Genomic DNA, 57,671 nt, shown 5'->3' with positions numbered 1-57,671 from the left:
GGCGTTCTCGTACATCGGGCGCCCCTGCAGGACGTTGACCAGGGCGTCGGCGTTGCGGGCGAGGTGGGTGAGCACGTGCCCCCTGGTCCAGCCCGGCAGCAGCGAGGGTTCCGCCACTGCGGGGCTGCCCTCGCGGACCGCGTCCAGCAGCCGCTCGGTGGCGGCCTGGAGGACCTCTGTGTCGTACGCAGGCGTTGTCATGATCCAACGCTATCCCCGTGTTGTCAGCGCCACACGTTCGGGTGAAGTGTGGCCTTCGGAGGCTAAATCGAATGTACGTGCTATACGCTCGTGCCCAGCACCCCTCCGGAAGCACGTCCACCCCGTCCCGCCCGCGCCGACGCACGGCCGGCCGCCGGGCCAGGGCCGCCACCGGGATCCGCGCGCCGGGCAGGTCCGGCCGGGATGACGCATCCGGAGCGGCGCACCCATACCCTTGGCAGGGGCGGAGCCGTACGGACCAACCGGGACGGCAGCCCCTCCTCCACACGAAAGGTGCCTTCCGGCGTGGCCGACCGTCTGATCGTCCGTGGCGCTCGCGAGCACAATCTTCGGAATGTCTCGATCGATCTCCCGCGTGACTCCCTCATCGTCTTCACCGGGCTCTCGGGATCGGGGAAGTCCTCGCTCGCCTTCGACACGATCTTCGCCGAGGGCCAGCGGCGCTACGTCGAGTCCCTGTCCTCGTACGCGCGGCAGTTCCTCGGGCAGATGGACAAGCCCGACGTCGACTTCATCGAGGGCCTCTCCCCCGCCGTCTCGATCGACCAGAAGTCCACCTCGCGCAACCCGCGCTCCACGGTCGGCACCATCACGGAGGTGTACGACTACCTGCGGCTGCTCTTCGCCCGCATCGGCAGTCCGCACTGCCCCGAGTGCGGCAGGCCGATCTCCCGGCAGTCGCCGCAGGCGATCGTCGACAAGGTGCTCGGGCTGGAGGAGGGCAGCCGCTTCCAGGTGCTGTCGCCGCTGGTGCGCGAGCGCAAGGGGGAGTTCGTCGACCTCTTCGCCGATCTGCAGTCCAAGGGCTACAGCCGCGCCCGGGTCGACGGGGCGACGGTCCAGCTCTCGGACCCGCCGAAGCTGAAGAAGCAGGAGAAGCACACCATCGAGGTGGTGGTCGACCGCCTGACCGTCAAGGACAGCGCCAAGCGCCGTCTGACCGACTCGGTGGAGACCGCGCTCGGCCTCTCCGGCGGCATGGTCATCCTCGACTTCGTCGACCTCGAGGCGGACGACCCGCAGCGCGAGCGGATGTACTCCGAGCACCTGTACTGCCCCTACGACGACCTCTCCTTCGAGGAGTTGGAGCCGCGCTCGTTCTCCTTCAACTCCCCCTTCGGCGCCTGCCCGGACTGCACCGGCATCGGCACCCGGATGGAGGTCGACCCCGAGCTGATCGTCCCCGACGAGGAGAAGTCGCTCGACGAGGGCGCGATCCATCCCTGGTCGCACGGCCACAGCAAGGAGTACTTCGGCCGGCTGATCGGCGCGCTCGCCGACGCGCTCGGCTTCCGCACCGACATCCCCTGGGGCGGCCTGCCGCAGCGCGCCCGCAAGGCGCTGCTGCACGGCCACCGCACCCAGATCCAGGTGAGCTACCGCAACCGCTACGGCCGCGAGCGCGCGTACACCACCGCCTTCGAGGGGGCGGTGCCCTTCGTGCGCCGCCGCCACTCCGAGGCGGAGAGCGATTCGAGCCGGGAGCGCTTCGAGGGCTACATGCGCGAGGTGCCCTGCCCGACCTGCGAGGGGACCCGGCTCAAGCCGATCGTGCTCGCGGTGACGGTCCAGGGGAAGTCGATCGCCGACGTGTCGTCGATGTCGATCAGCGAATGCGCCGACTTCCTGCGGGAGATGGTCCTCGACGCACGGCAGAAGAAGATCGCCGAGCGTGTGCTCAAGGAGGTCAACGAGCGCCTGCGCTTCCTGGTCGACGTCGGGCTCGACTACCTCTCGCTGCACCGCGCGGCCGGCACCCTCTCCGGCGGCGAGGCGCAGCGCATCCGGCTGGCCACCCAGATCGGTTCCGGCCTGGTCGGCGTGCTCTACGTGCTCGACGAGCCCTCCATCGGCCTGCACCAGCGCGACAACCACCGACTGATCGAGACCCTGGTGCGGCTGCGCGACCTGGGGAACACGCTGATCGTCGTCGAGCACGACGAGGACACCATCAAGGCCTCCGACTGGGTCGTGGACATCGGGCCCGGAGCGGGCGAGCACGGCGGACGGGTCGTCCACAGCGGCTCGTTCAAGGAGCTGCTGTCCAACGAGCAGTCCATGACCGGTCAGTACCTCGCGGGCCGCAAGTCGATCCCGATGCCCGCCGAGCGGCGGGAGATCGACCGCGGCCGGCTCCTCACGGTGCACGGCGCCCGCGAGAACAACCTGCGCAACATCACCGTGGAGTTCCCGCTCGGGGTGCTCACCGCCGTCACGGGCGTGTCCGGCTCCGGCAAGTCGACGCTGGTCAACGACATCCTGTACACGCATCTGGCGCGCGAGCTGAACGGCGCCAAGTCGGTGCCGGGGCGGCACACCAGGGTCACCGGGGACGACGCCGTCGACAAGGTCGTGCACGTCGACCAGTCGCCCATCGGTCGCACCCCGCGCTCCAACCCGGCGACGTACACCGGCGTCTTCGACCACGTCCGGCGGTTGTTCGCCGAGACGATGGAGGCCAAGGTCCGCGGTTATCTGCCCGGCCGCTTCTCCTTCAACGTCAAGGGCGGGCGCTGCGAGAACTGCTCGGGCGACGGCACCATCAAGATCGAGATGAACTTCCTGCCGGACGTCTACGTGCCCTGCGAGGTCTGCCACGGCGCCCGGTACAACCGCGAGACGCTGGAAGTCCACTACAAGGGCAAGAACATCGCCGAAGTCCTGGACATGCCGATCGAGCAGGCGCTGGACTTCTTCGAGGCGGTGCCCGCCATCGCGCGCCATCTGCGGACACTGCACGAGGTGGGTCTGGGATACGTGCGCCTCGGCCAGTCGGCCCCCACGCTCTCCGGAGGCGAGGCGCAGCGCGTCAAGCTCGCCTCCGAGCTGCAGCGTCGCTCCAGCGGGAACACCGTGTACGTCCTGGACGAGCCCACCACCGGGCTGCACTTCGAGGACATCCGCAAGCTGCTGGGCGTCCTCGACGGCCTGGTGAGCAAGGGGAACTCGGTCATCGTGATCGAGCACAACCTCGACGTCATCAAGACCGCCGACTGGGTCGTCGACATGGGCCCCGAGGGCGGCTCCGGCGGCGGTCTGGTGATCGCCGAGGGCACCCCGGAGGAGGTCGCCTCGGTGCCGGCGAGCCACACCGGCAAGTTCCTGCGGGAGCTGCTGGGCGAGCGGGTGAGCGACGCCTCGCCCTCGGCCTCGCGCGGGCGGGGCTCCGCCCGTGCGAAGAGCGGCGGGAGCCGGAGCACGGCGGCGAAGAGCGGCGGGAGCAAGGCAGTTGCGGCGAAGAGCGGGGCCGCGAAGAGCACCGCTGCGAAGAGCACTACTGCGAAGAGCGCCTCTTCCAGGAGATCGACCTCGTAGGCGCTCGGCTCGCTCGCGGAGCCGGCGCTCGTGGCTTCGGAGCGGGCTCGGTGTCGCGGGGCCGGGCTCGGTGTCGCGGCTCGTGGGCCTCTGCTGGTGGGCCTCGGCGCACCGTCTGGGGCCGCGCGCGGCCCGGCGGGTCACGGCCCGTTGGGGCGGGAGGAGCTCACCGTTGTCGGAGCCCGTGTACGGGCGGAAGGCGGCGGTGGGGCGTCGGCGGGTGCCCCGTACGCTTGCATGCGTGCACGACGACGAACGCTCCCCCTCCCGCCGTTCCCTGCTCTGCGGCGCGGCCGCCGCCGGCGCCGCCGGGCTCGGCCTGACCGCCTGCTCGGGTGCCGGCGAAGAGTGGCCCAAGAGCCCCGCCGCGGAGTCGGAGGCCGTCGGCCTCGGCTCGGCGGACAGCGTCCCGGTGGGCGGGGCCCGGCTCTATCGCGACGACCGCCTGCTGATCTCCCAGCCCGAGCAGGGCAAGTACCGCGCCTTCAGCGCCGTGTGCACGCACGGCGGCTGTGTGCTGAGCTCGGTGGAGAAGCTGGAGGCCGACTGCGCCTGCCACGGCAGCAGGTTCGACGCGGGCACCGGGAAGGTGCTCCGGTCGCCCGCGACGACCGATCTGCCCGAGTACCCGGTGCGGTTGAAGGACGGCAGCCTCGTGGTGGGCCCGGCGGACTGACCGCGCGCCCACGCGCCCACCGCCCTCGGCCCGTGCCGCAAGGGGCCGTTCCGAGTCCGGACTCCATCGGGCTTCCGGCCAGAGGCGGAGACGGCAGCCGCAGGGAAGCAGTGCTGCGCGGCGCCCGGTGGTGAACCGGAGCGGCCCGGGCCGGTGAGCTTCGCGGCGCGGCCCGGGCTGCGGCGCAGCCGGATCAGGGCCACTCCCAGTCGATGCCCAACTGGCCGCTCTCCACCTGCTGTTCGGCCAGGTGGACCGTCGGGTAGCGGCCGCTGAGCAGCAGTTCGGTTCGCCCGATGTCCGGGCCGCCGACGGTTCTGCGGGCGAAACGGTGGCAGCGTGCGGGCAGTTCGGCCGGGTCGAAGCCGACCTGGAGGACGTACTGGCCGCCGGAGTAGCTGAACCCGCGGATGTACTCGCGGCTCTCGCCGGCGGTGCCGTCCTCGAAGCGGTAGCTGATCAGACGGGTCTCTCCCGCCCGCAACCGGACGTCGAACAGCAGCTCCGCCACCACGATGCCGGTGCCGACGTCGCTGCGCACGTATCCGGCCCGACAGTTCTCGGTCTCCCGGACGCGTACGCGATCCACCTCGCAGCCCGGATCGCCCACGTAGATCGCCAGATAGCGGTCGACGCCGTCGCGGTGCGCCCGCAGCAGATGCTGCGACTGTCGGCCGAGCAGTTCGCGCCGGGCGCCGACGGTGATCCGGTCGATCTGGCAGACCGTGTGCACACCGGCCTCCGCGGACGAACCGAGGTCCGCCAGCATTTCGTTGAGCGGTTCCGGCCTCTCCATCAGTGCGCGGTACGGGCGGGCCGCCGGCGTCCCGTCGTTCCGGTCGGCCTGCAACAGCGCCACCAGGGAGCCCGGCGGCACCTCCAGCACCTCCTCGAGAGCCGGCAGTGCGCGCAACGACTCGGCGCGGGCGGGACGCCGAAGACCCTGCTGCCAGTAGCTGAGCGTCGTGACCCCGATCCGTACGCCGCGTTGGCCGAGCCGATGCCGCAGTCGGCTCAGCGCCAGCCCACGGACGGCGATGGCGGTGCGCAGCGCTTCGTGGAACGGTCCGGTGCGCAGCGCCGCGACCAACTCCGGGGGAAGCGTACTCGGGGGCCGTTCCGGTCCGCTGTGAATGTTCACCTTCTCCGCCCTGGATCGCTGCTCCGCCGCTGGACGGGCGGGGACGCCGTTCACTTCGCCGGCCGACTGTTCACTTCGACGTTCCGAGAGGCATTCAAGCCGGTTGACCGGTGCTCAACAACTGCGGATTCTGTACCGCGAGGCGGACGCGCTCCCACCCCAGAGCGCAGCCCCGGCCCCGAACGCCCGTCCCACAGCCGGCCGTTCGCCGGGCGCACGTGCGCGACCCCGTGGCAGCAGGCACCGCGGAGGTCCGCCCGTCCGCACAGGTCCGTACGGCTTCGCGCCGCGACGGGCCGGGCGCCCTCACCGGCGCCTCGACTCCGGCCGCGGGCGCCGCACTCGGCGTCCGGCGCCCGCGGCCGGGACAGACCCGACGCCGGAGTCCTGCCGTCACGGACAACCACCGCGGGCCCGGACCGAACGGCCCGCACGCCCCGCCCCAACCGCCCCAACCGGGCAACCGGGCAACCGGCCCCGAAACGGGCGTGGTGGCCCGCCCGGCTCCCGAAGGAGCGGGCGGGCCACCACGAGCCGCCCAACGACGTACGGCAGACCGCCGACGTCCCACAGACCAGGACCGTCAGCGCCGAGCCGACATGAAGTGCGGGATCACGAGGGGAGGCTCTCGTGCTGGCGGTCCTGCCCACCGTTGTCCCCGTCGTCCCCACTGCTCTTCTTCGCGGCCTCGGCCTCGGCCTGCTTCTTGCTGGCCCACAGGCTCGTCGCGGTGGTGACCACCAGGACGCCGCCGATCACGGCGAGGGAGACCGGAATGCTGATGACCGGCACGTGCACGCCGGTCTCGTGCAGCGCGTGCAGCACGAGCTTGACGCCGATGAAGCCGAGGATGATCGAGAGCCCGTAGGCGAGGTGGACGAGCTTCTTCAGCAGGCCGCCGATGAGGAAGTAGAGCTGGCGCAGACCCATCAGGGCGAAGGCGTTGGCGGTGAAGACGATGTACGGGTCCTGGGTCAGGCCGAAGATCGCCGGAATCGAGTCGAGGGCGAAGAGCACGTCGGTGCTGCCGATGGCCAGCATGACGATCAGCATCGGCGTGATCAGTCGCTTGCCGTTCTCCACGACGACGAGCTTGGTGCCCCGGTAGTCGTCGGTGGAGGGGAAGCGGCGCTCCACCAGCTTCAGGAAGCGGTTCTCCTCGTACTCCTCGTCCTCCTCGCCGGCCCGCGCCTCCTTGATCAGCTTCCATGCGGTCCAGATGAGGAAGGCACCGAAGATGAAGAAGACCCAGGAGAAGGTCGAGACGATCGCGGCGCCCATGGCGATGAAGACCGCACGCAGCACGAGGGCGATCAGGACACCGACCATCAGCACACGCTGCTGGTAGATCGAGGGGACCGCGAACTTCGTCATGATCAGGACGAAGACGAAGAGGTTGTCGACACTCAGCGACTTCTCGGTCACATAACCGGCGAAGAACTCGCCCGAGGCCTGGGCGTTGCCGAACACGAAGAGCCCGACGCCGAAGGCGACTGCGAGCAGGATCCAGACCACCGTCCAGGTGCCGGCTTCCTTGAGGGACACCTCGTGGGGTTTGCGGCCGCCGATGAAGAAATCGACGGCGATAAGGGCGCACAGACCAAAGATCGTCAGCGCCCACACGGCCATGGACACGTCCACAGAAAACACTCCTCCGGCATCATCAGCCGGAGGTCTCTTCCACCCGGCTGCACCAACTGGCTACCGGGCCGACTCCCCGGGGCCGGGTGGCCGACCCGTACTGACGAGGACGCCGCTCGAGGGGAATACTCCCCTCCGCTGCGGCCAAGCATAGGCGAGGAAAGCACCGGCCCGGCAGTGCTCTGCGCCACACTTCGATCCCGTCGGCGGCGCCGGGTCGCGGTGGGGACAGGGGCGCCGACGGGATCGGAAGTTCGTCAGCGGCCGTATCGCCTCCTGGCCTCCGCGACGCTGTTGAGCACCTGCGGCAGGATCTGGCTGTTCGCCGGGACCAAAGGGGGCTCGTACGTCCACTGGTGGCCGACCCACGGATCGATCAGATGATCGTCGGGGACCGGTGTCACCCGCAGCAGCGCCCGCCAGAGCGGGTCGAGCAGCGGTCCGTACGCGCTGGCCTCCTCGCGGTCGGCGACCAGCAGCAGATGGACACCCACCGCCGGCCCCTCGTCCGCGAGATAGCGCAGCTGGGTGATCGCACGGTCGTCGAAACCGTGCGGGAAGTCGTGGACGATCAGCAGCTGTTCGGCGGTGTCGAGGTCGGGCGGCAACGAGTCGAGGGCGCGGCTGCGGACCGCCATCTGTACGAGGTCGACCCGCTTGGTCAGCCCGGCCAGCGTCTCCCCGACCCCTCCGGCGCCGGAGGCGGGCGGCTGCTTCAGCACCCCGCTGGTCGTCAGCGGGGCGAGCGTGGCGGCGTTGCTGCCGGCGGCGTCGATCACCTGGACCGAGAACTCCCCCGCCGGGTAGACGGCGAGCAGTCGGCCCGCCAGAGCGGTGGCCAACTCGCCCGCACGGCGGCGCAGTTCGTCGGAGTCCAGCTCCGCGCTCGCTCGGCCGGTGTGGCCGGAGTCGATCCACAGGCCGCGCTCCAGCGGCAGCCTGGTCAGCATCGGCACCCTCAGATCGGTGCGCTCGGGCAGACTGAGATCACCGAGCCGCAGCGCCATCGGGATCTCCATGGGGACCTGGTAGGCGTGCCACACCGGATTGTCCCAGCGGGCGAACTCCGGTGGCAGCGCGGGCTCGACGACCCGCGACTCCTCGACCAACTGGGCGAGGTCGCGGTCCAGCACTTCGCGGGCGCGGTTGAGCAGATCGGTGTGCTTGGCACGGGCCGCCTCCCGCGCGGCCTCCGCGGCGGGCCCCGAACGGGTGGCGGGATCGCTGAGGACCTTGTCCAACTCCTGCTCCATGCGAGAGTCGGCGAAGTCGACCGCGCTGCGGTGGGCGGCGGTGGTCCTCGCCAAGTCCTCGAACATGCCCCACACCTGGTTGTACAGGCGCTCGTTCATCGACCAGCCGGCGGCGTCGCCGGCCACCGGCTGGGCGGGACGACCGGGTTCGGGTGCGGGGGCGGTGGGCGGCGGAGGCGGTGGGGCTGTCGCCCGGCGGCCGGGGTGCTGGTAGTTGACGCCGCCGTGCGGCGTGGACGCTGCGGGACCTGGGCCCGGCGCGCCGGACTGCGAACCGGCGGTGCCGGGCTGCGGGTGGCCCGTCCCGTCCGGGCCCAGGGCGCCGTTGCTCGCAGGCTCGCCCCCGACCGGCGCGGTCTGCCGCGGCGGCGGAGCAGGAACGGAACGGGCCATCGCGCCGGCGATGGCAGCGTGGATCCCGCTCGCCAACTCCGCGCTCTCCGGCAGCCCCTGGTCGTGCAGCAACGCAGCCAGCCCCTCGGCGTACCCCTGGCCGACCGCGCGCACCTTCCAGCTCTCGCCGCGCCGGTAGAGCTCGACGGCGATCACCGCGGACTCGCTGCCGAGCCCGATGATGGTGTAGCTGGCCAGCTCCGCGCCCTCCAGGCTCGTCACCGCGAGGAACGGCGCGGCCAGCGAGGCGAACGAGAGCGGCCCGCCGACCCCTTGGGGCAGTGCGAGCAACACCCTGACCTGTACGGCGTCCTCCGGCAGCGCTTCGAGATCGACGGCGAGGCGGTGGTTGACGGCGGCCTGCCGCGGCACTTCGAGACCCGGCAGCTGAGGGGCCCCGGGGTGCGCGATCCAGTCGGTGCCGCGGGTGCTGCCGGTGCTGTCGACGAGGACGGCACCGGCGAGCACCGGCTCCCCGGCGGAGACGCGGATCTCCAGCCGGGCGTCCGGCAGCACGTGGTTCTGGCCCCTGACCAGCTCGGCCGTCATCGTGGCGCCCTCTCGTCGTCTCAGTCGCTCGGTGGTGCTCGGGTCGTGGTGCTCGTGGTCTCGGTGGTGCTCGAGCGGTGGTGCTCGGGTCGTGGTGCGGCTCGCGGGCGCCGGGCGCCGGGCCCGCCGACTCTCGGCGAGGAGATCTGCCAGGCGCTGCGCGGCGGCTCGGATCGGCTCGGCTCGACGAGCTGCCGGACGGAGCCGCCCGGCGGACGGTTGCGAAGCCGGGCCCGGGCCGCGCGGGCTCCCGCGCGGCCCGGAGGTGGAACAGCTGTGTGGCCCGGAGCTGTTCCACCGGGCCACACAAGATGCGGTGCGCTCGTCGCAGTGCGCCGAGGCAGTGCGCCGAGGCAGTGCGCCGAACGCGGCGCGCCGAGGCTCAGAGGTGCGGCAGGATCGCCGGCATCAGGTCCTGGAAGGTACGGCCGTTGGCCGGCTCACCGAGTGCCTTCATCGACCAACCGCTGCCCTCGCGCTGGACCTTGGCCATGATCTGCGCGGTGTAGGGACCGCCGCCGGCGAGGGTGTAGCGCGCCAGCTCCTGGCCGTTGGTCTCGTCCACCAGCCGGCAGAAGGCGTTCTCCACCTCGGTGAAGGTCTGCCCGGTGAAGGAGTTCACGGTGAAGACGATCTGGTCGACGTGGACCGGCACCCGCTGGAGGTCGACGAGGATTGCCTCGTCGTCGCCGCCCTGACCGGCGCCGCCGACCAGGTTGTCCCCGGTGTGGGTCACCGAACCGTCGTCGCTCGTCAGGTGACGGAAGAACACCACGTCGACCGGCTGCTTGTCGGCGACGAGCACCGCCGAGGCGTCCAGGTCGATCTCCTTGGTGCGCTTGCCGAACAGACCGCGCCGCGGCGCCGCCTGCCAACCGAGGCCCATACGAACGGCGGTGAGCGTGCCACCGTCGGACTTCTGAAGACTGATCGCCTGCCCCTTGGACAAGTTGACCGTCACGTGAGTACCCCTCTCGACTTCCCACACGGCCGTCCTCTCCGACGGCCGTGACAAAACCCTACGCACTTCGACGTAGCCGCCCCACCGGGTCCCCGGTTTTGTGGCGCTCCTGCAACACAGCGGGAGGTGTGCGCCGCAACTCGACGCACACCGGCCCGACTAGGAGATTCCCGCCTCCCGCATCTGCCGCAACTCCTTCTTCAACTCGCTCACTTCGTCCCGCAGCCGGGCCGCGACCTCGAACTGGAGGTCTGCGGCGGCGGCACGCATGCGCTCGGTCATCTCCTCGATGAGCGCGGCGAGCTCGGCCGCGGGCTCGGAACCGCTGATCCTGCCCTGCGACTTCCCGGCCCCCGAGCCCGATACCGCCTTCTTGCGCCCCGCGCCCCCGAGGTCGGGCACCGGCGCCTTGGGAGTGCGCCCCTCCTTCGGCTTGCGGTAGCCGCTGCCCAGGAGCTGCTCGGTGTCGACCTCCTCGCGCGCGATGCGGTCGACGATGTCGCCGATCTTCTTCCGCAGCGGCTGCGGGTCGACGCCGTTCGCCTCGTTGTAGGCGATCTGCTTGGCACGGCGGCGGTTCGTCTCGTCGATGGCCCGCTCCATGGCGGGCGTGACCTTGTCCGCGTACATGTGCACCTGGCCGGAGACGTTCCGGGCGGCACGGCCGATGGTCTGGATCAGCGAGGTGCCCGAACGCAGGAACCCCTCCTTGTCCGCGTCCAGGATCGCGACCAGCGATACCTCGGGGAGGTCGAGGCCCTCGCGCAGCAGGTTGATGCCGACCAGCACGTCGAACTCGCCGGCCCGCAGCTCCCGCAGCAGCTCCACCCGCCGAAGGGTGTCGACGTCGCTGTGCAGGTACTGCACCCGGATGCCGAGCTCCAGGAAGTAGCCGGTGAGATCCTCCGCCATCTTCTTGGTGAGGGTGGTGACCAGGATGCGCTCGTCCCGCTCCGTACGGGTCCGGATCTCGTGCACCAGATCGTCGATCTGGCCCTCCGTCGACTTCACGACGACCTCGGGGTCGACCAGCCCGGTCGGCCTGATGATCTGCTCCACGTGGCCGTCGGCGCGGGAGAGCTCGTAGTTGCCCGGGGTCGCCGACAGATAGACCGTCTGACCGATGCGCTTCTGGAACTCCTCCCACTTCAGCGGTCTGTTGTCCATCGCGGACGGGAGTCGGAACCCGTGCTCGACCAGGGTGCGCTTGCGGGAGGCGTCGCCCTCGAACATCGCGCCGATCTGCGGCACCGTCACATGCGACTCGTCGATGACCAGGAGGAAGTCCTCGGGGAAGTAGTCCAGGAGGGTGTGCGGCGGGGAGCCCGGCTCGCGGCCGTCGATGTGCAGGGAGTAGTTCTCGATGCCGGAGCAGGTGCCGATCTGCTGCATCATCTCCAGGTCGTAGGTGGTGCGCATGCGCAGCCGCTGCGCTTCCAGGAGCTTGCCCTGCTTCTCCATGCGCGCCAGGGTCTCCTGCAGCTCCGCCTCGATGCCGGCGACGGCCCGGTGCATGCGCTCCTCGCCGGCGACGTAGTGGGTGGCCGGGAAGATGTGGACCGCCTGGTCCTCGTCCAGCACCTCGCCGGTGAGCGGGTGCAGGGTGGACAGGCTCTCGATCTCGTCGCCGAACATCTCGATCCGGACGGCCAGCTCCTCGTAGACCGGGATGACCTCGATGGTGTCGCCGCGCACCCGGAAGGTGCCGCGGGTGAAGGAGGCGTCGTTCCTCGCGTACTGGATCTCCACCAGGCGGCGCAGCAACTGGTCCCGGTCGATCTCCTGGCCGACCTCCAGCGAGACCATCCGGTCGACGTACTCCTGCGGGGTGCCAAGGCCGTAGATGCAGGACACCGAGGCGACCACGACGACGTCCCGGCGGGTCAGCAGCGAGTTCGTCGCGCTGTGCCGCAGCCGCTCGACCTCCTCGTTGATCGAGGAGTCCTTCTCGATGTACGTGTCGGACTGAGGGACGTATGCCTCGGGCTGGTAGTAGTCGTAATACGAGACGAAATACTCCACCGCGTTGTTCGGCAGGAGCTCCCGGAACTCATTGGCCAGCTGGGCCGCCAAGGTCTTGTTCGGCGCCATCACCAGCGTCGGACGCTGAAGTTTCTCGATCATCCACGCGGTCGTCGCCGACTTTCCGGTGCCGGTGGCGCCGAGCAGCACCACGTCCCTCTCACCGGCCTCCACCCGCTGCGCCAACTCGGCGATAGCGGTGGGCTGGTCGCCACTGGGTCGAAAGGGGCTGACGACCTCGAAAGGCGCCACCTTGCGTGTGATCTCGGAAACGGGCCGCATGTTCTCCACCGTACGGCGCACCACTGACAATGTTCAGCCGACGGCCATCGGCCCCCAACCCGGCGCCCACGCTCCCGTCGCCACCGACGGTGAGTCTCGTCTCGTCCAGTGCAGCGCAACGCACCAGCAGACGTGAGGAGTATTCGTGTCCCGTCGCCCCGCAGTCCTGACCGGCTCGCTTCTGGGTGTCCTCGCACTCGGGCTCACCGCGGCCCCGGCTCAGGCCGCGCCTCTCGGTGAGCTCCCCTCCCCCCACCGGCACACCGACGACCGGACCGCTGGAGGAGAGGGGCCGCGGCCCGTCTCCGATCTGCTCGACGACCGGGCGCCCGCCGGCGCTCCCCGCGTCGTGGCACACCGGGGAGCCTCCGCCTACGCCCCGGAGAACACCCTCGCAGGCGCGGACAAGGCCAGGGACCTGGACATCGAGTGGGTGGAGAACGACGTCCAGCGCACCAAGGACGGCGAGCTCGTCGTCATGCACGACGAGACGCTGGAGCGCACCACCAACGTCGAGGAGGTCTTCCCCGACCGCGCGCCCTGGAAGGTCGGCGACTTCACCGCGCAGGAGCTGGGCCAGCTGGACGCGGGCGGCTGGTTCGCCCGCGAGTACTCCGGCGAGCGCATCCCGACCCTGGTGGAGTTCCTCGACCGGATCGTCGAGAACGACCAGAAGCTGCTGCTCGAACTGAAGAAGCCCGAGCTCTACCCGGGCATCGAGGAGGAGGTCGTCGAGGAGCTGCGCACGGAGGGCTGGCTGCGGGCGGGCAAGCGCCAGGACCTGGTGGTGCAGAGCTTCGACGCGGACGCGGTGCGCACCGTCCACGAACTGGCCCCCCGGGTGACCACCGGCTTCCTCGGCAAGCCCGCGGTGTCGCAGCTGGGCTCCTACGCCGAGTTCACCGACCAGATCAACCCCCGGTACACCGAGGTGGACGAGGAGTACGTCCGGGCCGTCAAGCGGCTGCGCGGCGCGCAGGGCAAGCAGCTGGAGGTCTACACCTGGACCGTCGACGACGGTCCGACCGCCGCGAAGCTCGCCGGGATGGGGGTGGACGGCGTGATCTCCAACCGTCCGGACGTCGTCCGCGACGCCATGGCCGCCGCCGGTGACACCGCACCGAGCACGGACGCCGGCGACACGGACCGGGCCGCGGACGACTCCGTCGAGACGGACGACGGCACCGGGCCGGTCGGCGACGGCTCCGGCGACGGGCAGCACGTACGGGGCTGATCGGCGCCGTTCACGAACGACGGTCCGCCGCCGGTGAGGGGTCGCCGGCGGCGGACTGTCAGTGCCCGGCTCTAGGGTCTGACCCATGCCGGAGAATCCGACGGCGAGGTTCTGGTGGGCGGTCAGGGATTCCCCGATCGGCCCGCTGCTCCTCGCCGCGACCACCACGGGCCTCGTCACCGTGGCCTTCCACGCCGACGAGCCGACTGTCTCGCGCACCCTGCGCCGGCTCGCGGAGCGGCTCGGCGCGCAGCCCGTCGCCCTGCCCGAGCTCTCTGCCGAGCCGGGCACCAGAACCGTCGGCGAGCCGGGCGGCGGGGCGGCAGCCACGGGCGGCGGGGCCGCAGTCGAGGTGCTGATACGCACCTCGGAAGAGTTGGACTCCTACTTCGCGGGCACGCTGCGGGAGTTCTCCGTGCCGCTGGACTGGTCGCTGCTGTCCGCCTTCCACAGCCGGGTGCTGAGCACCCTGGCGCGCACCGTCTCGTACGGGCGGGTCACCGGGTACCAGGATCTGGCGCGCGCCGTCGGCGAGCCGGGGGCGGCACGGGCAGTGGGCGTGGCGATGGGAGCCAATCCGCTTCCGGTGGTGGTGCCGTGCCACCGCGTGGTCGAGAGCGACGGAGGCATCGGCGGCTTCAGCGGGGGTCTGGAGACCAAGCGGAGCCTGCTGGCGCTGGAGGGCGTTCTGCCGCCGCCGCTCTTCGGCTGACAGCTCGGCCCTGGGTGCGGCGCCCTCGCGGGACAGTGGTGTGCTTCGTCGACGGTGCTGACACAATGCGCCGGATGACCACGCCTCCGTCCGCCTCGCCCTCTCCGGACTCCCCTGCCCCCAGGCCGGGTCCGCCCTCGGCACCACCGTCGGCGTCGTCCACCAGGGCGTCCGCGAGGACGGCCGCGAATGCGTCGGTGGAGGCGTCCGGGCGGACGACCCGGGGCGCGGCAGCTCCGGGCGACATCGACCTCGCTGCCGTGCGCCGCCGCACCCAGATGGTGCTGGTGATCAGCCAGATCCTCGGCGGGCTGGGTGTCGCGGTCTCCCTCGCGCTGGCCGCGGTGCTCGCCGAGGAGATCAGTGGCTCCCGGGCGCTCGCGGGCCTCGCGACCACTTCCTCGGTGCTCGGTACGGCGGTGCTGTCGCTGCCGCTGGCCTCGCTGATGGCGGCTCGCGGCAGACGCCCCGGCCTGACTCTGGCCTACGCCATCGGTGCGGTGGGAGGTGGGGTGGTGGTGCTCGCTGCCGTGGTGGAGAGCTTCCCGCTGCTCCTGCTGGGCATGGCGGCGTTCGGGGCGGGCTCCTCGGCCAACCTCCAGGCCCGTTTCAGCGCGGCCGACCTGGCTGCCCCCGACCAGCGCGGCCGGGCCATCGCGATGGTGGTGTGGGCAACGACCATCGGCGCGGTCACCGGCCCGAACATCGCCGGTCCGGCCGGGCGCAGCGTGAGCGGGCTGGGTATACCGGAGGCGGCGGGGCCGTTCGCCTGGGGCGCGGCGATATTCGTCGTCGCGGCGCTGGTCGTCTGGTCGCTGCTGCGGCCGGACCCACTGCTCACCGCGCAGCGCCTGGCCGGCCACGGGGCAGACGGGGCGCGACCGAAGGGCGGGCGCTCGCTGCGCGCCGCGGTGGCGGCGGTACGTGCCTCGCCGCGTGCGCGGTTGGCGTTCGTCACCATCACGGGTGCGCACACGGCGATGGTCTCGGTGATGGTGATGACCCCGGTCGACCTCACCCACCACGGGGCCGACATCGAGCTGGTGGGCCTCGTGCTCAGCGGTCACATCGCCGGGATGTACGCCTTCTCCCCCGTGATGGGCCGTCTCGCGGACGCGGTCGGCAGGATCTCGGTGATCGGCCTCGGGGTGGCGCTGCTGGCGTGCGCCACTCTGCTCGCCGGCACGTCCGGCGGCAGCCATGCGCAGAGCGCGGCGGGACTGTTCCTCCTCGGCCTCGGCTGGTCGGCCGGGCTGGTGGCGGGGTCCGCGCTGCTGACGGACAGCGTGCCCGCACAGCTGCGCCCCAGTGTGCAGGGACTGTCCGATCTGTCGATGAACGCCTGCGCCGGGCTGGGCGGGGCGGCGTCCGGGCTGGTGGTGGCGGGCGCGGGGTACGGCCTGCTCAACGCGCTCGCCGCAGCGCTCCTGCTCCCGGTCGCCGCGCTGGCCCTGCTCGGCCGTGGCCCCGGCGGCCCCGTCGACCCCGGCGACCGGGACACGACCACCGGCCCCGACACCACCAGCGGTCCCGACACCACCACCGGCCCGGACGACCGCAGCGGGCCGGACACCACCACCGGTTCGGACGGCGGCAGCGCGGGCGGCACCAACGGCGTCGGCGGTCGTCAGCGCTCGTAGAGGCGGAAGCCCAGTGCCTTGCCGCCGTCACCGAGCGCTGCCGTTCCCGCGAGCACCTCGGCCATGAACTCCCTCGCGTAGACGAGCGGTTCGCGGTCGCTGAGGGCGCTCAGATAGGCGCGGTGTTCGGCGAGCGAGACACCCGCCCGTTCGACGTCGTGGTCGGTGATCTCCTGGAGGTGGGTGGTCGCGGGGTCCCCCGCGGTGGCCACCCAGCGCACACCGTCCCAGGGTCGTACGCCCTCCTGCGTGAGCTGCTCGGTGAAGATCCACCGGTTGCCCGCGTCCATCGCCGCGTCCAGGGTGGCGCGGCCGGTGGCCCGGTGGTCGGCGGAGTTCCAGTGGACGCCGTCCCAGGTGTCGGAGGCGTTGAGGGTGAGCAGCAGCTCGGGCCGGTGGCGCCGGATCGCCCCCGCGATGTCCCGCCGCAGCGCCACGCCCTCCTCGATGACGCCGTCCCGGTGGTCCAGGAACTCGACGGTCTCCACCCCGACCACGGCGGCGCTCGCCCGCTGTTCGTCGACCCGCACACGGGCGGCCTCGGCCGGGTCCATGGTGTCGATGCCCGCTTCGCCCCTGGTGACGAGCAGATAGGCGACGTCCTTGCCCTCGTCGGTCCAGTGCGCCACCGCGGCCGCGGCTCCGTACTCCAGATCGTCCGGGTGGGCCACGACGGCGAGGGCCCGCTGCCAGTCGGTGGGCATGGCCGGGAGTCGTTCCGCCACGGGTGCCTCCTTGGGTTGGGGCCCGGCCGCGCCGGGCGCTGCTACGGATGGTGGCACGGCAGGGTGGTCCCGGTCGCGCACAACCGCCCCTCCGCCGGCAGCGACGGACTGCCCGGACGGCAGCACACCCTCAGGAGGGCCCGCCCGTGTCGAAGCCCGCTCGCACCAACCGCGCCTCACTCGCCCACCGACTGCGCTACGCCTCCCGGAACCCGTCGAGGGTGCCCGCCCACCTGCGGCGGCTGCTGCGGGACGTGCGTCTGGCGCGGCGTTCGGGCCGCGACCACATCGCGTACTACCGCGGCGTGATGCGCGACGACGCGGCGCGCATCGCGGAGGCAGCGGTGGGCAGCGCCACCCACGACAGATGGTTGGCGCTGGGGCAGATGCAGTTCGACTATCTGCGGGAGCACGGCCTGACTCCCGAGGACCGGATGCTGGAGATCGGCTGCGGCAACCTGCGCGCCGGACGGCTCTTCATCGACCATCTGCGGCCGGGCCACTACCACGGTGTCGACATCTCTCCCGAGATCCTGCTCGCCGCCCAGCAGACACTCGTGCGCAACGATCTGCGCGAGAAGCTGCCGTATCTGACGCTGGTCGACGATCTGCGTCTGGCGCATCTGCCGGCCGCGCACTTCACCGTGGTGCACGCGCACAGCGTCTTCTCGCACTCCCCTCTGCACGTGATGGCGGAGTGCTTCTCCCACGTGGGCCGGGTGCTGGCCCCCGGCGGCTTCTTCGACTTCACCTACAACCGCACCGAGGGCAAGGAGCACCAGGTGCTGCGCGAAGACTTCTACTACCGCACCTCCACCTTGCTGGAGCTCGCCGAGGCGCACGGTCTGCGGGCGTGTGCGATGCCGGACTGGGACGAGCGTCCGCACCGGCAGTCGAAGATCCGTCTGCGCCACGGCTAGCGAGTCCGGCCGCCGCCGAGCGGCCCTGCCGCGGGACGGGGAGCCGGTCGCCTGTGCGCTGATCGTGCGACGGCTCCGGCGTGGCTGCCCGAGGCACCCGGCTCCGTGCAGATGAGTGGATTTCTCGACTTGTCAGCACGGAGCCGATCGAGAGGCAGCCCTCCCATGCCGAGACGCCGACGCCAGGGACAGCACCGGACGGCAGCCGTCGGATGCGCGCTGCTGCTGGCGGCCACCGCCTGCGCGGTCCCTGACCGGCCGACCGCCGCCACCGGCAGCGACGCGCCGCAGACACAACGGGACTCGTCGGCACCGGACGACGCCGCCGAGCAGCGCAGGGGCGGGCGCCAGGGATTCACCCTGGTCGCGTCGGGCGACATCCTGCCGCACGACGCCATCATCGAGCAGGCCCGCAAGGACGCCGGCGGCAGGGGCTTCGACTTCCGGCCCATGCTGGCCGCGGCCCGTCCGCTCGCACACGGAGCGGATCTGTCGATCTGCCACATGGAGACCGTGTACGCCGCGCCCCGCGGCCCGTTCACCGGCTATCCGGCCTTCCGCACTCCGCCGCAGATCGCCGGCGCGATCCGGGCCACGGGGTACGACTCGTGCTCCACCGCCTCCAACCACACGCTGGACGCGGGCCCCGCCGGGGTGACCCGCACCCTGAACGCGATGGACGCGGCCGGGCTGCGCCACTCCGGCTCGGCCCGGTCGGCAGCCGAACGTGCCGCTCCCCCGCTGTTGCGGGCCGGCGGCGCCACGGTGGCACATCTCGCCTACACCTACGGCACCAACGTCGGCGCGGATTCGCGCGGCATCCCGCTCGACGCGGCCCGCCCGTGGCTGGTCAACCGCACCGACCCCGTCCGCATCCTCCGGGACGCCCGGGCGGCCCGGCGGGCGGGCGCCGACGTGGTGGTGCTGAGCATGCACTGGGGAACCGAGTGGCAGGAGCAACCGGACGACGAGCAGCTGGAGTTGGCGCAGCAGCTCACCGCCGCCCGGGACGGCGGGCGGCGCGTCGTCGACCTGATCCTCGGCACGCACGCCCATGTGCCGCAGGCGTACGAGAAGGTCAACGGCACCTGGGTGGTCTACGGCATGGGCGACCAGCTCGCCGGGGAGATGAGCGACCCGCGCGGCAGCATGGGGTCGACGGCGCGGTTCGCCTTCGCTCCGCCGAGCCGCCGGGGCGGCGAGTGGCGGGTCCGCGCAGCCGAGTTCACACCCCATCTGGTGGTCGCGGAACCGGACTTCAGGCTGGTGGACCTCACCGAGGTGCCGAAGGTGTCGCCGGACGAACGGGCCCGGTACATCCGCGCGCGCAATCTGATCACCAGGGCGGTGCTGGCCAGGGGCGCCGCCGAGGACGGGCTGCGCGCAGCGCGTTGACCCGCCGCGCTCGCCCCGACCCGCCGCCGCGGTCCGCCCGCAAGGGCCGCCGCACGGGCCGCGGCACAGGCCGCCCACCGGGAGTCCGAGCCGGAAGCAGCAGCGAACTCCGGCCCCGACGGCGGATCGACGGTCGACGGCGGCGGGCGGCGCGCGGCGGGCGGCTGACGGCTGACCGCCGGGCGCGCGGCGCGCGGCGGGGCCGCGGGACGGCTCAGCGCCAGCCGTAGCGCTCCCGCAGCCGCTGCACGACGCGGTCGAAGCGGTCCCGTTCCAGCGCGCACGCCTCGCGACGCATTCCGTCGTCGTGTATGCGCAGGACGCGGTCCAGGTCCACCCAGCTCTCCCGGCCCTCGCGGTCCCACGGGCCGCTGCCGATCCCGACCCACTCGTGGTCGTCGTCGCGGCGACGGCTGGTGAGCTGGACGCCGAGCACCGTCCCGCCCTCCTCCGCGGCGACCACGAGGACCGGACGGTCCTTGCCGCGGCCGTCGTTCTCCTCATACGGCACCCAGGTCCAGACGATCTCGCCGGGGTCGGGGTCGCCGTCGGGGTCGGGCGCGTAGCTGGTGCGTACGGAGACGATGTCCCGGCCGCGCACTTCGACGGTGGCGTGCGCGCCCGAACTGCCCGGGCTCGGGGCGGAGTTGGCGTGGCGGTCGGCGCTGTGGACGTTCTTCGGCAGGGTCACGGTGCCCACCGTACTGCGGTGTCGACATTCTCTCGACGGCCAGGTGGCGGCCGGTCCGCCGCCGCGGGGTGTGGGCCCGGCTCCGCCGCCGCGGCCGGGCGGGCGACCGTCGCGGGGACGGTCGCCCGCCGACTGCCGGTGCGCCTCAACCGGCGGTGCGGGAACGGGAGAAGCTGCCGTGGTTCAGTCCGCCGTGGGTGAAGGTCGGCACGACCGGCCACTGGCGCTTCCAGCGCACCAGTTCCGAGGACGGCAGCACCTGACGCCACCGGGGGTCCCGCTTGCTCGGGTCGGCGAGGGTCTTCTCCAGCACCATGGAGTCGTACTGGTCGAGCGAGTCCTCCAGGGTGTTGGCGTTGGGCACGATCTCGCGGCCGAAGAAACGGGCGTGCCGTTTCACCCCCGGGATGCGGGAGAGCTCGGGCTGCCAGTTGTCCGCGGCCACGCCGTTCTCCGAGGAGACCCAGATGCCGTCGGGGGTGTTCAGCACCAGGGAGTGGTTGCCGTCGGTGTGACCGGGTGTCCACACCAGGCTGACGCCGACGCCGAGTTCGATGTCGCCCTCGAAGGGGACGACCCGCTCCTCGGGCACGCCGTCCATCCCGCCGTCGACGTACCAGGCCCACTGCATCGGGTGGGGCGACTCGAAGGTGCCCAGTTCCTTGCGGTGGACCAGCATCGAGGCGTTGGGGAACAGCGCGGTGGGCGGGGTGCGTTCGCCGGGGAACGCCTTGGAGCTGCCCATGATCATCCGTACGTCCTGGACGTGCAGATGGTCGAAGCTGACGTAGTCGACCTCCTCCGGGCGCACCCCGCACAGCGGCAGCACGTCCTCGGGCTCGTGGTAGTAGCGGGTGAAGACTCGATTGCTGAGGAAGTCGCCGAAGATCGACTGGAGTTGGGAGTAGTAGGGCGCCTCGCGGGAGCCCGCCGCGACGGTCGGCTCCCAGACCAGAGTGCAGGGGTTGCCCTCGAAGTCCTGGTAGCGCACCACCAGCACCCGGTTGGCGATGTTGACGAACGGATTCACCGCGAGCGCCGAGCCGTTGAAGGCGAACTTGGTCGGGTACGGCGCGGCGGCGATGTCGAAAGTCCGCACCGCGGTGATCTCGCCCTGGCCGCGGAACCTCTCGCGGTAGGACTCGGCCGCGGCGCGGACGGCGGCGAGCCGGTCCCCGCGCGGCCAGACCTCGCGCACCCCGGCGAACTCCGGGATCGTGCGGATGCCGCCCGGCAGCCCCCCGTCGGCGGAGTTGGCGGAGTCGGCGCTCTGCACGGCGTCGGTGCTGTCCGTGTGGTCGATGCTCATCGCTGGGGCCCTTCCGCGGCGCCGGATCGGCTGCCGCTGGTTCTGCTCTCGTAGTCGGCGCGCACGGCGGGGTCGCCGTCGGCGAGCTGGTTGGGGACGACGGCGCGCAGCAGGCCGGCGCGCACCCGCGCGGGCAGCACTGCCGCCACGGTGGGCACCAGCGCGAGATGCCGGGGCACGAACGTCTCGGGGCGCGGCCGGCGCACGACCCGCAGTACGGCGGCGGCGACATCGTCGGTGCTGAGCCTGCGCGTTGCGCCCTGGCTGGTACCGATGGCCAGCTCGGTGTCGACGACACCTGGCATGACCAGCGATATCTCCACGCCGCTGCCGCGCAGTTCGGCACGGGCCGCGACGCTGAATCCGTAGACGGCGTGCTTGGTGGCGGCGTACGTCGCCTCGCCTCGCGGGGAGAGCCTGCTGGCGGCGGAGGCGACGGTGACGATGTGGCCACCGCCCCTGGGTCTCATCCGGCGCGCGGCGAGCCTGGTGCCGGAGAGGACACCGTGGACGTTGACGTCGAACTGCCTGCGGGCGGCGGTGTCCGGCTCGTCCGCGAAGTGGCCGACCCACATGATCCCGGCGTTGTTGACGAAGACGTCGATCGGGCCGAACCGCTCCTCGGTGCCGTCCCAGAACGCCTCGAGAGAGTCCGCGGCGGTGACGTCCAGCGCGTAGCCCTCGGCGGACCCGCCGGCGTCGCGTATCGCCTGCGCGGCCGCCCGCGCCGAGTCGAAGTCCACATCGCCGAGCGCCACCCGGGCGCCCGCGGCGGCGAGTGTTTCGGCGACCCGGCGGCCGATGCCGCGGCCGGCACCGGTCACGGCTACCACTCTGCCTGCGAGCGGACGGCCGGAAGGTCCGGCCGTCCGCTTCCTGGCTCTGCTCATGTCACGGCTCCCCGGCGATCTTCACAGGTCAAAACGGCGGCAAGGCGCCACGCACAATCTGACAAAGATGAGTGTCAGATGATTGAGGCATGCTGTCAACACATTCGGAGCCCGCAGAAAGGACCCGCAGTGCCGGAGTCAGCCCCCGCCGTCGGCCGTCGCTACGGCGGCCAGGACGCGGCCGAGCGCAGAGCCGAACGACGGGCCCGTTTCATCGAGGCCGGCTTGGAGCTCTTCGGCACCCAGGGCTACGCGGGCACCTCCGTGCGCGCGATCTGCGGCGAGGCACGGCTGACCGAGCGCTACTTCTACGAGGCCGTTCGCGACCGGGAAGAACTGTTGGCGGTCGTCTACGAGGAGCTCGTGCAGGAGGTGCAGACCGCCACCTTCGCCGCCGTGGCGGAGGCGGGCCCCGAGATGGAGGACCAGGTCACCGCGGGCCTGGGCACCTTCGTCCGCGTTCTGTCGGAGGACCCCCGCAAGGCACGGGTCATCCTGGTCGAGGTGGTCGGCGCGAGCACTCGCCTGGAGAACAGACGGCACCGGGTCATCCACGAGTTCGCCGACTTCATCGCCGACCTCGGCAAGACCCACGCCCCGGAGAAGGACCGGCAGTGGCTCGGCATGATCGCGGTGGCGCTGGTCGGCGGAGTCAACGAGCTGCTGGTCTCGCGCACACCGGCGCCCGAGCGCGCCGGCGACAGCCGTGACCGGGACCGGATCGTCGGCGTCTGCACCAGCCTCTTTCTGGGCGCACTGCGCTGACCGCCCCCGCCGACCGGCACGGCACGGCACACCCGTACTCCCGGCACGGCACACCCGTACTCCCGGCACGGCACACCTGCGCTCCCCTGCACACCGCGGCAACCGCGCGCCGGCACACGGGAGTTCGTCGACTCGACGGATGCCGCCCTCCGACGGCAGACTCGGTCGACCGACCGGCTCGTACGAGTGTTCCCCGCAAGCGGCGACCGGGCGGTGGACCGAAGACAGCTGACGACGGAGACAGTTGATGCGTACTCCCCGCCGAGCCGCCCGGGTGGCCGTGCTCGATCCCGAAGGAGCGGTGTTCCTCTTCCGCTACGACGACCAGGTGGAGGTCGGCCGCCACTGGGCGATGCCCGGCGGCGGACTGGAGGAGAGCGAGACCCCGCAGGAGGGCGCCCGTCGCGAACTGCGCGAGGAGACCGGCTGGTACGACCTGGAGCCGGGCACGCTGCTGTGCACCTGGGAGCACGACTTCTGCCGCAACGGAACACCGGTGCGCCAGCACGAGCACATCTACCTCGCCCACGGCCCGCGCCGGGAGCCGACGGACTCGACCACGCACGAGGCGGAGCAGATGCTCGGCTGGCGCTGGTGGACGCACGCCGAACTCACGGCCACCACCGAGGAGTTGTGGCCGCCACAGCTGCCCGCCCTGCTCGGCCGGCAGCGCGCCACCGGCGGTGACCGGCTGCCCCCGGTCGACCTGGGCTACGTACCGCCCCCGCCGCGCCGCTGACCCCGGGCCGCGCCCGAGCGCCGGGAGCCCGCGGCGACCGGAGAGCCGACGACGGCCGACCCGCTGCGGATCGCCGGCCGGTGGCGCCCTGTGGTGGCGGCCGGCGACCCGCTGCGGATCGCCGGCCGCACCGGCTCACTTCGGGGCGCTGAACCGGTCCGGGGCGCTCGTCGGCGCCTCGCCCGGCTCGGGGAGCTTCTGGTCCGAACAGCCCTCCAGCACCGTCGACATGGCCTTGTGCTCGTCCTTGGTCACCCACAGCTCGTACTTGCGCTTCACCGCGATCTGGAGGGCGACGTACTCGCACTGGTACGCCTCGTGCGCCGGGAGCCACTCGGCCGCGTCCTTGTCGCCCTTCTGCCGGTTCGGCGAGGCCCCGACGGCGAGGAGGTTGAGCGGGTCGTTCGCCAGCGCGATGCGCTTGGCCGGCTCCCACTCGCCGGCTCCCTTCTGCCAGGCGTCGGAGAGCGGCACCAGATGGTCGATGTCCACCTTGCTGCGCCCGGCGGTGAACTCCACCCGGTCCCCGGTGTACGGGTCGACCTCGAGGGTTCCGTTCTTCACCTCGCAGTCGTCCCCGTCGAATCCGACGTCCGCGAGGTCACGGCGGAGGATGTCGTTGCGGGTGTTGCAGCTGTTGCCGTCGACATCGGCCCAGGCGGAACCGAACTTCCTCCGGTCGTAGCCGGAGGTGTCCGCCGGCTCCCGGACCTCGAGCTCGGCGAGAGCTTCGACCGCTCCACCGCTCGCGGTGTCGGGTCTGTCGTCGCTCGGGGAGTCCTCGGTCTCCGTGGTGCAGCCGGTCAACAGGAGTGCGGAGAGTGCGAGGGCGGCGGCAGGGCGCAGCGCGGCGCGGCCAGATATCACAGGAGGGCATCCCAACAGGGCGTGTGCGAACGGGACTCGGGTGAGGTACCGGCAAGATCCTAGCGAGCCCCGTCACCGTCCGCAGCCGGGTCCGCACAGCTCACGACCGCGGTGGTCCGGCACGCCGCCGGCCCCGGGCGCAGTGCCCGGGGCCGGTGAGATGCGGGTGGTCAGCGGGGCTCGGGAGGCGGGCTGCCGCCCTCCGCGCCCCGCTCGAAACCTGCCGCCGCCACGAAGTCGGGACGGGGGTCCAGCGCTGCCGCCAACCGGAAGTGGCGCCTGGCCTCGTCCGGCCGCGCCGCCCGCTCCAGCGTGCGCGCCAGCGCGAAGTGCGCGAACGCGTTGTCCGGCTCGCGCTCGAGCACATAGCCGAACTCCATCTCGGCGGCACGCAGTTGGGCGCCGAGGAAGAAGGCCCTGGCGCGCAGCAGCCGGGCGGCGGTGTGCTCGGGATAGGCGGCAATCACGGCGTCCAGCAGCTGGATCGCACCCCGGGGGTCGCGCGCATCCAGCAGATGCTCCGCCGCGCGGTAGTCGATGACGTACGTCTCTGGCGTCGGCATGACAAACCTCCTCACGCGGGTGTCAACGACATCCACGTCGAAGTCATTCCCCGTGGGCCGCGGTCCCAGTCGGGCCCGCGCTGATCCCGCCCCGCCGCAGCAGGACGACGGGATCAGCGGCGGTCGAGCAACTGCTGCCACAGCCGACGCACCGCCGGCTCCAGATCCTCCAACGGGCCGTCGTTGTCGATCACGAAATCGGCCACCGCCAGGCGCTGTTCGCGCTCCGCCTGCGCCGCCATCCTGGCGCGGGCGTCCTCCTCGCTCATACCGCGCACCCGCACCAGCCGGTCCAGCTGCGTCGCGGGCAGTGCGTCCACGACGACCACGGCGTCGTAGAGCGGCATCATGCCGTTCTCCACCAGGAGCGGCACATCGTGCACCAGCACCGCGTCCTCGCCGGCTGCCGCCTTCAGCTCCTCGCTGCGGGCCCCGACCAGGGGGTGGACGATCGCGTTCAGCGCACCGAGGCGGTCCGGGTCGGCGAACACGATCCGGCCCAGCGCCGGCCTGTCCAACCGGCCGTCCGGCAGCAGTACGCCCTCCCCGAACTCGCCGACCACCGCGGCCAGTCCGGGGGTGCCCGGCTCCACGACCTCGCGCGCGATCAGGTCGGCGTCGATCACGACCGCGCCGCAGGAGGCGAGCAGCCGGGACACCTCGCTCTTCCCCGCGCCGATTCCTCCGGTCAAACCCACACTCAGCATGGCGCCACCCTAACCACGGCCCCAACCGGCCGACGGCAGCGGGACGAGGCCCACCGACGCGGAACCGGCAGCCGGGCCGCCGAAAACGTCGGCCGAAAACCGAATCGTCAGCCGGAAGCCGTCAGCCGCCCCATTCGCCGGCGTCGCGCTCGCGCTCGGCGAGGAACTGCTCGAACACCTCGCCGAGCTCCTCGGCCGACGGCAGCTCGGCCGACTCCGCGACGAGACTGCCCCGGGTCCGGGCGCCGGCCACCGCGTCGTACTGCTGCTCCAGACCGCGCACCACGGCGGTCAACTCCTCGTCCCCCTCGGCGAGCTGGCGCTCGATCTCCACCTGGGTGCGGCGCGCCTTGGTGCGCAGCTCCTGCGCGACGGACGGCAGCACCAGCCCGGTCGCGGCCGTCACGGCCTCCAGCGCGACCAGCGCCGCGTCCGGGTACGCGGACCTGGCCAGATAGTGCGGAACATGGGCGGCGACGCCCAGCGCCCCGTGATCGGCCTCGGTCAGGCGGTACTCCAGAAGCGCCGCCGCGCTGCCCGGCACCTGCGCCTCGTCGAACAACTGCGGCTGGGTGGGCACCAGCTCGGCTCTGCTGCCGTGCGGGGTCAGCCCCACGGGGCGGGTGTGCGGAACGCCCATCGGAATTCCGTGGAAGGTGGCGGAGAGCCGGACGCCCAGCCGCTCCACCATCCCGGCCACCGCCGCGGTGAAGCTCTCCCACTCGACGTCCGGCTCGGGTCCGGACAGCACCAGGAACGGGGCGCCCGCGCCGTCCCGGACGAGACGCAGGAGCAGCTCGGGACGCTGGTACTCCGTCCAGCGGTCGCGATGGAAGGTCATCAGGGGGCGCCGGGCTCGGTAGTCGACCAGACGGTCGGTGTCGAACCGCGCCACGACCTGCGACTCCTGGCGCTCCAGCACCTCGCTGACGATCTGCTCGCCCACACCGCCGGCGTCGATGAAGCCCTCGAAGTGGTAGAGCATCGTCAGGCCCGCACCCACACCGCGGTCGATGATGCCCTCCACCGCGCGGAGCCCCGACGGCTCCCACTCGTACAACTCGCGTGGATCACGCACAGCTCTCGCCTCTCCGTGTCGCTTACGGACTCGTCAACGCCCGCGCCGGCCAAGGCTATTCCCCTCAGCTGTGCGAACAGGCGAAGGGCCCGCCCCCCGCGTACGGGGGACGGGCCCTGGGACCGCTCACGGCCGCCCTCCGAGGGGCGGAGCGTGGAGGCAGAGCGTCAGCTCTGGCCGCCGGCCAGCTTCTCGCGGAGCGCGGCGAGCGCCTCGTCCGAGGCCAGCGCGCCGGAGTCGTCACCGGAGTCCGAGGAGTACGAGCCGCCACCCTGGCCGCCGCCACTGCTGGACGGAGCCGGCTGGTTGCCCGCCGCGGCACCCTCGGCCTCGGCCTGGGCGTCCGCCTCGCGCGACTTGATGACCTGCGCCTGGTGCTGCTCGAAGCGGGTCTGCGCCTCGGCGTACTGGCGCTCCCACTCCTCGCGCTGCTTCTCGTAGCCCTCGAGCCAGTCGTTGGCCTCGGGGTCGAAGCCCTCGGGGTAGATGTAGTTGCCCTGGTCGTCGTAGGACGCCGCCATGCCGTACAGGGTCGGGTCGAAGTCGACGGCCATCGGGTCGCCGCCGAAGGACTCGTTGGCCTGCTTCAGCGAGAGGCTGATGCGACGACGCTCGAGGTCGATGTCGATGACCTTGACGAAGATCTCGTCGTTGACCTGGACGACCTGCTCCGGGATCTCCACGTGGCGCTCGGCCAGCTCGGAGATGTGGACCAGACCCTCGATGCCCTCGTCCACGCGGACGAACGCACCGAACGGCACCAGCTTGGTGACCTTGCCGGGGACGACCTGGCCGATCTGGTGGGTGCGGGCGAACTGCTGCCACGGGTCTTCCTGGGTCGCCTTGAGCGACAGGGAGACGCGCTCGCGGTCCATGTCGACGTCCAGGACCTCGACCGTGACCTCCTGGCCGACCTCGACGACCTCGGAGGGGTGGTCGATGTGCTTCCAGGACAGCTCGGAGACGTGCACCAGACCGTCGACGCCGCCCAGGTCCACGAAGGCACCGAAGTTGACGATGGAGGAGACGACGCCGGAGCGCACCTGGCCCTTCTGCAGGGTGGTGAGGAAGGTCTGACGGACCTCGCTCTGGGTCTGCTCCAGCCAGGCACGGCGGGACAGGACCACGTTGTTGCGGTTCTTGTCCAGCTCGATGATCTTGGCCTCGAGCTCCTTGCCCACGTAGGGCTGGAGGTCGCGGACACGACGCATCTCGACCAGGGAGGCCGGGAGGAAGCCGCGCAGGCCGATGTCGAGGATGAGACCACCCTTGACGACCTCGATGACGGTACCGGTGACGATCCCGTCCTCTTCCTTGATCTTCTCGATGGTGCCCCAGGCACGCTCGTACTGGGCGCGCTTCTTCGAGAGGATCAGGCGACCTTCCTTGTCCTCCTTCTGGAGAACAAGGGCCTCGATCTCGTCACCGACGGCGACGACCTCGTTGGGGTCGACGTCGTGCTTGATCGAAAGCTCGCGGGACGGAATGACGCCCTCGGTCTTGTAACCGATGTCGAGCAGGACCTCGTCCCGGTCGACCTTCACGATGACGCCGTCGACGATGTCGCCGTCGTTGAAGTACTTGATCGTCTCGTCGATCGCGGCGAGGAATTCTTCCTCGGAACCGATGTCGTTGACCGCAACCTGCGGGGTGGTGGCGGTGGTCTCGGTGCTGCTCGTCATGTGGTTAAGGGCTCCGGTACGGACAGATACGTCGTAGGTACTGCTACGCCGAGAGCCCGTTTCCACACCGCCGAAGCCGGACAGCCTGAGAAGCGCTCGAATTCTCCACGCCGTTCGACGACGACGTACGAGGGAGCGCCTCAACAACCGAGAGGACATACAACCGATGCAAGCGCGGCCTGCTCCGTCCGAGGCGCACGCAGACCCGCAGCGCAACTTGTAGCATACGGGTGCAGCTGGGCGGGGTCAATGCGCGTTTGCGACAGGCGAGGCCAATCACCCAAAACCGGCACGCCTGGCGCCAGTTGCTCCCGTGAGCTCAAGCGTTGCCCACGGTACGGCACGGCCCGCGACCTGCGTACCCCGGCTCCCCCGGCGCCGCATCCGTGCGCGCCGGCCGCGCCGGCAGGCACACCCCTCGGGCACGCCGCGCCCGCCGCTTCCGCACTCGTGTGCGCCGCTCCCGCAGGGGCGCACACCTCACAGATGGACGACATGACGCAGCACGAGACGACCGGCACGGCCTCCTCCGCCACCGCGGGTGCGCACCTCCCCGCGGCCGGGCAGGACCCCGACGACACCACCGCCGTGCGCCGCGCCGCGGACGCACCGGAGAGCGCCCGGGCCAGCAGGCACTGGTGGGACCGGAACGCCGACGAGTACCAGCAGGAGCACGGCGGCTTCCTCGGGGACGACCGGTTCGTCTGGGGCCCCGAGGGGCTGAGCGAGGACGAGGCAGGGCTGCTCGGCGATCCGGCCGGGCTGCGCGGTGCGCGGGTGCTGGAGCTCGGCGCCGGAGCCGCGCAGTGCGCGCGGTGGCTGGCGGCCAGGGGCGCGCGTCCGGTCGCGCTGGACGTCTCCCACCGGCAGCTCCAGCACGCGCTTCGGATCGGAGTCGACAACGTCGACCTGGTCGAGGCCGACGCCGGGCGGCTGCCCTTCGTGGACGGCGGTTTCGACCTGGTGTGCTCCTCCTACGGCGCGCTCCCGTTCGTCGCGGATCCGCGCACGGTGCTCCGCGAGGTCCACCGGGTGCTGCGGCCCGGCGGCCGGCTGGTCTTCTCCCTCACCCACCCGATCCGCTGGGCGCTGCCCGACGAACCGGGCCCGGAGGGGCTGAGCGTGGCCGCCTCCTACTTCGACCGCACGCCGTACGTGGAGCAGGACGAGCAGGGCCGCGCGGTGTATGTGGAGCACCACCGCACGCTCGGCGACCGGGTGCGCGATCTGACCGCCACCGGCTTCACCCTGCTCGACCTGGTCGAGCCCGAGTGGCCGCGGTGGAACCGGCAGGAGTGGGGCGGCTGGTCGCCGTTGCGCGGGAACCTGATCCCGGGCACCGCGATCTTCGTCTGCGCACGCGCCGACGGGCCCCGGGAGCCGGACCGCACGACCGACGCGCGAAAGTAGGCCGGTGCCCACACCGCCATCGCACTCCTCCCGCCGGCCCCCGCGAGCCGAGGCCCCCGCCCGTACGCAGCCCGGAGCCCGCGAAGAGCGCCTTGCCGAGAACCGTCGCGACGCCCGTACCGAGGCACGCCGTCGCGACGCCCGTACCGACGCCCGCGGGTCCGACGCCGGCGCCGGCGCGTCGCCGGACCCGCGGGCCGGCTCCGCCCCGCGGACGTCGACGGGCCCGCGCGCGGACGCCCTGGAGCGCCTGCCCGTACGCACCGCGCTGCCCGCACTGCGCGAAGCCCTGGAGCAGCGCGGAACCGCGGTGCTCCACGCCCCGCCCGGCACCGGCAAGACGACGCTGGTCCCGCCCGCGCTGGCGGGGCTGCTCGCCGACGGCGCTCCGGCCCGGAACGTCCTGGTGGCGGAGCCGCGGCGGCTGGCCGCCCGGTCCGCGGCCCGTCGGATCGCGTGGCTCCTGGGCGAGCGGGTGGGCGAATCGGTGGGCTACACCGTGCGCGGTGAGCGCCGGGTGGGACCCCGTACGCGGGTGGAGGTGGTGACCACCGGCGTACTGCTGAGGCGGCTGCAGCGCGACCCGGAACTGCCCGGCACCGACGTCGTGTTGCTGGACGAGTGCCACGAGCGGCACCTGGACGCCGACACCGCGCTGGCGTTCCTGCTGGACGTACGAGCCGCCCTGCGGCCCGAGCTGCGGCTGGTGCTCGCCTCGGCGACGGCCGACACCGACGCCTGGGCCGAGCTGCTCGCCCGGCAGGAAGGCGGCGAGCCGGCTCCGGTGGTGGCCGCGGAGGGAATCGCGCACCCCGTGGACATCGCACACGCACCGCCGCCGCGGGGCGCGGCGCCCCCGCACGGCACCCGCGTCGACCCGGCCCTGCTCTCCCACGTGGCGGCTACGGTGGTCCGGGGGCTGGAGTGCGACCCGGACGGCGACGTGCTCTGCTTCCTGCCCGGAGTGGGCGAGATCGCCCGAGTGGCGCGGCAGTTGACTGAGCGGCTCGGCTCGCGGGCGGAGGTGCTCCAACTGCACGGCCGGGCGCCGGCGGACGTCCAGGACGCGGTTCTGCGCGGACGCGGCGGGGAGGGTCCGCGCCGGATCGTACTGACCACCTCCGTGGCCGAGTCCAGCCTGACGGTGCCGGGGGTGCGGGTGGTGGTCGACTCCGGTCTCGCCCGGGAGCCGCGGATGGACCACGCGCGCGGCCTCGGCTCCCTGGTCACGGTCCGGGTCTCCCGGGCGACCGCCGTCCAGCGCGCCGGTCGGGCCGGGCGCGAGGGCCCCGGCGTCGCGCTGCGCTGTTGGGAACAGGCGGAGGAGGCACGCCGGCAGCGGTTCCCCTCGCCCGAGATCGCACTCGCCGACCTCACCGACTTCGCCCTGCAGACCGCCTGTTGGGGCGATCCGGAAGCCCGGACGCTGGCACTGCTCGACCCGCCTCCCGCGGGAGCGATGGCCGCTGCCCGCGACACCCTGCGGGCCATCGGCGCGGTGGACGAGCAGGGGCGGGTGACCGCGCGCGGCAGGGCAATGGCCGGAATGGGGCTGCACCCCCGCCTGGCCCGGGCCCTCCTCGACGGCGCACGGCTGACCCGGCCGCAGCTGGCCGCCGAGGTCGTCGCGCTCATCGGTGAACCCCCGCCCGCGCAGTGGGGCACCGAGGTGTCGGCGGCGCTGCGCGAGGCCCGACGGGTCGGCGAGCGCGACCCCTACGGCGGACGCTGGCGACGCGAGGTGCGACGGCTGCGGGAGGCGCTGCGAACGGTCGGCACGGTCGCCGACGACGGCCGGGAAACAGGGCCCCGCCGGCCCCTGGATCCGCCCGAGGGCCTGACCGAGGAGCTCGCCGCGGGACTGGTGGTGGCGCTCGCCCACCCCGAACGCGTCGCGCGCGGACGAGGCCCGGGCAGCTGGCTGATGGCCTCCGGCACCCGCGCGGAGCACCGGTCCGGCGACGGCGGGTGGCTCGCCGTCGCGACAGCGGACCGGCCGGCGGGCGCGGCCACCGCCCGGGTGCGCCTGGCGGCCGAACTGGACGAGGAACTGGCCCGCTTGGCCGCCGGAGCACTGCGACGCGAGTACACGGACATCACGCTGGACGCCGACCGCGGCCAGGTCGTGGCCAGGCGCGTCGAGGCGCTCGGCGCCATCGAACTGCGCAGCCGCGTCGAGCCCGCGCCCGAACCGGAGGTCGTCCGCGAAGCCCTGCGGACCCGCCTGCGCGAGCAGGGACCGGAAGTGCTGCGCTGGCCCGAGAGCGCCCTGCGGCTGCGGCAGCGACTCGCCTTCCTGCACCGCGAACTCGGGCCGCCCTGGCCCGATGTCGGCGACGACGCGCTGGTGGCCGCGGTCGGCGAGCGACTGACCGGCACCTCGCTGGCGAAGGTGGATGTGCATGCGGTGCTCACCTCGCTGCTGCCGTGGGCGTCGGGCGCGGCAGCGCGCTTCGAGGAGCTGGCGCCCGAACGCGTCGAAGTGCCCTCCGGCTCAAGGGTGCGGATCGACTACGGGAGCGAACAGCCCGTGCTCGCGGTGAAGTTGCAGGAGCTCTTCGGCTGGAACGCCACCCCGCGGATCGCGGGCGGACGGGTGCCGCTGCTGGTCCATCTGCTCTCGCCCGCCGGTCGACCCGCCGCGGTGACCGCCGACCTCGCCTCCTTCTGGCAGCAGGGCTACCGCTCCGTCCGGGCGGAGCTGCGCGGGCGCTACCCCAGACACCCGTGGCCGGACGACCCGACGACGGCACAACCGACCAGCCGGGTACGGCGCCGCGGTTAGGCGCCCTGCCCCGAGCCGGCGCCGCGTTCCGCCGCCCGCCACCCGCCGCCTGCCACCCGCCGCCTCCGATGTGGGCCGGCTTGACACCCCGGCCCCACCGCCCGGGCTCGTACGCCGGTCGCGCGCCGGCCGTCGCCGCAGCGCTGCGTCGAGCGCCCGTCGGCACATCACGCCGCAGCCCACCAAACGGCCGTCGGCAGCAGGCGCCCCGGCCGACCCCGGCCGCTGTCGCGCCCGTCCACCGTGTGATCTCGCACGATGCGATCCCCCGCCCGCCAACAGGTGCTGTCCGACGCTGCCCGAGCGGGCGGTGCCGCCCCTCCGAGCGAGCGGTGGCGACAGCGACACGAGCCCGTAACTGTACCTTCCGTAAGGTAAAGTTACGGGTCCAACCGGCCTGCCCGGCCCGGCTGCCCTGGCAGGCCCGGCTGCCCGAAGAGACGCGCGGAGATGATTTTGAGTACGAGGCGGCGCTGGTCGCTGCTCACGGTGGTGAGTGCGGGACTGCTGTTGATCACGCTGGACAATTCCATCCTGTACGCCGCGTTGCCGACGCTGGTGGAGGACCTCGGAGCGAGCAGTTCGGAGGGCCTGTGGATCATCAACGCCTATCCGGTGGTGATGGCAGGGCTGCTGCTGGGCAGCGGGACGCTGGGAGACCGAGTGGGTCACCGGCGGATGTTCCTGATCGGCCTGGTGGTCTTCGGGACCGCCTCGCTGGCCGCCGCGTTCTCGTCGAGCCCGGAGGCGCTGATCGCAGCGCGGGCGTTCCTGGCGGTGGGGGCGGCGGCGATGATGCCCGCCACCCTGGCCCTGATCCGTGTCACGTTCGACGACGAACGCGAGCGCAACATCGCCATCGCCGTCTGGGGAAGCCTCGCCCTCGTGGGCAGCGCGCTGGGCCCGATCGTCAGCGGCATCCTGCTCAACAGCTTCTGGTGGGGGTCGGTCTTCCTCATCAATGTGCCGGTCGTCATCGTGACGATCATCGCCACTTTCGCCCTCGCGCCCGCCAACGATGCCGATGCCTCCAAGCGTTGGGACCTGCTCTCCTCACTGCTCGCGCTCGTCGCCCTGGTCGGCCTGGTGATCGCGATCAAGGAGACCGCGAAGACCGGCCCGGCCCCGCTCGTCGTGGCCGCCGCTCTCCTGGCGGCCGCAGTGGGCGGATGGGCGTTCACCGTGCGACAGCGCCGTCTGCCCCACCCGCTGCTGGACTTCGCGATCTTCCGCAACCCGGCGTTCCTCGCCGGCGTCCTGGCCGCCGGGCTGTCCATGTTCGCCATCGCCGGCATCCAGTTGGCGACCACCCAGCGCTTCCAACTCGTGGAAGGTTTCACGCCCCTGCGCGCGGGGCTGCTGGTCGCCGCCATCGCCCTGGGAGCTCTGCCGACGGCCATGGTCGGAGGCGCGATCCTGCACCGGGTCGGTCTGCTGCCCATCGTCGCGGGCGGCCTCGCCCTCGCCGCTGCCGGCACCGCGGTGGTTCTGGCCGGCTTCGACACGAGCACAGGGCTGCTGGTGACCGGCCTGCTGATCACCGGAGCCGGGCTCGGGGCTGCGATGGCCGTCGCCTCCAGTGCGATCATGGGCAATGTGCCGGCTCGCCGGGCCGGCATGGCGTCCTCAATCGAGGAGGTCTCCTACGAGTTCGGCAGTCTCATCGCGGTCGCCCTCCTGGGCAGCCTCCTGACCGCCGTCTACAGCGCGACCGTCGAACTGCCCGCCGGGGTGCCGGACTCGGCGCGCGACAGCCTCGACGCCGCACTCGCCCTCGGCAAGGACTACCCCTCGCTGGTCACCGCCGCCTCCAACGCGTTCGACAACGCGTACTTCGTCGTAACGGTCGTGGTCGCCGCCGTGACAGCCGTCGGCGCGATCGCCACGGCCCTGCTGCTGCGCCGCCACGGCCCCGGATCAGCCCTGACCGCCGCCGCGCACACGACCAACGCCCCAGCGCACCACTGACCGACCGGAGCACCCATGCGGACCAGCAAACGAACCCAGATCCTCGAAGCGGCCGCCCGCGTCGTCGAGCGCGAGGGCATCAAGAGCGTCACCTTCGACTCCGTCGCCTCCGAGGCCGGCCTGACCAAGGGTGGCCTCCTCTACCACTTCGCCTCCCGCAACGACCTGGTGCAGGCCATCCACCAACACCTCGCCGATCAGTGGGAATCGAGCCTGGCCGCGGCAGCGGGAAAACCCGCAGCCGAAGCCACCGCCGCCGAACGGCTCACCGCCTACATCCGCGTCGCCACCCAGAGCGCCACCCGGGCCGAGCTGCTGTTCATGCTGGAAGGATCGACGACCGACGAACACGCGGCTCCCGGCAACGCGGTGATCGAGCGCTGGGCGCCGCCCCCCGCCCCGACCACCGACGACCCCGCGACTCTCGACAGATTCGTCGCCCGACTGGCCGCCGACGGACTGTGGCTGTACGAATCCCTCACGGCTGAAAGCCTCGACCCCGACCTCCGGCAGGCCGTCGCCCAACGCATTGACGCCACCCTGCACCGCGACGGCGACTGACCGCTCCCCCGTACGACCCGGCTCGTGTCCCGCCGGACCGCGAAGCCCTGCCGGACTTCTCTGGCAGCCGGGCCGGAGGTACGGCGGCGACCCGGCCGGGTGCACGGCCCGTCGTTGCGATCCTCGCCGGGCCCGCGACACCCGGCACACGCGTGTGCCGCGTGCACCGGACGTCGCTCCCCGTCCGGCAATCTCCGAACGACAGACCCTAGTTCCGGCGCAGCAACGCGGCCCGGTCGGTGCCCTTGGCCGCTCCGCCGCCTCCGCCGGAGCCGTCGTCCTCGCCGCCCTCGTCCGGGTCGCCCCCGCTCGGCGAGGGGTTCGGCTGCTGCGGAGCGCCGCTCTCCTCCTCGGAGGGGTCCTCCGGATCGCACGGGTCCTGCGGGTCGTCCGGGTCCTCGGGCTCGTCCGGATTCTCCGGGTCCTCGGGCTCGTCCGGGTTGTCGGTCTCGGAGGGCGAGGGGGTGGGAGTGGGCGACTGTGTCTCGGTGGGGCTGGGGCTGCCGGTCGGCGACGGATCGGAGGGCGAGGGAGTGGGAGTGCCGGTGGGGCACTCCGTCGGCTCGTCCGTGGGCGAGGGAGTCGGCTCTCCGGTCGGCCCGTCCGTGGGTCCGTCCGTCGGGCCGTCCGTGGGCCCGTCCGTCGGCGAAGGGGTGGGGCTGGGGTCGTCGGTGCCGGTGGGGCTGGGCGTGGCCGTGGGGCTGGTCGATCCCGTGGGAGAAGGAGTCGGCCGCTGGGTCGGCTTCTCGGGCTTGCCGGGGCGCTCGGGCGCACCGGGCTTGTCGGGCCGCTGGCCCACCGGCTTCGGCGATGCGGGCCTCGACGGGTTGCCCGCACCCGGGGAGTCGGGCAACGTGCCCTTCCCGTCCGGCACTTCGTGGGTGCCCTTGCGGTAGAACTCCAGCCACGACAGCACCGTGCGCAGATAGTCCCGCGAACGGTTGTAGCTGAGAATCGCGCGCTCCAGGTCCGCCGCTCGGGAGAGGTCGCGGCCGTCGGCGCACAGATAACGGGCTGCGGCGAGCGCGGCGTCGTGGATGTTGTTGGGGTCGGACACACCGTCGCCGTTGCCGTCGGCTCCCCAACTCGCCCAGGTCGAGGGTATGAACTGCATCGGGCCTACGGCACGGTCGAAACGATTGTCGCCGTCGAAGGCTCCGCCGTCGGTGTCCTTGATCAGGGCGAAGCCGTTGCCGTCGAGGACCGGGCCGCGGATGGGACGCAGGGTGTTGCCGTCGCTGTCGAGCGCGCCGCCGCGGGCCTGCCCGGACTCCACCCGCCCGATGGCGGCGAGGAGCTCCCAGGGGAGGTTGCAGCCGGGGCGCTCGGCGGCGAGCTTCTTCTCGGCGTTGCGGTACGCCGTGAGCACGGTGGCGGGGATGCCCGCGGCACCGGCACCTGCACGGTCCGGACCGCTGCCGCCCGGACCGTCCTTGCCGTCGGGTATCTCCGGGCTGTCGAGCGGCGGAAGCTCGGTGTGGTACGGCGAGTTGCCGTCGGCGGAGGTGCGCTCGTCTGTTGCGGGCTCCTCCGCCCCGGACCCCGGTGCGCCGATCTCCACCCCCGGCGCCTGCGAGGCGGTGAGCGCCACCATCGCGGCGGCCGCGACCGCGGTCGCGGTCATTCCGGTACGAAGCCTTCGCCTGCCAACTGCCATGGGGCGCCCCCTCCTTGGCCATGCTGCCGACGCGGTCCGGTGATCGCGCCGACTTGCGAGCGAGCCTACGACATGCGTCCGACAACGAGGACCGGAACGTCCCGCGACGTCCGCTCCGCCAGCCTCCGAACCGTCAACGGCCCGCCCGGGGACGGGAGATCGACGGCGCACCCCGCCCGCGCCACCGCACACCTCCCGCACGCAGGCACAACCCAAGCCCGGCACCGCCCAAGCCCCGCACCGCGCACCGAACGCAGCGACAGGTGGCCGGCGGTACCGAACACCGCGACACCGGTCCCGGCAGGAGCGGAACGCCGTGCCGGAGCCCGCGGTGGGTGCTCCGGCACGGCGGCGGCCTGCGCTCAGTGCGCGGCGGACTCCCAGTCGGCGCCGACGCCCACCGACACGTCCAGCGGCGCGCTGAGCGAGACCGCTCCGGCCATCTCCCGGCGCACCAGCTCCTCCACGGCGGACCGCTCCCCCGCGGCGATCTCCAGCACGATCTCGTCGTGGACCTGGAGCAGCAGACGGGAGTCGAGCCGCTCCGCGGTGAGCGCCTCCTGCACGCGGAGCATGGCGAGCTTGACGATGTCGGCGGCGGTGCCCTGGATCGGGGCGTTGAGCGCCATCCGCTCGGCCATCTCGCGACGTTGGCGGTTGTCGCTGGTCAGATCGGGGAGGTAGCGGCGGCGGCCGAGCATGGTCTGGGTGTATCCGACCGCTCTGGCCTCCTCCACGGCGTGCTGGAGGTAGTCGCGCACTCCACCGAACCGCTCGAAGTAGGTGTCCATCAGCCGGCGTGCCTCGTCCGTGCCGATGCTGAGCTGCTGGGAGAGGCCGAACGCCGAGAGCCCGTACGCCAGTCCGTAGCTCATCGCCTTGATCTTGCGCCGCATCTCGGCGTCGACCTGGTCCTCGGGCACCGAGAAGACCTGCGAGGCGACCGTGGTGTGCAGGTCCTCGCCGGAGGTGAACGCCTCGATCAGGCCCTTGTCCTGGGAGAGATGGGCCATCACCCGCAGCTCGATCTGGCTGTAGTCGGCGGTCATCAGCGATTCGTAGCCGCTGCCGACGACGAAGGCGCGACGGATGGCACGGCCCTCGTCGGTGCGGACCGGGACGTTCTGGAGGTTGGGCTCGGTGGAGGAGAGCCGACCGGTCGCGGCGACCGTCTGGCTGAACGTGGTGTGGATACGGCCGTCGTCGCCGACGGTCTTGATCAGACCCTCCACCGTGGTGCGCAGCTTGGACTGCTCGCGGTGGCGCAGCATCAGGACCGGCAGCTCGTGCTCGGTCTGCCCGGCCAGCCACTGCAGCGCGTCGGCGTCGGTGGTGTATCCGGTCTTGGTCTTCTTCGTCTTCGGCAGCTCCAACTCGCCGAAGAGCACCTCCTGGAGCTGCTTGGGAGAGCCGAGGTTGAACTCCCGCCCGACCGAGGCGTGCGCCTGGCGCACCGCTTCCTGCACGGCGTCGGCGAACTGCTGCTCCAGCGAGCGCAGCCACTCCACGTCGGCGGCGATACCGGCGCGCTCCATCGCGGCCAGCACCGTCGAGGTGGGCAGCTCCATGTCGTGCAGCAGATCCGCCGCCCCGACCTCGGCCAGCCGCTCGCTGAACGCCCCGCCCAGATCGAGCACCGTGCGCGCCTGGCCCATCAGCACGTCGGCCTGGGCCTCCTCCTCCGCGCCCAGCGCCAACTGGCCCTCCGCCTGGGAGGTCTGGGGCAGCTCGCGGCCGAGGAACTCGGTGCTCAGCGTCTCCAGCGCGAAGGACCGCCGACCGGGCTGGACGAGATAGGCGGCGAGGGCGGTGTCCATGGTGATGCCCGAGGGCCGCCAGCCGTGCTCGGCGAACGCACGCTGCACCGCCTTGGCGTTGTGCAGGACCTTGGCACTGCCGCTGTCCGCGCACCAGGCGGCGAACGCCGACTCGTCCTCGGCGCTCAGCTGGGTCGGGTCGAACCAGGCCGCGGGCCCCTCAGCGGTGGCGAGCGCCACCTCGGTGACCGCGCCCGCGCCCAGGCGCCAGCTGTCCACGCTCATCAGACCAAGCGGTCCGGTGCCGAACTCGCCCAGCCAGCCGACCAGCTCGCCGGGCTCCAGCACCCGGCCCTCGATCTCCACACCCGCGGCCGGCGGGGCGTCCGCCTGCTCGGCGGCGCCCGGGTCGACCGCGAACAGCCGCTCCCGGAAGTTGGCGTGGCGGAACTCCAGCGAGTCCAGCAGGCCCCGCACCGCGTCCAGGTCGTACGGGACCCGCTCCAGCTCCAGCGGGCCGCAGGGCAGCTCGACGTCCTTGACCATCTCGGTCAGCCGGCGGTTGCGCCTGACCGACTCCAGATGGTCGCGGAGGTTCTGGCCCGCCTTGCCCTTGACCTCCTCGGCCCGCTCGACCAGCTCGGCGAAGGAACCGAACTGGTTGATCCACTTGGTGGCCGTCTTCTCGCCGACGCCGGGGATGCCGGGGAGGTTGTCCGACGGGTCGCCGCGCAGCGCCGCGAAGTCCGGGTACTGGGCGGGGGTCAGACCGTACTTCTCGTGCACCTTCTCCGGGGTGAAGCGGGTCAGCTCGGACACGCCCTTGGTCGGGTAGAGCACGGTGGTGTGCTCGGACACCAGCTGGAAGGCGTCGCGGTCGCCGGTGACGATCGAGACCTCGAACCCCTCGGCCTCGGCCTGCGCGGTCAGCGTGGCGATGACGTCGTCCGCCTCGAAGCCGTCGACGGCGAAGCGGCGCACGCCCATCGCGTCCAGCAGCTCGCCGATCAGCTCGACCTGCCCGCGGAACTCGTCCGGCGTCTTGGAGCGGTTGGCCTTGTACTCGGGGTACTCCTCCGAGCGCCAGGTCTTTCTGGAGACGTCGAAGGCGACGGCGAAGTGGGTGGGGGCCTCGTCCCGCAGGGTGTTGGACAGCATCGAGGTGAAGCCGTACACCGCGTTGGTCTGCTGGCCCGTGGTGGTGGAGAAGTTCTCCGCGGGCAGCGCGAAGAAAGCCCGGTAGGCGAGCGAGTGCCCGTCCATGAGCAGCAGCCGCCGCACATCCGTCGGGCTCGGGGTCTGCGTCTGGTTCGATGCTGTCTTTGCCACGTCGCCGATCCTCCCACGCGCCACTGACAACCCGGTCCGCGCAGCGGCCGGCTCGCTCGCGGGACCGCGTCGCGGCAGCCGCGAACCGCCCCCGCGCCAGGGCCCGGTGGCAGGATGGAGGCATGAGCAGCGACAGGCGCAAGGCACCCGAGACAGACCCCGTCCAGGACGCACCGCGGGTCGGCTCACCCCAGCGGGCGGCGGCGGGACTGCCCGCCGTCGGCCACGCACTGCGGATCGGCGAGCAGCAGATGGGTGTCAGGCGGACCGCGCTCACGCTGCTGCGCGTCAACCAGAAGGACGGCTTCGACTGTCCCGGCTGCGCCTGGCCCGAGGACGACAAGCGGCACACCGCCGAGTTCTGCGAGAACGGCGCCAAGGCCGTCGCGGAGGAGGCCACCACTCGGCGTGTCACCGACGGTTTCTTCGCCGAGCACTCGGTCGCAGACCTCGCCGAGCGCTCGGGCTACTGGCTCGGTCAGCAGGGCCGGCTGACCTCTCCGATGCTGCTCGCCGAGGGCGCCGACCACTACGAACCGATCGGCTGGGACCGCGCGTTGCGGCTGATCGCCGACGAACTGCGCGCGCTGGACTCGCCGGACGAGGCGGTCTTCTACACCTCCGGCCGCACCAGCAACGAGGCCGCCTTCCTCTACCAGCTCTTCGCCCGGGAGTTCGGCACCAACAACCTGCCGGACTGCAGCAACATGTGCCACGAGTCCTCCGGTTCGGCGCTCTCGGAGACCATCGGGGTCGGCAAGGGCAGCGTCCTGCTGGAGGACCTGTACCGGGCCGAGTTGATCATTGTGGCCGGCCAGAACCCCGGCACCAACCACCCCAGGATGCTCACCGCGCTGGAGAAGGCCAAGCGCGCCGGCGCCCGGATCATCACCGTCAACCCGCTGCCCGAGGCGGGCATGGAGCGCTTCAGGAACCCGCAGAACCCGCGCGGCCTCCTCGGCCGGGGCACGGCGCTCACGGACCTCTTCCTCCAGATCCGTCTCGGCGGCGACCAGGCCCTCTTCCGGATGCTGAACAAGCTGGTGCTGGACGCGCCGGACGCCGTGGACCGGGAGTTCGTGGCCGAACACACCCTGGGGTACGAGGAGTTCGCAGCACAGGCGGCGGAGACCGACTGGGCGCAGACCCTCCGGGCCACCGGGCTCCGGCGCGCCGAGATCGAGGCGGCGGCGGAGATGGTGCTCGCCTCGCGCCGGACGGTGGTGTGCTGGGCGATGGGTCTCACCCAGCACAAGCACTCCGTCCCCACCATCCGGGAGATCGTCAACCTCCTGCTGCTGCGCGGCGACATCGGCCGTCCGGGCTCGGGGGTCTGCCCGGTGCGCGGCCACAGCAACGTCCAGGGCGACCGCACGATGGGCATCTTCGAACGCCCGGCGCCCGCTCTGCTGGACGCGCTGCAGCGGGAGTTCGGGTTCGAGCCGCCGCGCGAGCACGGGTACGACACGGTCCGGGCGATCCGGGCGCTGCGGGACGGCGAGGCGAAGGTCTTCCTCGCCATGGGCGGCAACTTCGTGGCGGCCTCGCCCGACACCGCGGTGACCGAGGCGGCGATGCGCCGTGCGCGGCTGACGGTGCACGTCTCGACCAAGCTGAACCGCTCGCACGTGGTGACCGGCGCGCGCGCACTGATCCTGCCGACCCTGGGCCGCACCGAGCGCGACACCCAGCGGGCCGGCGACCAGGTCGTCACCGTCGAGGACTCGATGGGCATGGTGCACGCCTCACGCGGACGGCTCGCCCCGGCGTCCGCGGAGCTGCTCTCCGAGCCGGCGATCGTCGCACGGCTGGCGCGTCTGGTACTCGGCGCCGAAAGCAGGACGCCGTGGGAGGAGTTCGAGGCGGACTACGCCGCGATCCGGGACCGCATCGCGCGCGTCATCCCCGGCTTCGAGGACTTCAACGCACGGATCGCGGTGCCCGGCGGCTTCACCCTGCCGCACGCCCCGCGCGACGAGCGCCGCTTCCCCACCCCCAGCGGCAAGGCGCACTTCACCGCCGCCTCCGTGGAGTTTCCGCGGGTGCCGCAGGGTGCGCTGCTGCTCCAGACGATCCGCTCGCACGACCAGTACAACACCACGATCTACGGCCTGGACGACCGCTACCGCGGTGTCCGCGGCGGCCGCCGGGTCGTGCTGGTCCACCCCGAGGACGCGCGCGAACAGGGCGTCGAGGACGGCTCGTACGTCGATCTGACCAGCGAGTGGCACGACGGCAGCACGCGTACCGCCCCCGGCTTCCGCGTCGTCCACTACCCGACCGCGCGGGGCTGCGCCGCCGCGTACTACCCGGAGACCAACGTGCTGGTGCCGCTGGACTCCACCGCGGACACCAGCAACACCCCGACCAGCAAGTCCGTCGTCGTACGCCTCACCCCTGCCCGGCCGGGGGCCGACGGCCAGTGATAGGACGGTGCCCGGACACACCAGGCACCGCCGCCCACCGCCACGGGCGCGGGCACGCGAGGGGAGACGACAGCCATGGGTGAGAGAGCCGCCACGCGCTTTTCCGACGAGGTACTGGAGCAGTGGGCCGAGGTCGGCGTCGATCTGCCCGCCCTCTTCTCCGCCGGAGCGCTCGGCAGGCGGATGGGCGTCGAGGTGCTGGAGGCGGACGCGGAGCGGGTCGTCGGCGTCATGCCGGTGGAGGGCAACACCCAGCCGTACGGACTGCTGCACGGCGGCGCCTCGGCGGTGCTGGCCGAGACCCTCGGTTCGGTCGGGGCGATGCTGCACGGCGGCCCGGGGAGGGTGGCGGTCGGAGTCGACCTCAACTGCACGCACCACAGGGGGCTTTCCTCGGGCCGGGTGACCGGTACCGCCACCCCGGTGCACCGCGGCCGCAGCACGGCGACGTACGAGATCGTTCTCACCGAGGAGACCGGGAAGCGGGTCTGCACCGCGAGGCTGACCTGCCTGCTGCGCGACGCGCCCAAGCAGGACTGAGCCCCGGCGGCAGGGCTGAGTCCCCGAAGCAGGGCTGTGCCCCCGCCCGCGGCGGGACCGAGCCCCGCGGCACCCGCCCGGCCGCGCCCGCGGGTGCGGCCGGGCAGGGGCACACACGGCGCAGGCCGGCACCCGAATCCGGGTACCGGCCTGCGTCCTGCTCCGGGGCTGTCGCTACGCGCCCTCGCCCAGGTACGCCGCGCGCACCCGGGGGTCGGCGAGCAGCGAGGACGCCTCGTCGGCCATCGCGACCTCACCGGTCTCCAACACATAGCCGCGGTCGGCCAGTTGGAGCGCCTGGGAGGCGTTCTGCTCGACCAGCAGCACCGTGGTGCCCTGCTCGTTGATCTCCTTGAGGATGTCGAAGATCTGGCGCACGATGAGCGGCGCGAGGCCCATCGACGGCTCGTCCAGCAGCAGCAGTTCGGGCTTGCCCATCAGCGCTCGGCCGATGGCGAGCATCTGCTGCTCACCGCCGGAGAGTGTGCCGCCGAGCTGGGTGCGCCGCTCCTTGAGCCGGGGAAAGAGGGTGTAGACCCGGTCCATCTCCTCCCGGTCGGGGGACTTGAAGCGGTACGCCCCCATCTCCAGGTTCTCCTTGACCGTCATGCGCGGGAACACCCGCCGGCCCTCGGGGACATGGCCGATGCCGAACTGCACCAGATCGTGTGACTTGATGCCGTCGACGCGCTCGCCGTGCAGGAGGACCTGGCCCTCGCGGGGGGCCAGCATGCCGGAGGCGGCACGGAGCGTGGTCGACTTGCCGGCGCCGTTGGCACCGAGCAGAGCGACGACCTCGCCCTCGTACACCTTGACGTTGATGCCCTTCAGCGCCTCGATGGCGCCGTAGTACACACGCAGGTCGCGGAGTTCGAGCAGCGGGGTGCCGGTGCGCTCCGAGCCCGCGGGCTCCTTCTTCAGATCAGCGGCGCCACTCATGCCCGCTCCTCCCCAGACTGCTTCTCGCCGTCCTCGGTACCGGTGGACGGGGTGCCGGCGTCCGGCTGGTCGGAGGCGCCCGGCCCCTTCGGCGAGCCGGGGTCCTCCGGCGCGCGCTCGGCGGCGTGCTCCTCCTGCTCGGCGACCATTTCCGCGACGGCCGCGGCGTCCTCCTCGGCGACCGCGCCGAGGTAGGCCTCCACCACCGCCGGGTCCTGCTGGACCTCGGTGGGGCTGCCCTCGGCGATCTTCTTGCCGAAGTTCAGCACCATCACGCGGTCGGCGACGGACATGACCAAGCGCATGTCGTGCTCGATCAGCAGCACGCTGACGCCCAGGTCGCGGTTGATGCGGCGGATCAGCTGCTCCAGCTCCAGCTTCTCCGTCGGGTTGGTGCCGGCGGCGGGCTCGTCCAGCAGCAGCACCTGCGGGTCGGTCGCCAGCGCCCGGGCGATCTCCAGCCTGCGCTGGTCGCCGTAGGAGAGCGCGCCGGCCAGCTCGTTGAGCTTGTCGACCAGACCGACGAAGGAGAGCACCTCGTGCGCCTTGCGGTCGCTCTCCTGCTCGGCACGGCGTGCGTTCGGCAGGCCCAGCATGATCGAGACCGGCCCGGCCTTCAGCCGGGTCTCGGCCGCGATCTTCACGTTCTCCAGTGCGGTGAGCGCGCCGAAGAGGCGGATGTTCTGGAAGGTGCGGGCGACCCCGAGCCGGCTGACCAGGTGCGGCTTGCACCCGCGCAGCTCGTGCTCGCCACCGCTCTCGGGCCGGTAGCTGATCCGGCCCTCCTGCGGAACGTACGCCCCGGTGAGGGAGTTGAACAGCGAGGTCTTGCCGGCGCCGTTCGGGCCGATGACGGCCAGCACCTCGCCGCGCACCATCCGCAGCTCGACGTCGTTCAGGCTGGTGACGCCGCCGAAGCGCAGCGTCACGCCCGAGGCGTCCAGTACGAGGTCGCCGTCGGCCACCGCGCCACCGGCCCTGCCCGCCTTGCTCTTGCCAAGGTCTGTGGTCATGAGTGCTTGCCTCCCGTCCCGGTAGCCTCGGCTTCGACGCTGCCCGTTTCGGCCATCTTGAGCTCACGCTGTCTGCGCCTGGAGGGGATCACGCCCTGCGGCCGGTAGATCATCATGATCACCAGCAGCGCGCCCAGGTACATGTGGCGGTCCTTGGGGTCCACGTAGTCCCGCAGGAACTCCGGCAGCCACACCAGGAACGCCGCACCGAAGATCACGCCGGGCAGCGAGCCCATACCGCCGAAGATCACATAGGCGAGGACGAGGATCGACAGCAGGATGACGAAGTTCTCGGAGTTGATGTAGCCGACCTTGCTCGCGTAGGCCACACCCGCCAGACCGGAGGTCGAGGCACCGATCGCGAAGGCCATCAGCTTGTAGCGGACGGTGTCCACGCCGGTGGAGGCCGCCGCGATCTCGTCCTCGCGGACCGCGGTCCAGGCACGGCCGACCTTGGAGTGCTCCAGCCGGACGAAGAGGAAGACCGTGATGGCCGCGAAGGCCAACAGCACCCAGTAGAAGGGCATCTGGTCGACGATGCGGAACTCGTAGCCGCCGATCTCCCAGCGGTCGACCTTGACGCCGCTGGTGCCACCGGTGACGTCGTTGAGGTTCTTGGCCGTGAGGTAGACGATCTCGTGGAAGCCGAGCGTCACGATGGCCAGATAGTCGCCGCGCAGCCTCAACGTCGGTGCGCCGAGCAGCAGTCCGGCGACCAGGCAGGTGATGACCGCCAGCGGGATCACCGCGAAGTTGTTCAGCTCGATCGGCGGGGCGACGGGCAGGGCGCCCGTCCAGTACGCCGCGCTGTACGCGCCGATGGCGAAGAAGGCGATGAAGCCGAGGTCGAGCATGCCCGCCCAGCCGATCACCACGTTCAGGCCGATGGCGACCAGCACGAAGATCATCACCTGGTCGACCAGCACGGTCTGCCAGTACCGGTCGAGACCCATCGGGCCCCAGACCGCGAGGGCCGCCGCCGCGGCCATCAGTGCCCAGCGGATCTTGGGCTGTCCGGCGAGCAGCTGCTTGAACTGGCCGAGGGGGCCGTCGAAGACAGTGCCCTTGGTCTTCCTCGCCGTGGCGCCGGCCTGCTTGACCGGCTCGGAGAAGAACTCCCGGGCGACCCAGATCAGCAGCGCGATCCCGACGTAGACCCAGAGGCCGACGCCGGTGAAGTTCTCCTTGATCGCGTAGAACGGGTCGCTGTTGGTGCCCTGGACGCCGGTGACCATCGCCAGGAGCAGCGCGAGTGCGAGCAGACCGCCCAGCCGCTGCCAGCGCGGCTCCTGGTACCAGCGCACCTGCCGCAGCCGCTTGGCCGCCTGGGCGTTCATCGTCTGGTTGCTCATGCCGTCCTCCCCAGACGCTCACCGAGAAGACCGGTCGGACGGAACATCAGGACCAGGACCAGTACGGCGAACCCGGCCACGTACCGCCAGTCGTCGCCCCAGAAGAAGACGGTCATGGTCTCGACGATGCCCAGCAGCAGTCCGCCGAGCATCGCGCCGCGGACGTTGCCGATACCACCGAGCACGGCCGCGGCGAACGCCGTGATTCCGGGCAGGAAGCCCATGGTGTAGACGACCTTGCTGTTCACACCGAAGAGGAAGCCCGCCGCGCCGCCGAGCAGACCGCCGATGACGAAGGTGCGGGAGACGACCTTGTCGATGTTGACGCCCATCAGCGACGCCACCTCGGGGTCCTGCGCGACCGCGCGGATGCCCGAGCCCAGCTTGGTGCGGTTCACCACGTAGTCGAGGCCGACCATCATGGCCACCGCGGAGAAGACGATCAGCAGGTGGGTGGTCTTGATGTCGGTGTCGAAGAGCGTGAAGACCGTCTCGTTGGCGTACATCTGCGGCATCGAGATCGAGCTGCGGTCGAAGAGCTTGCCCGCGAGGTTGTAGAGGAAGAAGCTCGCACCGATCGCGGTGATCAGAAAGACCAGCCGTGGCGCGTTGTGTCTGCGCAGTGGTCTGTAGGCGACTTTCTCCAACCCGTAGGCGACCGCGGCTCCCAGTGCGGCTCCGGCCGCCATGCCGAATGCCACGTAGAGCACCGACTGCATTCCGGACGGATTGACCACGGGGGTCCAGGCGGTGAGCGCGAGGACTCCGCCGAAACCGCCGAACATGAAGACTTCGCTGTGTGCGAAGTTCAGAAGCTGGAGCACACCGTAGACGAGGGTGTACCCGATGGCGATGACGGCGTAGAGACAGCCGAGCACCACCCCTAGGACGAGATAGCCCCAGAGCTCGTTAAGGGACATCGAACTGACTTCCTTGTGGGAAAAGAAGGTCGCGGCCCGCGTGCGTGCGGATTGCGACCTGGGGGAAGCGTGCGGACCGGAGCCGGGATGGACGCGTGAGGGGACAGCGAAATCCGGAGCGGAGACACGGAACCGGCGCGGCGCGTCGCTGCGCCGCGCCGGTCATGTGGGCAGAGCCCTGGGTCAGCCCTTGGTCAGATCGTCGATGCTGCCCTCGTACTCGATCGTCTTGCCGTTGACCTCGTACATGTAGACGGTCTGGTTCTGGAACTCACCCTTGTCGTCGAAGGAGAACTCCTTGGTGAGGCCCTTGTACTTGGTCTTCTTCAGGGCCTCGAGCAGCGTGTCCGAGCTGATCTCGTCGAGCTCGGCCATCTCCGAGATGATCATCTTGGTGACGTCGTAGGACTCGGCCGAGTAGGTGCCCGGAGCGCGCTTGAACTTCTTCTCGTACTTGTCGGCGAACGCCTTGGTGGCGTCCTCCTCGTTCGGGTCGGTGCAGGGGCAGGTCAGCTTCCAGCCGTCCGCCGATCCACCGGCCAGCTTGACGAACTGGGCGTCGTTGGTGCCGTCGCCCGACATCTTGATGCCGTCGAAGCCGGCCTCGTCGAGCTTCTTGGCGAAGGGGCCCGCGTCCTCGTAGTAACCCGCGTAGATCATGGCGTCGGCCTTGGTGTTCGCCACGCGCTTGGCGGCGGCACTGTAGTCCGGCGTCTTCTGCGGGGTGGACTGGCGCTGGGCCTTGACGCCGGCCTTCTTCAGCTCGGCGATCGCGACGTCGGCGAGGCCGACACCGTAGTCGGTCTTGTCGTCGACGACGACGACGCTCTTGGCGCCCTCGGAGGCGAGGTACTTCGCCATTCCGGCGCCCTGGGCGGAGTCGTTGGGGACGGCGCGCAGGAAGGAGCTGTAGCCCTTCGTCGTCAGGTCCGCACGGGTCGCGGAGGAGGAGACCGCCGGGACGCCCTCCTCCGCGTAGAACTCGGCGGCGGTGTCGGCGGGTCCGGAGAAGGCCGGGCCGACAACGGCGAGGACTTCCTCGGAGAGCGCTGCCTGGGCGGCGGAGGTCGCCTTGTCCGGCAGACCCATGTCGTCCGCGGCGTAGTACTCGAGCTTGAACTCGTAGTTGCCGGAGGCGTTCGCCTCGTCGATGGCGAGCTTGATGCCGTTCTCCATGTTGACGCCCAGCTGGACGTTCTCACCGGAGAGGGGCCCCTGGAAAGCGATCTTGTAAGTGCCGTCGGCAGAACCGCTGTCGTTGCCGCAGCCGGTCAGTACCAGAGCCCCCACTGCCAACGGTGCAGCTATCTTCATGAATCTCTTGTTGAGCACTGTGGAACCCCCTGGATCCAGCCCAGAACGTGGACGAACGCCGCAGAATCGGCGTTGCAGAGCCGCACGTCCGTACGGCTGGGTGGGAATCTATGTCCTGGAACACAGCTCACCTAGGGAACGGTCACAGATGTGATCCGGCTGTGACCTGTGCCATGTGCCGGAAACAGGACGGTCCTTACCGCTCACCGAACGAAACACGTGATCGACTTCGTTCGACGACAGAGCGTGACAAACCCCGCAATCCACCGCCCCGCGCACGTCATCGCGCTCCGGGACGGACCGCACCCGGTGGCACCGCGCGGCGAACCCGGCCGGACGGGCGCGCGGTTCACCGCAGCCGCACATTCGCAGTCGCTGCCCGGAAGGGCGGGCCGGGCGGCCCGGGCCGCTAGCTCTGCTTGCGGCGCTCCTCGCCGTCCTCGATGACGGCCTCGGCGACCTGGCTCATCGACAGTCGACGATCCATGGAGGTCTTCTGGATCCAGCGGAACGCGGCCGGCTCGCTCAGCCCGTACTGGGTCTGGAGCACGGACTTGGCGCGGTCCACGAGCTTGCGGGTCTCCAGCCGCTGGGAGAGGTCGGAGACCTCCTGCTCCAGCGCGCGCAGCTCGGTGAAGCGCGAGACGGCCATCTCGATCGCGGGCACCACATCGGTCTTGCTGAACGGCTTGACCAGGTACGCCATCGCGCCGGCGTCACGAGCCCGCTCCACCAACTCGCGCTGGGAGAAGGCGGTGAGCATCAGGACGGGTGCGATGGACTCCTCGGCGATCCGCTCCGCGGCCGAGATGCCGTCCAGAACGGGCATTTTCACATCGAGGATGACCAGATCCGGGCGGTGCTCGCGGGCGAGCTCGACGGCCCGCTCGCCGTCACCGGCCTCACCGACGACCGTGTAACCCTCCTCCTCCAGCATCTCCTTGAGATCGAGTCGGATCAGGGCCTCGTCCTCGGCGATGACCACCCGCGTGGTCTGCGGCGGAACGTGCGCCTCGGCACCCTGGTCGGTGTCGGCCGGCACATGGGGCTCGGGGGCGTCAGCGGCGCTCACGGGGGTTCCTCGCTCTCGGGCAGATCAGTGCTCCACGAGCCTACCTAGCTGATGTAGGTTTGAGTCACGGCGGGTAGCTGTTAGCCTTGCTTTCCAAGGAAGCCCCGGTAGCCCAGCGGTAGAGGCAATGGTCTCAAACACCATCCAGCGTGGGTTCGAATCCCACCCGGGGTACTTTTCCTTCACTTCGAAGGCAAAAACCGACGACGCTTGATCTTCGTCCCCTCTCGGGACGCCCCGTACGTCGGCTGCGGCCGTCCCGCCTTCCGGCCCGCGCCCTGAGCGCCCACTCTCCACCACTGCCCGGCCAACCGCCGTGCGCGGACGGGGAGTTGGCCGGGCAGCAGGACTCCGTGACTCAGTCGGTCCCGCCCGCGGAGTGCGGTTCGCCGAGGTGGTGCACCCGCACCAGGTTCGTCGTGCCGGACACCCCGGGGGGCGAGCCCGCCGTGATGACGATGGTGTCGCCTGCCTCACACCGGCCGATCCGCAGCAGCTGCTCGTCCACCTGCTGGACCATCTCGTCCGTGGTCGCCACCTCGGGACCGAGGAACGTCTCGACGCCCCAGGTCAGGCAGAGCTGGCCGTGCGTGGCCGGGTCCGGGGTGAAGGCGAGCACCGAGATCGGCGAACGGTAACGGGCCAGCCGGCGCGCGGTGTCGCCGCTCTGGGTGAAGGCGACCAGAAAGCGCGCCCCGAGGAAGTCCCCGATCTCCGCGGCGGCGCGGGCGACCGCGCCGCCGTGCGTACGGGGCTTGCTCTGCGCCGTCAACGGGGCGAGCCCGTGGGCGAGTTGGTCCGCCTCCGTGGCCGCGACGATACGGCTCATCGTCGCCACCGCCTCGGCCGGGTACTTGCCGATGCTCGTCTCCGCCGAGAGCATCACCGCGTCGCTGCCGTCCATCACCGCGTTGGCCACGTCGGACGCCTCCGCGCGCGTGGGACGCGAGTTGTCGACCATGGACTCCAGCATCTGCGTCGCGACGATGACCGGCTTGGCGTTCCGGCGGGCCAGCGCCACCAGCCGCTTCTGCACCGCCGGCACCGCCTCCAGCGGCATCTCGACGCCGAGGTCGCCGCGCGCGATCAGCAGTCCGTCGAAGGCGGCGAGCACCTCCTCCAGATTCTGCACGGCCTCCGGCTTCTCGATCTTCGCGAGAACCGGCCGGCGGACACCTGCCTCGTCCATCACCGTGTGCACCGCGCGGACGTCCTGCGCACTGCGCACATGGGGCATCGCGACGAGATCGAAACCGGCGCCGAGCGCCCAACGGAGGTCGTCGGCGTCCTTCTTGGTCATCGCCGGGACGCTGAGCGCGACCCCCGGCAGATTCAGCGGCTTGTGGTCGGAGACGATGCCGCCGGTGACCACCCGGGTCCTGATCCGGGGGCCCTCCACCGCGGTGACGTCCAGCACCACCCGGCCGCCGTCGACCAGGACGCGGTCCCCGGCCGAGACGTCCTCGTGCAGGGTGTGGTGCGTGGTGCCGCAGTGCGTGTGGTCGCCCCGGGTCTCCTCGGTGGTGATGGTGAACTCGTCGTCCGCGTCCAGGAGTACGGGCCCGGACTCGAAGGTGGTGAGCCTGATCCTCGGCCCCTGGAGGTCGGCGAGCGTGCCCACGGTGCGGCCCACCTCGGCCGCGGCGGCACGCAGATGCCGGTACCTGGTGTGGTGGTCGGCAAGGCTGCCGTGCGCCAGGTTGAACCTGGCGACATCGAGGCCCGCCTCGACCAGCAGCCTGATCTGCTCATAGGAATCGGTGGCCGGACCCAGGGTGCAGACGATCTTTGCTCCGCGCATGGCTGGACCCTATGACTTACCGGCTGGTAAACGGCTATCGGCAGAAGTGGCCCGGCCGTCGGGAGGCTGAAATCCGGTCGCCAACTCCCCTGTGGTCCCGTCGAGTTGGCGGGCGCGGCGAGAGACACCCCGCCCGCCGCACCCGCCCGCACGCCCGCACGCACACACGGACCAGAACCGGCCGGTCGGTCCGGACCGACCGCGGTGGACCGGCGGGAGTACCGGTGGACCTGCGGGCGTACCGGCGGACGGGCGGGCGTACAGGCGGACGGGCGGGCGTACAGGCGGACGGGCGTACAGGCGGGAAACGGTCAACTCCCGTCGGGATCCGGTCGCGAGGCGGCACGCACCCTCAACGCCCTGCCCAGATCGTCGAGTTGGTCGACGAGCTGACGCCGCAGCGCGGGTGTCGGGTCCGCCTCGCGCAGGCACCGCTCGCCGAGCGCCAGCACCTCGGGGTCGACGGCCGAGTATGGGAAGGCGAACCGGCCGGCCTGGCGGGCGAGGGTCTCGCCGCGGCTCCTCGCCAACGGCACCACCTCGGCGAAGTACCGCGCACGGTAGGGCCGGGTGAGGGCCTCCTGCCCCCGGGGCCAGAACCCGCGCACCGCTGCCGCGAAGGCGTGGTGGCTCAGGGTGCCCTCGGGGTCGAACAGCTCCTGCCAGACGCGTTCCTTGGTCTGCGGGTCGGGCAGCGCGGCACGGCAGCGCGCGGCGGCCTCCCGGCCGGACGCGCTCGGATCGGCCCGCGCCTCCTCGGCGATACGGTCCGCGCCGGCCGCACCGAGCAGGGTCAGCCGGTGCAGCACCAGCCAGCGCAGGTCGAGGTCGAGCGCGATGCCGAACGGCGTGCTCCGCCGCTCCAGCCACCGCGCGAGCATCGGGGCGTCCTCGGCGGTGGCGAGGTGGGTGCGCAGCGCGGTCAGCCGGATCTCGGGTCGGGTGTGCTCGTCGAGGAGCCGGGCGGCGAGGCGGTGCAGCCGCTCCCGGCCGGCGGGCGCCTCGCTGTCGGTGAGGTAGCGGTCGAGCACCTGGTGCAGCGCGAACTCCAGCCCGGCGGTCAGCAGGGAGTTGTTCGTCTCCCGCGGCAGATGGGCCTCCGCCAGATCCAGGTACTGGGCGGCGGGAAGCTCCGCGTCGCGCACCTGGTCCCGCACGGCGTTCCACAGGACGGCTCGGCTCAGGTCGTCGGGCACGGTGCCGAGCGCCTGCCGCACGGCGTCCCGGCCGGCCTCGTCGAAGCGGACCTTGGCCCAGGTCAGGTCGCCGTCGTTGAGCAGTACGAGGTCGGGGCGCCGCCCGCGGAGCGCGCTGGTCAGCGGACGGCCCGGTGCCAGGTCCACCTCCAGCGGCTCCCGGGGCAGGAGCCGCGCACCGGACGGCGCGGTGTCCAGGTGGTCCAGGTCGTACAGGCCGATCCGGACCCGGTGCGGCCTGCTGCCGCGGTGGTCGACGGCCAGCACCGGGCCGTCGTCCCCCTCGGTGAGGCTCGGGACGAGGGTGTCGACTCCGGTGGTGCGCAGCCAGTGGGCGGCCCAGTCGTGCACGTCCCGGTCGGTGTGCGCCGCGAGCGAGTCGAGGAAGTCGGCGAGGGTGGCGTTGCCGAAGCTGTGGCGGTTGATGTGGTGGTTGACCCCGGCGAGGAACTCCTGCGGGCCGAGCCAGGCGACGAGTTGGCGCAGCGCGGAGGCGCCCTTGGCGTAGGAGATGCCGTCGAAGTTCTGCAGGGCGGAGGCGGCGTCCGGGATCTCCTCGGGCGTCGGGGCCACCGCGTGGGTGCTCGGCCGCTGGTCGGCGTCGTAGCCCCAGGTCTTGCGGCGGATGCCGAAGTCGGGCCAGGTCTGCGTCCAGTGGGTCGCGGCGCCCACCACGTCCTCGCCCATGTACTCGGCGAAGGACTCGTTCAGCCAGATGTCGTCCCACCAGCGCAGCGTGACGAGGTCGCCGAACCACATGTGGGCCATCTCGTGGGCCAGCGTGACCGCGCGGTCCTGGCGCTGGACGTCGGTGGCGGCGGCACGGAAGACCAGATCGTCGGTGATGGTGACGAGGCCGGGGTTCTCCATGGCGCCGGCGTTGAGCTCCGGCACGAAGACCTGGTCGTAGGAGTCGAACGGGTAGGGCGCGTCGAAGAGTTGGTGGTAGTGGTCGTAGCAGCGCCGGGTGACGTCCAGCAGTTCCTCCGCGTCGGCGTCCAGATGCGGGGCGAGCGAGCGGCGCACATGCAGCCCGACCGGAAGGCCGGCGTGTTCGGTGTGCACGCCGTGGTACGGGCCGGCGGCCACCGCGAGCAGATAGGTGCTGATCGGCGGGGTGGTGGCGCTCGTCCAGCGGCGAGGGTCGGCGGGGTCGCGGACGGCGACCGAGTTCGTCAGGAAGGTCCACTCCTCGTCGGGGGTGGTGGCGCTGACGGTGAAGGTCGCCTTGAGGTCGGGCTGGTCGAAGCAGGCGTACACCGCCGGCGCCTCGGTCTGGAAGCACATCGAGTAGAGGTAGGAGCGCCCGTCGGCCGGATCGGTGAAGCGGTGCATGCCCTCGGCCGTGCCGGAGTACGGCATGTCAGCCCGTACGTGCAGGGTGTGCGGGCCGGGCGCGAGCCCGCGCAGCGCGAGCCGGCCGTCGGACAGCGCCGCGGGGTCGAGCGGGACGCCGTCCAGGCGCGCCTCGTGCAGGGTGTGCGGACGCAGCTCGACGAAGGTGTCGCCGCCGCGCAGCACGGTGAACTCCACGGTGGTGGCGGACGTGAACGTCTGCTCGCCGGTCAGGTCGAGGTCGACGGTGTAGCTGTCCGCCCGCAACTGCTCGGCGCGGGACCGGGCTTCTTCTCGGGTAAGAGTGGCCATGCGGCCATCGTGCCGCACCGCCCCGGCGGCTTCGGCACACGGTCGACCCGACCGGCGCCGACCCGGCCCTCGACCCGGCCGCCCGGCCCCGCCCTCCTGCGGCGGCAGCGTCCGCGCGGCAACTCCCGGACGCGTACGCCCACTTGGGGCGGAAGTGCCTCCTTCGGGCAGGGGCCCTCGCGGAACCCGCCGCCCGCGGGCCGCTACGGAGTGAAGCCGTCGCGGTCGCCGGGGAGCACGCCCTCCTCCGCGATGGTCTCGTGGTGGCGGATGACCTCGGCGATGATGAAGTTGAGCAGCTTCTCGGCGAAGGCCGGGTCGAGCTTGGCGTTCCCCGCCAGCTCCCGCAGCCGGGCGATCTGCCGCGATTCGCGGGCCGGGTCGGCGGGCGGCAGTTGGTGCTGCGCCTTCAGCCTGCCCACCTCCTGGGTGCACTTGAAGCGTTCGGCGAGCATGTGTACGACCGCCGCGTCGATGTTGTCGATGCTCTCGCGCAGTCGAACGAGCTCGGCCTGCGCTGCGGGGTCCGGCGTCCTGCGGGTGTTCATGTGGGTTGACTCTAGGTCCACCGCGCCCGTCGGCGGCCACATGTCCGCCTGCTGGAAGCCCGAATGTCGCCGAAGGCGCGGCGGGACGTGCCGCCCCGGGCGCCGCGCTGCCGCCGGCGTCCGCTCTACAGTGGGCGGACGGACGCGGCGAGGGGGTTGGCGGATGTCGGCGGGGCGCGGCACGGCGGACGGTGTGGAGCACGGCTTCCCCCATCTGGAGACGGTCCGTGAGGCGATCACCGCGCTCTACCGGAGGCTGTCCCACGACGGGGTGCAGCAGTACGGCTCCAGCGTCCTCCCCGCCGATGTCGCCTTCGGCCACGACGAGGAGCTGTACGCCGGAGCACAGCGGATCGCCCGCGTCATGGTGGGTCAGCTGCGGTTGCCGCAGGCGCGGATGGTGGTGGGCTTCCGGGAGATGGAGTTCGCCGCCTCGGTGGAGCTGGAGACCGGGCCCGAGTACTTCGTGGAGCTCAACTCCCGCTTCAAGGAGCACCGTCGGGACATCGGCGCGGCTCTGGCGCACGAGGTGACCCATGTCGCCCTGCACCGGCTGGGGCTGGAGTTCCCCACCACCGCCGAGAACGAGGTGCTGACCGACACCGTGGCGGCCTACCTCGGCGCGGGCTGGCTGTTGCTCGACGCCTTCCGGCAGGACGCGGTCGGCGGCCAGAAGCTCGGCTATCTGACGCCGGAGGAGTTCGGATACGTACTGGCCCGGCGCGCGCGGGTGTTCGGCGAGGACCCCGCTGTCTGGTTCACCAGCCCGCAGGCGTACGAGGCGTACGCCCGGGGGCGTGAGCTCGCCGATCGGGAGGCACGTCGGCCACCGCTGGCGGGTGCGGGCTGGGCGGCGCGGCAGCGGTACGCCGCGGACCGCGTCCGGGCCCGCTCGCGGCTGCGGCCGGGGGCGGAGTCGGTGGTCGGCGGCGACGGCTACCGCTTCGACCGTCCCGCCGCCCTGCGGGTCTCCTTCCGCTGCCCGGTCTGCGCACAGCGCCTCGGCGCTCCGGTGCGCGGGCGGGTACGGGTGCGGTGCGGGGTGTGCCGGACCGAGCTGGAGTGCGACACCTAGACCAGCGCACCACCTGACCAGCGCACCACCTGACCCGCACACCGATCGGCCGCACACCGCCGGGCCCGGGCGCCGCTCGTCCCGACTCCTTGGCGGAGCACGGGACTTGGCGGCACCCGGACCCGGACACCACGCCGGTACCGGTGGCGGGCGTCAGCCCTTGACCGCGCCCGCGGCGAGGCCGTTGGAGAGCTTGCGCTGGGCCAGTACGAAGAAGATCAGCACCGGCAGGGTGATCAGCGTCGAACCCGCCATCACCGGCCCCCAGTCGTTGGTGTGCTGGCCGAAGAAGCGGTGCAGCCCGACCGCCGCGGTGAACTTGCTCTCGTCCTGGAGGAAGGTGAAGGCGAAGATGAACTCGTTCCAGGCGACGATGAAGGAGAAGACGCTGGTGGCGATCAACCCGGGTGCCACCAGCGGCAGCAGCACCGAGCGGAACATCCTGGGCCAGCCGCAGCCGTCCAGATAGGCCGCCTCCTCCACCTCCTTGGGCACTGCCGCGACGAAACCGCGCAGCATCCAGATCGCGAACGGCAGCGAGAAGGCCAGATAGACGATCGTCAGCCCCAGCAGGCTGTTGAGCATCTCCAGATTCCGCATCTGCACGAAGAGCGGGATGACCAGCGCCTCCAGCGGCACCATCTGGATGATCAGCACCATCACCAGCACGGCGGTGCGGAAGCGGAAGACGAACCGCGCGACGGCGACCGCCGCGAGCAGCGCGAGCAGCCCGGCCAGCAGCACCGTACCGATGGCGATCAGCAGGGAGTTCAGCAGGAACGGTCCGAAGCCGCCCTCGTCGAACACGAACCGGAAGTGGTCCAGGGTGAAGCCGCTCGGCAGCGGGCTGCTGCCGCGCGAGTTGGCCCGCGGATCGAAGGCGGTGGTGACCATCCAGTAGACGGGCAGCACGGTGAAGACCAGCAGCACCGTGACGGCAACGGCGTTGCCGACACGGCCCAGCGGCGAGCGCGGGGCCGGTTTCGCCGCCCGCCGCCTGCCGCGGTCTCCCGGCGGGGAACCCTCGGCGTCGGCGGGCGGGTTGGCGGGGGTGAGGGCGCTCGTGGTGGTCACAGCTCCTCGCTCTCTTTGAAGAGCGTCCGGATGTAGACGACGGTGACGCCGAGCAGCAGCAGGGTCAGCAGTACGGCGATCGCCGAACCCATCCCGTACTGGCGCTGGGCGAAGGACTCCACGTAGGACCAGACGCCGAGGTTGAGCACTTCCCGGTTGGCGCCGCTGCCGCCGGGCATCAGATAGAGCTGCACGAAGACCTTGAAGTCCCAGATGGTCGACAGGATGATCACGACCATGAAGACCGGCTTGATGGTCGGCACCGTGATGGACCAGAAGCGCTGCCAGGCGTTCGCCCCGTCGACGATCGCGGCCTCGTGCAGTTCCCTGGGGATGGTCAGCAGCCCGGCGAAGACCGTGATGGCGACGAACGGGAAGCTGTGGTGGACGACGTTCAGGGTGGCGATGGCGTAGAACCCGAGTCGGCTGGTGAACCAGTTGGTCTCTCCGGCCTCGACCATCCCGAGACCCTCCAGACCGCCGACCACCGCCCCGCTGAGCGGGTCGAAGAGCCAGATCCACACATAGGTGCCGGTCACCGCGGGCATGGCCCAGGCCATCATGATGGCGCTGCCCGTGATCGTCCGCCACAACGGCCCGAGCCGCTGGAGCAGCAGCGCGACCAGCGTTCCCAGTACGACGGTCAGCGCGACGCAGGCGAACGCGAAGCCGAGGGTGTTGGGCAGCACGGTCTGCCACAGATAGGCGTCGCCGAGGATCTCGGTGTAGTTGTCCAGGCCGACGTAGTTGGTGTCGCCGCTGACGATCTCCGGGAGCCCGTAGTCCTGCACGGACATCCACAGCACGCGGGCCAGCGGCCACAGCAGCAGTCCCGCGACCGCGAGCAGCGCGGGCGCCAGCAGCAGCCAGGGCGCCCCGGCCCGCCGCCGGGCACGTCGGGCGGCGGCGGGCGGC

At 71.6% G+C, this 57,671-nt stretch carries 44 protein-coding genes and 1 tRNA gene (2 of these 45 running past the window's edge); 17 read left to right on the top strand and 28 right to left on the bottom strand.

Translation table 11 applies throughout. From position 1 onward, the window contains the following. Positions 1-201 carry the beginning of a maleylpyruvate isomerase family mycothiol-dependent enzyme gene (locus tag MTQ01_RS10685; protein ID WP_247488946.1) on the bottom strand. 495 nt of this gene lie to the left of the window's left edge, so the window shows 201 of its 696 coding nt (coding positions 1-201); its start codon is at positions 199-201; the stop codon falls past the left edge of the window. 306 nt (positions 202-507) lie between these two features. Here MTQ01_RS10685 and uvrA point away from each other — a divergent pair, with 306 nt between their 5' ends. Together uvrA and MTQ01_RS10675 are read left to right on the top strand one after the other, a co-directional pair. Further along, the gene (gene uvrA / locus MTQ01_RS10680) at positions 508-3,537 is read left to right on the top strand and encodes an excinuclease ABC subunit UvrA (RefSeq protein ID WP_247488943.1); all 3,030 of its coding nucleotides are present in this window, start codon (positions 508-510) and stop codon (positions 3,535-3,537) included. A 241-nt stretch (positions 3,538-3,778) separates the two neighbouring features. Continuing rightward, complete coding sequence (locus tag MTQ01_RS10675) at positions 3,779-4,213, top strand: Rieske (2Fe-2S) protein (protein ID WP_247488941.1); 435 nt, start codon at positions 3,779-3,781, stop codon at positions 4,211-4,213. A 193-nt stretch (positions 4,214-4,406) separates the two neighbouring features. Here MTQ01_RS10675 and MTQ01_RS10670 read toward each other — a convergent pair whose 3' ends face one another. From MTQ01_RS10670 to uvrB, 5 genes are all read right to left on the bottom strand, one after another. After that, positions 4,407-5,354, bottom strand: coding sequence for a hypothetical protein (locus tag MTQ01_RS10670; protein ID WP_374207685.1), 948 nt, complete (start codon positions 5,352-5,354; stop codon positions 4,407-4,409). A 612-nt stretch (positions 5,355-5,966) separates the two neighbouring features. Beyond that, positions 5,967-6,995, bottom strand: a complete 1,029-nt coding sequence (locus MTQ01_RS10665; protein ID WP_247488939.1) for a TerC family protein — start codon at positions 6,993-6,995, stop codon at positions 5,967-5,969. 257 nt (positions 6,996-7,252) lie between these two features. Continuing rightward, positions 7,253-9,190, bottom strand: a complete 1,938-nt coding sequence (locus MTQ01_RS10660; RefSeq protein ID WP_247488938.1) for a TerD family protein — start codon at positions 9,188-9,190, stop codon at positions 7,253-7,255. Positions 9,191-9,572: 382 nt separating this feature from the next. Beyond that, a complete protein-coding gene (locus MTQ01_RS10655) occupies positions 9,573-10,151 on the bottom strand; it encodes a TerD family protein (protein ID WP_247488936.1) in 579 nt (192 codons plus the stop codon). A 159-nt stretch (positions 10,152-10,310) separates the two neighbouring features. Continuing rightward, positions 10,311-12,455, bottom strand: a complete 2,145-nt coding sequence (gene uvrB / locus MTQ01_RS10650) for an excinuclease ABC subunit UvrB (protein ID WP_247488934.1) — start codon at positions 12,453-12,455, stop codon at positions 10,311-10,313. 145 nt (positions 12,456-12,600) lie between these two features. Between uvrB and MTQ01_RS10645 the strand changes: the two genes are divergently transcribed. The 3 genes from MTQ01_RS10645 to MTQ01_RS10635 all read left to right on the top strand — a co-directional run bounded on the left by MTQ01_RS10645 (position 12,601) and on the right by MTQ01_RS10635 (position 16,041). Beyond that, the gene (locus MTQ01_RS10645; RefSeq protein ID WP_247488933.1) at positions 12,601-13,689 is read left to right on the top strand and encodes a glycerophosphodiester phosphodiesterase family protein; all 1,089 of its coding nucleotides are present in this window, start codon (positions 12,601-12,603) and stop codon (positions 13,687-13,689) included. 85 nt (positions 13,690-13,774) lie between these two features. Then, positions 13,775-14,401 (top strand): methylated-DNA--[protein]-cysteine S-methyltransferase, encoded by a 627-nt coding sequence (locus MTQ01_RS10640; RefSeq protein ID WP_247488932.1) that lies wholly within the window; start codon positions 13,775-13,777, stop codon positions 14,399-14,401. A 74-nt stretch (positions 14,402-14,475) separates the two neighbouring features. Next, positions 14,476-16,041, top strand: coding sequence for an MFS transporter (locus tag MTQ01_RS10635; protein ID WP_247488931.1), 1,566 nt, complete (start codon positions 14,476-14,478; stop codon positions 16,039-16,041). Here the strand turns inward: MTQ01_RS10635 and MTQ01_RS10630 are convergent. After that, positions 16,029-16,745, bottom strand: a complete 717-nt coding sequence (locus MTQ01_RS10630; RefSeq protein WP_247489215.1) for a PIG-L deacetylase family protein — start codon at positions 16,743-16,745, stop codon at positions 16,029-16,031. The genes MTQ01_RS10635 and MTQ01_RS10630 overlap by 13 nt on opposite strands. Positions 16,746-16,912: 167 nt before the next feature. On the opposite strand from MTQ01_RS10630, the gene MTQ01_RS10625 reads away from it, so the two are divergent. Next, entirely contained in the window at positions 16,913-17,686 is a 774-nt protein-coding gene (locus MTQ01_RS10625; protein WP_247488930.1) for a class I SAM-dependent methyltransferase, read from the top strand. 165 nt (positions 17,687-17,851) lie between these two features. After that, positions 17,852-19,081 (top strand): CapA family protein, encoded by a 1,230-nt coding sequence (locus MTQ01_RS10620; protein WP_247488928.1) that lies wholly within the window; start codon positions 17,852-17,854, stop codon positions 19,079-19,081. 214 nt (positions 19,082-19,295) lie between these two features. On the opposite strand, the gene MTQ01_RS10615 is transcribed toward MTQ01_RS10620, so the two are convergent. The 3 genes from MTQ01_RS10615 to MTQ01_RS10605 form a co-directional block, all read right to left on the bottom strand. Next, the gene (locus tag MTQ01_RS10615) at positions 19,296-19,766 is read right to left on the bottom strand and encodes a type II toxin-antitoxin system PemK/MazF family toxin (protein WP_247489213.1); all 471 of its coding nucleotides are present in this window, start codon (positions 19,764-19,766) and stop codon (positions 19,296-19,298) included. Positions 19,767-19,917: 151 nt separating this feature from the next. Then, the gene (locus MTQ01_RS10610) at positions 19,918-21,081 is read right to left on the bottom strand and encodes a hypothetical protein (RefSeq protein WP_247488926.1); all 1,164 of its coding nucleotides are present in this window, start codon (positions 21,079-21,081) and stop codon (positions 19,918-19,920) included. Beyond that, a complete protein-coding gene (locus tag MTQ01_RS10605; protein ID WP_282613417.1) occupies positions 21,078-21,971 on the bottom strand; it encodes an SDR family oxidoreductase in 894 nt (297 codons plus the stop codon). The genes MTQ01_RS10610 and MTQ01_RS10605 overlap by 4 nt, the downstream gene beginning before the upstream one ends. A 129-nt stretch (positions 21,972-22,100) precedes the next feature. Here MTQ01_RS10605 and MTQ01_RS10600 point away from each other — a divergent pair, with 129 nt between their 5' ends. Both MTQ01_RS10600 and MTQ01_RS10595 read left to right on the top strand, forming a co-directional pair. Next, on the top strand, positions 22,101-22,736 hold the full coding sequence (locus MTQ01_RS10600; protein WP_247488922.1) for a TetR/AcrR family transcriptional regulator: 636 nt from the start codon (positions 22,101-22,103) through the stop codon (positions 22,734-22,736). A gap of 247 nt (positions 22,737-22,983) precedes the next feature. Beyond that, on the top strand, positions 22,984-23,475 hold the full coding sequence (locus tag MTQ01_RS10595; RefSeq protein WP_247488920.1) for an NUDIX hydrolase: 492 nt from the start codon (positions 22,984-22,986) through the stop codon (positions 23,473-23,475). A 135-nt stretch (positions 23,476-23,610) separates the two neighbouring features. On the opposite strand, the gene MTQ01_RS10590 is transcribed toward MTQ01_RS10595, so the two are convergent. The 5 genes from MTQ01_RS10590 to rpsA form a co-directional block, all read right to left on the bottom strand. Then, positions 23,611-24,285 (bottom strand): HNH endonuclease family protein, encoded by a 675-nt coding sequence (locus MTQ01_RS10590; protein WP_247489212.1) that lies wholly within the window; start codon positions 24,283-24,285, stop codon positions 23,611-23,613. A gap of 227 nt (positions 24,286-24,512) precedes the next feature. Continuing rightward, positions 24,513-24,905 (bottom strand): tetratricopeptide repeat protein, encoded by a 393-nt coding sequence (locus MTQ01_RS10585; protein ID WP_247488918.1) that lies wholly within the window; start codon positions 24,903-24,905, stop codon positions 24,513-24,515. Between the two features lie 113 nt (positions 24,906-25,018). Continuing rightward, positions 25,019-25,612, bottom strand: a complete 594-nt coding sequence (gene coaE, locus MTQ01_RS10580; protein ID WP_247488917.1) for a dephospho-CoA kinase — start codon at positions 25,610-25,612, stop codon at positions 25,019-25,021. Between the two features lie 121 nt (positions 25,613-25,733). Then, entirely contained in the window at positions 25,734-26,690 is a 957-nt protein-coding gene (locus MTQ01_RS10575; protein WP_247488915.1) for a PAC2 family protein, read from the bottom strand. Between the two features lie 167 nt (positions 26,691-26,857). Continuing rightward, positions 26,858-28,372, bottom strand: coding sequence for a 30S ribosomal protein S1 (rpsA, locus tag MTQ01_RS10570; protein WP_247488912.1), 1,515 nt, complete (start codon positions 28,370-28,372; stop codon positions 26,858-26,860). Positions 28,373-28,858: 486 nt separating this feature from the next. Between rpsA and MTQ01_RS10565 the strand changes: the two genes are divergently transcribed. From MTQ01_RS10565 to MTQ01_RS10550, 4 genes are all read left to right on the top strand, one after another. After that, positions 28,859-29,782 carry a class I SAM-dependent methyltransferase gene (locus MTQ01_RS10565; protein ID WP_374207684.1) on the top strand — a complete coding sequence of 308 codons (924 nt, stop codon included), beginning with the start codon at positions 28,859-28,861 and terminating at the stop codon, positions 29,780-29,782. A 241-nt stretch (positions 29,783-30,023) separates the two neighbouring features. After that, a complete protein-coding gene (gene hrpB, locus MTQ01_RS10560; protein ID WP_247489208.1) occupies positions 30,024-32,567 on the top strand; it encodes an ATP-dependent helicase HrpB in 2,544 nt (847 codons plus the stop codon). 450 nt (positions 32,568-33,017) lie between these two features. Beyond that, complete coding sequence (locus MTQ01_RS10555; RefSeq protein WP_247488910.1) at positions 33,018-34,535, top strand: MFS transporter; 1,518 nt, start codon at positions 33,018-33,020, stop codon at positions 34,533-34,535. 15 nt (positions 34,536-34,550) lie between these two features. Next, a complete protein-coding gene (locus MTQ01_RS10550; RefSeq protein ID WP_247488908.1) occupies positions 34,551-35,096 on the top strand; it encodes a TetR/AcrR family transcriptional regulator in 546 nt (181 codons plus the stop codon). 208 nt (positions 35,097-35,304) lie between these two features. Here MTQ01_RS10550 and MTQ01_RS10545 read toward each other — a convergent pair whose 3' ends face one another. Continuing rightward, positions 35,305-36,753: a lytic murein transglycosylase gene (locus tag MTQ01_RS10545; protein WP_247488906.1), complete on the bottom strand. Its 1,449-nt coding sequence runs from the start codon at positions 36,751-36,753 to the stop codon at positions 35,305-35,307. Between the two features lie 362 nt (positions 36,754-37,115). Beyond that, complete coding sequence (polA, locus tag MTQ01_RS10540) at positions 37,116-39,839, bottom strand: DNA polymerase I (RefSeq protein ID WP_247488904.1); 2,724 nt, start codon at positions 39,837-39,839, stop codon at positions 37,116-37,118. Between the two features lie 122 nt (positions 39,840-39,961). On the opposite strand from polA, the gene MTQ01_RS10535 reads away from it, so the two are divergent. Both MTQ01_RS10535 and MTQ01_RS10530 read left to right on the top strand, forming a co-directional pair. Continuing rightward, positions 39,962-42,265: an FdhF/YdeP family oxidoreductase gene (locus MTQ01_RS10535; protein WP_247488902.1), complete on the top strand. Its 2,304-nt coding sequence runs from the start codon at positions 39,962-39,964 to the stop codon at positions 42,263-42,265. A 75-nt stretch (positions 42,266-42,340) separates the two neighbouring features. After that, positions 42,341-42,805 (top strand): PaaI family thioesterase, encoded by a 465-nt coding sequence (locus tag MTQ01_RS10530; protein ID WP_247488899.1) that lies wholly within the window; start codon positions 42,341-42,343, stop codon positions 42,803-42,805. 174 nt (positions 42,806-42,979) lie between these two features. Here the strand turns inward: MTQ01_RS10530 and MTQ01_RS10525 are convergent, their stop codons facing one another. The 6 genes from MTQ01_RS10525 to MTQ01_RS10500 all read right to left on the bottom strand — a co-directional run bounded on the left by MTQ01_RS10525 (position 42,980) and on the right by MTQ01_RS10500 (position 49,415). Then, a complete protein-coding gene (locus tag MTQ01_RS10525; RefSeq protein ID WP_247488897.1) occupies positions 42,980-43,744 on the bottom strand; it encodes an ABC transporter ATP-binding protein in 765 nt (254 codons plus the stop codon). After that, a complete protein-coding gene (locus MTQ01_RS10520; RefSeq protein WP_247488895.1) occupies positions 43,741-44,757 on the bottom strand; it encodes an ABC transporter ATP-binding protein in 1,017 nt (338 codons plus the stop codon). Before MTQ01_RS10520 ends, MTQ01_RS10525 begins: the two co-directional genes overlap by 4 nt. Then, positions 44,754-46,109 carry a branched-chain amino acid ABC transporter permease gene (locus MTQ01_RS10515; RefSeq protein WP_247488893.1) on the bottom strand — a complete coding sequence of 452 codons (1,356 nt, stop codon included), beginning with the start codon at positions 46,107-46,109 and terminating at the stop codon, positions 44,754-44,756. Before MTQ01_RS10515 ends, MTQ01_RS10520 begins: the two co-directional genes overlap by 4 nt. Then, a complete protein-coding gene (locus tag MTQ01_RS10510) occupies positions 46,106-47,029 on the bottom strand; it encodes a branched-chain amino acid ABC transporter permease (RefSeq protein WP_247488891.1) in 924 nt (307 codons plus the stop codon). The genes MTQ01_RS10515 and MTQ01_RS10510 overlap by 4 nt, the downstream gene beginning before the upstream one ends. A 183-nt stretch (positions 47,030-47,212) precedes the next feature. Next, a complete protein-coding gene (locus MTQ01_RS10505; RefSeq protein ID WP_247488889.1) occupies positions 47,213-48,343 on the bottom strand; it encodes a branched-chain amino acid ABC transporter substrate-binding protein in 1,131 nt (376 codons plus the stop codon). A gap of 409 nt (positions 48,344-48,752) precedes the next feature. Beyond that, positions 48,753-49,415 (bottom strand): ANTAR domain-containing response regulator, encoded by a 663-nt coding sequence (locus tag MTQ01_RS10500; RefSeq protein WP_216815036.1) that lies wholly within the window; start codon positions 49,413-49,415, stop codon positions 48,753-48,755. A gap of 101 nt (positions 49,416-49,516) precedes the next feature. Here MTQ01_RS10500 and MTQ01_RS10495 point away from each other — a divergent pair. After that, positions 49,517-49,589: transfer RNA gene (locus MTQ01_RS10495), tRNA-Leu, on the top strand. A 184-nt stretch (positions 49,590-49,773) separates the two neighbouring features. On the opposite strand, the gene pyk is transcribed toward MTQ01_RS10495, so the two are convergent. The 3 genes from pyk to MTQ01_RS10480 all read right to left on the bottom strand — a co-directional run bounded on the left by pyk (position 49,774) and on the right by MTQ01_RS10480 (position 54,607). Beyond that, a complete protein-coding gene (gene pyk, locus MTQ01_RS10490) occupies positions 49,774-51,216 on the bottom strand; it encodes a pyruvate kinase (protein ID WP_247488886.1) in 1,443 nt (480 codons plus the stop codon). A gap of 311 nt (positions 51,217-51,527) precedes the next feature. Further along, the gene (gene pepN / locus MTQ01_RS10485; protein WP_247488884.1) at positions 51,528-54,059 is read right to left on the bottom strand and encodes an aminopeptidase N; all 2,532 of its coding nucleotides are present in this window, start codon (positions 54,057-54,059) and stop codon (positions 51,528-51,530) included. Between the two features lie 203 nt (positions 54,060-54,262). Further along, a complete protein-coding gene (locus MTQ01_RS10480) occupies positions 54,263-54,607 on the bottom strand; it encodes a chorismate mutase (protein WP_247488882.1) in 345 nt (114 codons plus the stop codon). 163 nt (positions 54,608-54,770) lie between these two features. Here MTQ01_RS10480 and MTQ01_RS10475 point away from each other — a divergent pair, with 163 nt between their 5' ends. Next, positions 54,771-55,682, top strand: a complete 912-nt coding sequence (locus MTQ01_RS10475) for a hypothetical protein (protein ID WP_247488880.1) — start codon at positions 54,771-54,773, stop codon at positions 55,680-55,682. 153 nt (positions 55,683-55,835) lie between these two features. Here MTQ01_RS10475 and MTQ01_RS10470 read toward each other — a convergent pair whose 3' ends face one another. Together MTQ01_RS10470 and MTQ01_RS10465 are read right to left on the bottom strand one after the other, a co-directional pair. Then, complete coding sequence (locus tag MTQ01_RS10470) at positions 55,836-56,756, bottom strand: carbohydrate ABC transporter permease (RefSeq protein ID WP_374207681.1); 921 nt, start codon at positions 56,754-56,756, stop codon at positions 55,836-55,838. After that, positions 56,753-57,671: the 3' portion of a carbohydrate ABC transporter permease gene (locus tag MTQ01_RS10465; RefSeq protein WP_247488877.1), read on the bottom strand. 74 nt of this gene lie beyond the right edge of the window; the window shows 919 of its 993 coding nt (coding positions 75-993); its start codon lies beyond the right edge, outside the window; the stop codon is at positions 56,753-56,755. Before MTQ01_RS10465 ends, MTQ01_RS10470 begins: the two co-directional genes overlap by 4 nt.

Origin of the sequence: Streptomyces sp. XM4193, assembly GCF_023072595.1 — a bacterium.
GTDB lineage: Bacteria > Actinomycetota > Actinomycetes > Streptomycetales > Streptomycetaceae > Streptomyces.
Note: the sequence above shows the minus strand (reverse complement) of the source record. Positions and strands in the feature narration are given on the sequence as shown.

What these genes read in the sequence shown, in the direction of transcription:
- pepN (WP_247488884.1), bottom strand. Translation starts at nt 54,059, where the DNA reads ATGGCCACTCTTACCCGAGAAGAAGCCCGGTCCCGCGCCGAGCAGTTG.
- MTQ01_RS10605 (WP_282613417.1), bottom strand. Translation starts at nt 21,971, where the DNA reads ATGAGCAGAGCCAGGAAGCGGACGGCCGGACCTTCCGGCCGTCCGCTC.
- pyk (WP_247488886.1), bottom strand. Translation starts at nt 51,216, where the DNA reads ATGCGCGGAGCAAAGATCGTCTGCACCCTGGGTCCGGCCACCGATTCC.
- MTQ01_RS10515 (WP_247488893.1), bottom strand. Translation starts at nt 46,109, where the DNA reads ATGAGCAACCAGACGATGAACGCCCAGGCGGCCAAGCGGCTGCGGCAG.
- rpsA (WP_247488912.1), bottom strand. Translation starts at nt 28,372, where the DNA reads ATGACGAGCAGCACCGAGACCACCGCCACCACCCCGCAGGTTGCGGTC.
- MTQ01_RS10660 (WP_247488938.1), bottom strand. Translation starts at nt 9,190, where the DNA reads ATGACGGCCGAGCTGGTCAGGGGCCAGAACCACGTGCTGCCGGACGCC.
- MTQ01_RS10525 (WP_247488897.1), bottom strand. Translation starts at nt 43,744, where the DNA reads ATGAGTGGCGCCGCTGATCTGAAGAAGGAGCCCGCGGGCTCGGAGCGC.
- MTQ01_RS10595 (WP_247488920.1), top strand. Translation starts at nt 22,984, where the DNA reads ATGCGTACTCCCCGCCGAGCCGCCCGGGTGGCCGTGCTCGATCCCGAA.
- MTQ01_RS10530 (WP_247488899.1), top strand. Translation starts at nt 42,341, where the DNA reads ATGGGTGAGAGAGCCGCCACGCGCTTTTCCGACGAGGTACTGGAGCAG.
- MTQ01_RS10520 (WP_247488895.1), bottom strand. Translation starts at nt 44,757, where the DNA reads ATGACCACAGACCTTGGCAAGAGCAAGGCGGGCAGGGCCGGTGGCGCG.
- MTQ01_RS10640 (WP_247488932.1), top strand. Translation starts at nt 13,775, where the DNA reads ATGCCGGAGAATCCGACGGCGAGGTTCTGGTGGGCGGTCAGGGATTCC.
- MTQ01_RS10545 (WP_247488906.1), bottom strand. Translation starts at nt 36,753, where the DNA reads ATGGCAGTTGGCAGGCGAAGGCTTCGTACCGGAATGACCGCGACCGCG.
- MTQ01_RS10505 (WP_247488889.1), bottom strand. Translation starts at nt 48,343, where the DNA reads ATGAAGATAGCTGCACCGTTGGCAGTGGGGGCTCTGGTACTGACCGGC.
- MTQ01_RS10475 (WP_247488880.1), top strand. Translation starts at nt 54,771, where the DNA reads ATGTCGGCGGGGCGCGGCACGGCGGACGGTGTGGAGCACGGCTTCCCC.
- MTQ01_RS10585 (WP_247488918.1), bottom strand. Translation starts at nt 24,905, where the DNA reads ATGCCGACGCCAGAGACGTACGTCATCGACTACCGCGCGGCGGAGCAT.
- MTQ01_RS10610 (WP_247488926.1), bottom strand. Translation starts at nt 21,081, where the DNA reads ATGAGCATCGACCACACGGACAGCACCGACGCCGTGCAGAGCGCCGAC.
- MTQ01_RS10550 (WP_247488908.1), top strand. Translation starts at nt 34,551, where the DNA reads ATGCGGACCAGCAAACGAACCCAGATCCTCGAAGCGGCCGCCCGCGTC.
- MTQ01_RS10635 (WP_247488931.1), top strand. Translation starts at nt 14,476, where the DNA reads ATGACCACGCCTCCGTCCGCCTCGCCCTCTCCGGACTCCCCTGCCCCC.
- coaE (WP_247488917.1), bottom strand. Translation starts at nt 25,612, where the DNA reads ATGCTGAGTGTGGGTTTGACCGGAGGAATCGGCGCGGGGAAGAGCGAG.
- MTQ01_RS10630 (WP_247489215.1), bottom strand. Translation starts at nt 16,745, where the DNA reads ATGCCCACCGACTGGCAGCGGGCCCTCGCCGTCGTGGCCCACCCGGAC.
- MTQ01_RS10555 (WP_247488910.1), top strand. Translation starts at nt 33,018, where the DNA reads ATGATTTTGAGTACGAGGCGGCGCTGGTCGCTGCTCACGGTGGTGAGT.
- MTQ01_RS10565 (WP_374207684.1), top strand. Translation starts at nt 28,859, where the DNA reads ATGGACGACATGACGCAGCACGAGACGACCGGCACGGCCTCCTCCGCC.
- MTQ01_RS10510 (WP_247488891.1), bottom strand. Translation starts at nt 47,029, where the DNA reads ATGTCCCTTAACGAGCTCTGGGGCTATCTCGTCCTAGGGGTGGTGCTC.
- MTQ01_RS10535 (WP_247488902.1), top strand. Translation starts at nt 39,962, where the DNA reads ATGAGCAGCGACAGGCGCAAGGCACCCGAGACAGACCCCGTCCAGGAC.
- MTQ01_RS10480 (WP_247488882.1), bottom strand. Translation starts at nt 54,607, where the DNA reads ATGAACACCCGCAGGACGCCGGACCCCGCAGCGCAGGCCGAGCTCGTT.
- MTQ01_RS10620 (WP_247488928.1), top strand. Translation starts at nt 17,852, where the DNA reads ATGCCGAGACGCCGACGCCAGGGACAGCACCGGACGGCAGCCGTCGGA.
- uvrB (WP_247488934.1), bottom strand. Translation starts at nt 12,455, where the DNA reads ATGCGGCCCGTTTCCGAGATCACACGCAAGGTGGCGCCTTTCGAGGTC.